The 57,671-nt window shown below is 41.5% G+C and carries 48 protein-coding genes (2 of these 48 only partly in view); 31 read left to right on the top strand and 17 right to left on the bottom strand.

Annotated features, from left to right (window positions below; translation table 11 throughout):
- From P8O16_RS16970 to P8O16_RS16995, 6 genes are all read left to right on the top strand, one after another.
- A protein-coding gene (locus P8O16_RS16970; RefSeq protein ID WP_300316597.1) for a VCBS repeat-containing protein crosses the window boundary here: on the top strand, window positions 1–613 show its 3' end. 2,675 nt of this gene lie to the left of the window's left edge; only the last 613 of its 3,288 coding nucleotides appear in the window; its start codon lies beyond the left edge, outside the window; its stop codon occupies window positions 611–613.
- Window positions 614–623: 10 nt separating this feature from the next.
- Window positions 624–1,169, top strand: coding sequence for a hypothetical protein (locus P8O16_RS16975; RefSeq protein ID WP_300316598.1), 546 nt, complete (start codon window positions 624–626; stop codon window positions 1,167–1,169).
- Entirely contained in the window at window positions 1,166–4,465 is a 3,300-nt protein-coding gene (locus P8O16_RS16980) for a VCBS repeat-containing protein (RefSeq protein WP_300316599.1), read from the top strand. The genes P8O16_RS16975 and P8O16_RS16980 overlap by 4 nt, the downstream gene beginning before the upstream one ends.
- A complete protein-coding gene (locus P8O16_RS16985; RefSeq protein ID WP_300316600.1) occupies window positions 4,462–7,737 on the top strand; it encodes a VCBS repeat-containing protein in 3,276 nt (1,091 codons plus the stop codon). The genes P8O16_RS16980 and P8O16_RS16985 overlap by 4 nt, the downstream gene beginning before the upstream one ends.
- 119 nt (window positions 7,738–7,856) lie before the next feature.
- The gene (locus P8O16_RS16990; RefSeq protein WP_300316601.1) at window positions 7,857–9,200 is read left to right on the top strand and encodes a vanadium-dependent haloperoxidase; all 1,344 of its coding nucleotides are present in this window, start codon (window positions 7,857–7,859) and stop codon (window positions 9,198–9,200) included.
- 182 nt (window positions 9,201–9,382) lie between these two features.
- Window positions 9,383–11,557: a bifunctional alpha,alpha-trehalose-phosphate synthase (UDP-forming)/trehalose-phosphatase gene (locus P8O16_RS16995; protein WP_300316602.1), complete on the top strand. Its 2,175-nt coding sequence runs from the start codon at window positions 9,383–9,385 to the stop codon at window positions 11,555–11,557.
- Between the two features lie 40 nt (window positions 11,558–11,597).
- Here P8O16_RS16995 and P8O16_RS17000 read toward each other — a convergent pair whose 3' ends face one another.
- From P8O16_RS17000 to P8O16_RS17060, 13 genes are all read right to left on the bottom strand, one after another.
- Window positions 11,598–12,458, bottom strand: a complete 861-nt coding sequence (locus P8O16_RS17000) for an N-acetylmuramoyl-L-alanine amidase (RefSeq protein ID WP_300316603.1) — start codon at window positions 12,456–12,458, stop codon at window positions 11,598–11,600.
- Between the two features lie 507 nt (window positions 12,459–12,965).
- Entirely contained in the window at window positions 12,966–14,747 is a 1,782-nt protein-coding gene (locus P8O16_RS17005; RefSeq protein ID WP_300316604.1) for a glycoside hydrolase family 15 protein, read from the bottom strand.
- A 565-nt stretch (window positions 14,748–15,312) separates the two neighbouring features.
- Window positions 15,313–15,501, bottom strand: coding sequence for a hypothetical protein (locus P8O16_RS17010; RefSeq protein ID WP_300316605.1), 189 nt, complete (start codon window positions 15,499–15,501; stop codon window positions 15,313–15,315).
- Window positions 15,502–15,510: 9 nt separating this feature from the next.
- A complete protein-coding gene (locus P8O16_RS17015; RefSeq protein ID WP_300316606.1) occupies window positions 15,511–16,677 on the bottom strand; it encodes a 6-bladed beta-propeller in 1,167 nt (388 codons plus the stop codon).
- A 142-nt stretch (window positions 16,678–16,819) separates the two neighbouring features.
- Entirely contained in the window at window positions 16,820–17,059 is a 240-nt protein-coding gene (locus tag P8O16_RS17020; RefSeq protein ID WP_300316608.1) for a hypothetical protein, read from the bottom strand.
- Between the two features lie 479 nt (window positions 17,060–17,538).
- On the bottom strand, window positions 17,539–18,675 hold the full coding sequence (locus P8O16_RS17025; RefSeq protein WP_300316610.1) for a BF3164 family lipoprotein: 1,137 nt from the start codon (window positions 18,673–18,675) through the stop codon (window positions 17,539–17,541).
- On the bottom strand, window positions 18,663–18,875 hold the full coding sequence (locus tag P8O16_RS17030; protein ID WP_300316612.1) for a hypothetical protein: 213 nt from the start codon (window positions 18,873–18,875) through the stop codon (window positions 18,663–18,665). The genes P8O16_RS17025 and P8O16_RS17030 overlap by 13 nt, the downstream gene beginning before the upstream one ends.
- A 281-nt stretch (window positions 18,876–19,156) precedes the next feature.
- Window positions 19,157–20,203: a 6-bladed beta-propeller gene (locus tag P8O16_RS17035; RefSeq protein WP_300316614.1), complete on the bottom strand. Its 1,047-nt coding sequence runs from the start codon at window positions 20,201–20,203 to the stop codon at window positions 19,157–19,159.
- Window positions 20,204–20,347: 144 nt separating this feature from the next.
- Window positions 20,348–20,581 carry a hypothetical protein gene (locus P8O16_RS17040; RefSeq protein WP_075349289.1) on the bottom strand — a complete coding sequence of 78 codons (234 nt, stop codon included), beginning with the start codon at window positions 20,579–20,581 and terminating at the stop codon, window positions 20,348–20,350.
- Between the two features lie 184 nt (window positions 20,582–20,765).
- Window positions 20,766–21,332, bottom strand: a complete 567-nt coding sequence (gene nadD, locus P8O16_RS17045; RefSeq protein ID WP_300316617.1) for a nicotinate (nicotinamide) nucleotide adenylyltransferase — start codon at window positions 21,330–21,332, stop codon at window positions 20,766–20,768.
- Between the two features lie 3 nt (window positions 21,333–21,335).
- Complete coding sequence (gene gmk / locus P8O16_RS17050; RefSeq protein WP_300316619.1) at window positions 21,336–21,908, bottom strand: guanylate kinase; 573 nt, start codon at window positions 21,906–21,908, stop codon at window positions 21,336–21,338.
- A gap of 2 nt (window positions 21,909–21,910) precedes the next feature.
- On the bottom strand, window positions 21,911–22,180 hold the full coding sequence (locus P8O16_RS17055) for an anti-sigma factor (RefSeq protein WP_300316621.1): 270 nt from the start codon (window positions 22,178–22,180) through the stop codon (window positions 21,911–21,913).
- A gap of 15 nt (window positions 22,181–22,195) precedes the next feature.
- Entirely contained in the window at window positions 22,196–22,789 is a 594-nt protein-coding gene (locus P8O16_RS17060; RefSeq protein ID WP_075349285.1) for a sigma-70 family RNA polymerase sigma factor, read from the bottom strand.
- Window positions 22,790–22,907: 118 nt separating this feature from the next.
- Here P8O16_RS17060 and P8O16_RS17065 point away from each other — a divergent pair, with 118 nt between their 5' ends.
- From P8O16_RS17065 to P8O16_RS17140, 16 genes are all read left to right on the top strand, one after another.
- Complete coding sequence (locus P8O16_RS17065) at window positions 22,908–23,747, top strand: lysophospholipid acyltransferase family protein (RefSeq protein WP_300316623.1); 840 nt, start codon at window positions 22,908–22,910, stop codon at window positions 23,745–23,747.
- Window positions 23,748–23,979: 232 nt separating this feature from the next.
- Window positions 23,980–26,238 (top strand): ATP-dependent helicase, encoded by a 2,259-nt coding sequence (locus P8O16_RS17070; protein WP_300316625.1) that lies wholly within the window; start codon window positions 23,980–23,982, stop codon window positions 26,236–26,238.
- Between the two features lie 102 nt (window positions 26,239–26,340).
- Window positions 26,341–26,973: a DUF4290 domain-containing protein gene (locus P8O16_RS17075; RefSeq protein ID WP_300316626.1), complete on the top strand. Its 633-nt coding sequence runs from the start codon at window positions 26,341–26,343 to the stop codon at window positions 26,971–26,973.
- Entirely contained in the window at window positions 26,973–28,277 is a 1,305-nt protein-coding gene (murA, locus tag P8O16_RS17080) for a UDP-N-acetylglucosamine 1-carboxyvinyltransferase (RefSeq protein WP_300316628.1), read from the top strand. The genes P8O16_RS17075 and murA overlap by 1 nt, the downstream gene beginning before the upstream one ends.
- Before the next feature lie 69 nt (window positions 28,278–28,346).
- Entirely contained in the window at window positions 28,347–29,324 is a 978-nt protein-coding gene (locus P8O16_RS17085; protein WP_300316630.1) for a glycosyltransferase family 61 protein, read from the top strand.
- An 80-nt stretch (window positions 29,325–29,404) separates the two neighbouring features.
- A complete protein-coding gene (locus P8O16_RS17090; protein ID WP_300316631.1) occupies window positions 29,405–31,123 on the top strand; it encodes an IlvD/Edd family dehydratase in 1,719 nt (572 codons plus the stop codon).
- Window positions 31,124–31,128: 5 nt separating this feature from the next.
- A complete protein-coding gene (locus P8O16_RS17095) occupies window positions 31,129–31,890 on the top strand; it encodes an SDR family NAD(P)-dependent oxidoreductase (protein WP_300316632.1) in 762 nt (253 codons plus the stop codon).
- Entirely contained in the window at window positions 31,883–32,557 is a 675-nt protein-coding gene (locus tag P8O16_RS17100) for an acetoacetate decarboxylase family protein (protein ID WP_300316634.1), read from the top strand. Before P8O16_RS17095 ends, P8O16_RS17100 begins: the two co-directional genes overlap by 8 nt.
- Complete coding sequence (locus P8O16_RS17105) at window positions 32,547–33,341, top strand: SDR family oxidoreductase (RefSeq protein WP_300316636.1); 795 nt, start codon at window positions 32,547–32,549, stop codon at window positions 33,339–33,341. Before P8O16_RS17100 ends, P8O16_RS17105 begins: the two co-directional genes overlap by 11 nt.
- 29 nt (window positions 33,342–33,370) lie before the next feature.
- A complete protein-coding gene (locus tag P8O16_RS17110) occupies window positions 33,371–34,012 on the top strand; it encodes a hypothetical protein (protein WP_300316638.1) in 642 nt (213 codons plus the stop codon).
- 246 nt (window positions 34,013–34,258) lie between these two features.
- Complete coding sequence (locus P8O16_RS17115) at window positions 34,259–34,753, top strand: hypothetical protein (protein ID WP_300316640.1); 495 nt, start codon at window positions 34,259–34,261, stop codon at window positions 34,751–34,753.
- Window positions 34,731–36,449, top strand: a complete 1,719-nt coding sequence (locus P8O16_RS17120) for a hypothetical protein (protein ID WP_300316642.1) — start codon at window positions 34,731–34,733, stop codon at window positions 36,447–36,449. Before P8O16_RS17115 ends, P8O16_RS17120 begins: the two co-directional genes overlap by 23 nt.
- A gap of 3 nt (window positions 36,450–36,452) precedes the next feature.
- Window positions 36,453–37,916 carry a mannitol dehydrogenase family protein gene (locus P8O16_RS17125; protein WP_300316644.1) on the top strand — a complete coding sequence of 488 codons (1,464 nt, stop codon included), beginning with the start codon at window positions 36,453–36,455 and terminating at the stop codon, window positions 37,914–37,916.
- Between the two features lie 312 nt (window positions 37,917–38,228).
- A complete protein-coding gene (locus P8O16_RS17130; protein ID WP_300316646.1) occupies window positions 38,229–38,966 on the top strand; it encodes a DUF3667 domain-containing protein in 738 nt (245 codons plus the stop codon).
- A gap of 78 nt (window positions 38,967–39,044) precedes the next feature.
- Complete coding sequence (locus P8O16_RS17135) at window positions 39,045–39,929, top strand: Nif3-like dinuclear metal center hexameric protein (RefSeq protein WP_300316648.1); 885 nt, start codon at window positions 39,045–39,047, stop codon at window positions 39,927–39,929.
- 30 nt (window positions 39,930–39,959) lie between these two features.
- On the top strand, window positions 39,960–40,391 hold the full coding sequence (locus tag P8O16_RS17140; protein ID WP_300316650.1) for a hypothetical protein: 432 nt from the start codon (window positions 39,960–39,962) through the stop codon (window positions 40,389–40,391).
- A gap of 33 nt (window positions 40,392–40,424) precedes the next feature.
- Here the strand turns inward: P8O16_RS17140 and P8O16_RS17145 are convergent, their stop codons facing one another.
- From P8O16_RS17145 to P8O16_RS17155, 3 genes are all read right to left on the bottom strand, one after another.
- Window positions 40,425–41,339: a YihY/virulence factor BrkB family protein gene (locus P8O16_RS17145; protein WP_300316652.1), complete on the bottom strand. Its 915-nt coding sequence runs from the start codon at window positions 41,337–41,339 to the stop codon at window positions 40,425–40,427.
- Window positions 41,340–41,459: 120 nt separating this feature from the next.
- Window positions 41,460–42,053: a gluconate 2-dehydrogenase subunit 3 family protein gene (locus P8O16_RS17150; RefSeq protein ID WP_300316654.1), complete on the bottom strand. Its 594-nt coding sequence runs from the start codon at window positions 42,051–42,053 to the stop codon at window positions 41,460–41,462.
- A gap of 3 nt (window positions 42,054–42,056) precedes the next feature.
- Window positions 42,057–43,763 carry a GMC family oxidoreductase gene (locus tag P8O16_RS17155; protein ID WP_300316655.1) on the bottom strand — a complete coding sequence of 569 codons (1,707 nt, stop codon included), beginning with the start codon at window positions 43,761–43,763 and terminating at the stop codon, window positions 42,057–42,059.
- 372 nt (window positions 43,764–44,135) lie between these two features.
- Here P8O16_RS17155 and P8O16_RS17160 point away from each other — a divergent pair, with 372 nt between their 5' ends.
- From P8O16_RS17160 to P8O16_RS17195, 8 genes are all read left to right on the top strand, one after another.
- A complete protein-coding gene (locus tag P8O16_RS17160; RefSeq protein ID WP_300316657.1) occupies window positions 44,136–45,431 on the top strand; it encodes a M20/M25/M40 family metallo-hydrolase in 1,296 nt (431 codons plus the stop codon).
- Window positions 45,432–45,437: 6 nt separating this feature from the next.
- Window positions 45,438–47,303, top strand: a complete 1,866-nt coding sequence (locus P8O16_RS17165) for an alpha-amylase family protein (protein ID WP_367182833.1) — start codon at window positions 45,438–45,440, stop codon at window positions 47,301–47,303.
- A 218-nt stretch (window positions 47,304–47,521) separates the two neighbouring features.
- A complete protein-coding gene (locus tag P8O16_RS17170) occupies window positions 47,522–48,382 on the top strand; it encodes a hypothetical protein (protein ID WP_300316659.1) in 861 nt (286 codons plus the stop codon).
- Window positions 48,383–48,389: 7 nt separating this feature from the next.
- Entirely contained in the window at window positions 48,390–49,712 is a 1,323-nt protein-coding gene (locus P8O16_RS17175; RefSeq protein ID WP_300316661.1) for a hypothetical protein, read from the top strand.
- Window positions 49,712–50,992 (top strand): PQQ-binding-like beta-propeller repeat protein, encoded by a 1,281-nt coding sequence (locus P8O16_RS17180; RefSeq protein ID WP_300316663.1) that lies wholly within the window; start codon window positions 49,712–49,714, stop codon window positions 50,990–50,992. The genes P8O16_RS17175 and P8O16_RS17180 overlap by 1 nt, the downstream gene beginning before the upstream one ends.
- 29 nt (window positions 50,993–51,021) lie before the next feature.
- The gene (locus P8O16_RS17185) at window positions 51,022–51,651 is read left to right on the top strand and encodes a hypothetical protein (RefSeq protein ID WP_300316665.1); all 630 of its coding nucleotides are present in this window, start codon (window positions 51,022–51,024) and stop codon (window positions 51,649–51,651) included.
- 501 nt (window positions 51,652–52,152) lie between these two features.
- Complete coding sequence (locus P8O16_RS17190; RefSeq protein WP_300316667.1) at window positions 52,153–52,953, top strand: glycoside hydrolase family 25 protein; 801 nt, start codon at window positions 52,153–52,155, stop codon at window positions 52,951–52,953.
- 319 nt (window positions 52,954–53,272) lie between these two features.
- On the top strand, window positions 53,273–54,772 hold the full coding sequence (locus P8O16_RS17195; protein ID WP_300316669.1) for a sulfatase: 1,500 nt from the start codon (window positions 53,273–53,275) through the stop codon (window positions 54,770–54,772).
- A 14-nt stretch (window positions 54,773–54,786) separates the two neighbouring features.
- Here P8O16_RS17195 and P8O16_RS17200 read toward each other — a convergent pair whose 3' ends face one another.
- On the bottom strand, window positions 54,787–56,427 hold the full coding sequence (locus tag P8O16_RS17200; RefSeq protein WP_300316671.1) for a sulfatase-like hydrolase/transferase: 1,641 nt from the start codon (window positions 56,425–56,427) through the stop codon (window positions 54,787–54,789).
- Window positions 56,428–56,717: 290 nt separating this feature from the next.
- Here P8O16_RS17200 and P8O16_RS17205 point away from each other — a divergent pair, with 290 nt between their 5' ends.
- Window positions 56,718–57,671 carry the 5' portion of a Gfo/Idh/MocA family oxidoreductase gene (locus tag P8O16_RS17205; RefSeq protein ID WP_300316673.1) on the top strand. The gene runs 561 nt beyond the window's last position, so the window shows 954 of its 1,515 coding nt (coding positions 1–954); it begins with the start codon at window positions 56,718–56,720; its stop codon lies off the right edge, out of view.

Below are 57,671 nucleotides of genomic sequence, written 5' to 3' on the forward strand. Positions count from 1 at the left end.
AAAATCTAATTCAACCCATGAACTGCGGATGCTTGTGAATGATTTTGATCAAAACGGGGCCATAGAACAGATTCTTGTAGACTTCGATGGGAAAAGTTCAATTCCTTGGGTCATGAAGAATACAATCTTGAAGCAAATCCCTTCCTTACGAAAGCAATTAATTACCTATGATTCCTACAAGGATCGGACTTTGGAGGAACTTTTTCCAGAATCTATTCTTTCAAAATCAATAACTTTGCGGGCGCAAACATTAAAAACGACCCTTTGGTTAAATGAGGGAAACGGCAGGTTTAAAGAAAGTCAAATCCCCTCCGAAATTCAGCAAGCTCCTGTGTATGCATTGGAAAAAATCATTTCTGAAAGTGGAAAAATCCAGATTGCAATAGGTGGAAACCAAAGCAGGATCAAACCTGAACTAGGCTCCCAAATGGGAAGCTACGGCTGGCTAATCGAATTGCAGGCCGATGGCTCTTGGAAGTGCTTTCTTCCTGAGGAAAGTGGACTTTTCGTCCCTGGTGAAATCCGTGATTTTACCCAAATAAAAATCAAAAACCGTAACTATTTACTAGTATTTAGAACAAATGAAAACCCAATCGCTTTTGAGATCCGCTAAACTTGTCATCATGACGGCACTTGTCCTGCTGAGCTCTTGCAAATCTGAATATGAAAAAGTAGAAAGCCGAGAACTCGCTTCTGGAAAAATAGTAAATGAGATTTTTCTTGGCTTAGAACTGGGAATGGATAAGAAGAAATTTTACGAAACCTGCTGGGATTTGAACAAACAGGGCGTGTTAACAAATGGACCTGGTGAACTCTCCATTGAATATGCCGCCGAACTTCCTTCTGGCAACCCCGCCAAAATGAGATTTTACCCCAAATTTGAGGATGATAAAATCTACATGATGCCAGTAGAATTTACTTATGAAGGTTGGGCTCCATGGAACGAAGACCTAGCTGTGGAAAAGCTTCGAGAAGATGTTGTGGCATTTTATGAACAATGGTTTGGCCCAGGCTTTTTCGAAGTGACTAATGAAGACAAGACTCAAATTGTATTTGTGAAAATAGATGGAAATAGACGAATCCGGATTTTCAAAAAACATGAGTCTATTGTCCGAGCTGAGATTATGGATTTAAAATTCAAAAAAGAACAAGCAAAAGAGCCGGCATGAAAAAAGAACTTTTAGCTTTTTCGGCTTTCCTGCTTGTATTGGCTTGTCAGGAAAAAAAGGAGCCTTCCATCCCACCTCTATTTGAACAAATCAAAGTAGAGCGGTCTGGAGTAGACTTTCGAAACGACCTTATTTTTGATGAATCATTCAATATCTTCACTTACCGTAATTATTACAATGGTGGCGGAGTAGCACTTGGTGACGTGAATAATGATGGCTTGCTGGATATTTATTTCACTGCCAATCTTGGACCTAATCAGCTTTACCTCAATCAAGGTGATTTTAAATTTGAAAATGTAACTCAAAAAGCAGGGGTTGCGGGAAGCCGTGCATGGAGTACCGGAGTGGCCATGGCAGATGTCAACGGCGATTCACTTTTGGATATTTACGTCTGCAATTCTGGAGATATCTCAGGAGACAATAAGCAAAATGAGCTGTTCATCAATAATGGGGATGGGACTTTTACCGAACAAGCGGAGGCTTACGGTTTGGCTGATCAAGGATTTTCCACCCATGCGGTTTTCTTTGACTATGATAAGGACGGCGACTTGGATGTCTATTTGCTAAACAACAGCTATCAGGCCATTGGTACCTTCAATAAAATGCAAAATGAGCGCCCCAAACGAGATGAAGTGGGCGGTGATAAACTTTTTAGAAATGATGGAAATCGATTTGTAGATGTCAGTGAAGAAGCTGGTATTTACGGCTCGATCATCGGCTTTGGACTTGGAATCACCATCGGCGATGTGAATCAGGATACCTGGCCGGACATTTTCATTTCGAATGATTTCTTTGAGAAGGATTACCTCTACATCAATAATCAGGACGGAACCTTTACCGAATCACTAGAATCTGCGATGCAATCTATTTCAGCAGCTTCAATGGGAGCAGATATCGCCGATATCAATGGAGATGGATTGCTGGATATTTTCGTTACGGACATGCTTCCTGACTCCCCTACTCGATTGAAGCAAGTCACCACTTTTGAAAACTGGGATAAATTTCAATTCAATAAAACCCACGGATATCATTACCAATTCTCCAGAAATATGCTTCATATCAACAATGGTGATGGCACATTCAGCGAAATGGGTAGACTTGCAAATGTAGAAGCAACAGACTGGAGCTGGGGAGCGCTACTTTTTGACATGGATAATGATGGCAAGCGGGATCTCTTCGTGGCAAATGGAATCTACCAAGACATCACGGATTTGGATTACCTGAATTTTATCGATGATGACGAGACCAAGGTGAAAATCATTTCCGAATCCGGAGTAAATTATAAGGCATTAATCGACCCTATTCCAATCAATCCAATCCCAAATTTTGCCTATCGTAATCTCGGAGAATTGAAATTTGAGAATATGGCTGAGCAATGGGGCCTTGGCGAAGCGATTCATTCCAATGGAGCCGCTTATGGTGATTTGGACAATGATGGGACTTTGGATTTGGTGGTCAGTAATGTGAATCGCCCTGCTTCAATTTTCAAAAATATGGGGCGGACGCTTTCGCCTGAAAATCATTTCATCCAACTTCAACTTGAAGGTAAAGGAGCAAATACGGCCGGAATTGGAGCACAGATCCAAGTGATAGCCGGAGGAGAATTATTCTATACCGAACAAATTCCAAATCGGGGATTCCAATCATCTGTAGACCCCAAATTGACAATAGGTTTGGGAAACAAATCTCAGATCGAGAAAATCAAAGTGCTTTGGCCAGACGGGAAATTGACACTTTTGGAAAACATTCCAGCCGATCAACTTCTTACATTAAAATGGTCTGACGCAGCTGATATTCCTGCTGGAGAAACCTTCTTTGCGACTAAAAAGACACCAAGATTCAAGCAGTCCGAATCGGAAGAATTAGACTTTTTGCATCAAGAGAATCCAATGGTTGATTTTGATCGAGATCGTCTGACCTACCATATGTATTCTACAGAAGGTCCAGCTTTTGCAAAAGCTGATGTAAATGGAGATGGAATTGAAGATCTTTATTTTGGCGGAGCCAAAGGATTTGAAGGAAAACTCTATCTCGGAAATTCAACTGGAAGCTATGTGCTCTCTGAGCAAGTTGCTTTTGTTTCAGATGCAAACTCCGAAGATACTGACGCCCTATTTTTTGATGCAAACCTAGATGGTTATTCAGACCTCTATGTCTGCTCCGGCGGAAATGAATTCCCATTAGCGTCAACAGAACTATCCGATCGGCTTTACTTGAATGACGGAAAAGGAAATTTCACCAAGAGCTTTGCTGGGTTTGAAACGAATACTGAAAGTAGTGCTGTGGTCTTACCAATTGACCTCAATGAGGACGGGGCAATAGATCTGATCGTAGGCACACGGCTTGTACCCTATGTGTATGGAGCGCCTGCTTCCAGCAACATTTGGATCAATGATGGAAAAGGGAATTTCTCCAACCAAACCGCTGCTCTTGCTCCTGCATTCAATGAATTGGGAATGATAACAGATGGGAAAGTCACGGATTGGGATGGAGATGGAAAAGCGGATTTGATATTTGTGGGTGACTGGACCGCACCGATTTTCTTCAGGAATACCGGCGGAAAACTGGATAAAATCGAAATGCCTGAGCTGTCAAATCTCAAAGGTTGGTACCGGACTTTGGAAGTTGCCGATCTGGATAGAAATGGTCTTCCTGATTTGATTTTGGGAAATAACGGATTTAATTCCAGATTCAAAGCATCGGTAGATACACCTGTCAAAATGTACTTGAATGACTTCGATCAAAACGGATCCATCGAGCATCTTTTTGTCAGAGAAGTTGGAGGACAGCAGATTCCTTATGTTTTAAAACATGAACTGGAAAAGCAGATTCCGATCATTAAGAAGCGGTATATCAAATATGAGACTTATAATAATCAGACGTTTTCGGAGATTTTTCCTCCCGAAGTGATCTCCAGATCCATCGTAAACGAATTGAATAACCTGGAATCCGGCGTGTTGATGAATCAAGGAAATGGCAAGTTTGAGTGGAAGCCCTTCCCAAGAATGGCTCAGAGATCTTACGTTTTTGCCATACACACTGAGGATCTAGATAAGGATGGAAAACTGGATTTGATCTTGGCAGGAAATCTGACTCAAGCCAAGCCTGAAGTCGGTAAATACGATGCTAGCTATGGTGAAGTACTTCTTGGAAATGGAGACGGGACATTCCGTTTCTGGCCAAATGCTGAGAATGGTTTGAAGCTTTTTGGAGATATTAGGGCGATTTCAAAAATTGCTCCCAACAAACTCCTCTTTGTGAAGAATAGTGGAAACGCAGAAATTTGGAAGTTTTGAAGCAGAACCAATCTATTCCTCTAATTGTATTTGCGCTAGCTTCAATCGCTTTCTTTTCCTGCAAAGAGGAAAAAGAACCCAGCCTTTTTGAGCTAGTTCCATCTGAAAAATCGGGTGTTGATTTTGAAAACAAACTCACTTCAACAGACTCGCTAAACATCCTCGAATACCTCTATTTCTACAATGGCGGAGGAGTTGCTATTGGCGATATTAATAATGACGGACTAGCTGATCTTTATTTTTCCGGGAATCAAGTATCCAATAAACTTTACCTCAACAAAGGCGCATTTCAATTTGAGGATATCACCGATAAAGCCGGAGTTTCAGGTGATGGAGGTTGGTCCACAGGGGTGACTATGGCTGACGTCAATGGTGATGGACTCTTGGATATTTATGTCTGCCAGGTTGGGGATTACAAACAGATAAGTGGAAAAAATAAGCTCTATATCAATCAGGGAGATGAGACATTTATTGACTTGGCTGAGGCTTACGGGGTAGATTTCAAAGGGTTCAGTACACAGGCAGCTTTTTTCGATTACGATCGAGATGGAGATCTGGACATGTATCTCTTGAATCATTCTGTCAAATCCCCAGAGGTTTTTGCCAAAGCGATCAATCGAACCAAACTTGATTCAGAAGGCGATCGTCTGTTTAAAAATCTTGCAGTTGAGGGTGAGCGAGGATTTGTGGATGTGACGGAAGAAGCAGGAATCTATTCGAGTATTTTGGGATTTGGACTTGGAATTGCTGTTGATGACGTCAACAATGACGGTTGGCCAGATCTCTATATCTCCAATGATTTCACTGAAAATGACTACCTCTATCTGAATCAACAGAATGGTACTTTCAAAGAATCTCTGGATTCTTTGATCTCAAATACCAGTCGGTATAGCATGGGAAATGATCTTGGCGATCTGAATGGCGACGGCTTACCTGAAATCTTCACTACGGATATGCTTCCTGAGGATCCTGAGATTTGGATGAAATCGGTAGGGGAAGACAAAGCCGAAGTATATCAGATCAAAAAACAATTTGGCTATTCCGATCAATACGTTCGAAACCATTTGCAATTGAATCAAGGTGAAAAAGGCTTTAGCGAAATCGCTTTGTACGCAGACGTCTTTGCCTCCGATTGGAGCTGGTCTCCTTTGATTTTTGATATGGATAATGATGGCCTCAAGGATATCCATGTCACTAATGGAATTGTGAAGCGTCCAAACGACTTGGACTTTATCCAGTACAGTCAGGAAGTCGATCCTAATACTAAAATGGAAGAGTTACGAAAGAATCAGATCGAGCTCCTTCCAACGGTCAAGCTGCCCAATTATACTTTTCGTCAGGGTTCAGAATTACATTTTTCTAATGAAAGCAAAGCTTGGGGGCTCGACCAACCCAGCTATTCCAATGGCTCAGCCTATGCAGATCTGGACAACGATGGGGATTTAGATCTGGTAATTAACAACTTGGACCAACCTGCTTTTATCTATCAAAATCATTCGGAGAAAAGCGGAAATTCTTCCATTTCCATTGATTTAAAAGGAAGTGGATTGAATCCATTTGGAATCGGAGCAAAAGTATCTGTCTTTGCCAACGACAAATCTTGGCATCAATTCAACTCCTCCACACGTGGCTTTCAATCTGGCTCGACTGCTTCCCTTGTCTTAGGCTTAGGTCAAATCAGCCAAGTAGACTCGGTAAGGGTAAGGTGGCCTGATGGAAATTTTGAATCATTTACCAGTTTGACTGTTGGAGCAAAGAACTCGCTGGTTCAGGGAACTGGAAAATCATTCTCTGAAAATCAAATTCTGGAGTCAGCTCAATCGGAATTCCCTATCATAGCTTGGAGACACGAGGAAAAAAATGAAATTGATGAGACGAAGCGGGAATATTTAATTCCTAAGAGTCTTGCTTCGCAGGGACCTGCGTTGGCGGTCGGCGATGTAAATGGTGATGGCCTTGAAGATGTTTATCTGGGTGGAGCAAAAGATCAAGCCGGAGCTATTTTCCTTCAAGATGCCGCAGGGAATTTTACGTCAAACCCAAGCCAGATATTCTCCCAACTCGCCAAAGCTGAAGATGTGGTGGCTGAATTTGCAGACTTCAACCGAGATGGGAATTTAGACCTTTACATCGGCAGTGCCGGGAATGAGTACACAAGTGGGAATCTTTTTAATTTTGATCGGATCTATTTCGGGGATGGTAAAGGTGGATTCAACTTTATCCCAAATGCTTTGCCTCCAATTGGTGAAAACACTTCCAGCATTGCGATCCATGACTTTGATCAAGATGGTGATTTGGACATCTTCGTGGGAGCATCGATTGTCACCGGAGATTATGGAGCTAGTCCCAAAAGCTCATTGCTTGTAAATCAAGGGAACGGCTTTTTCAAAGATGAAACTCTAGCCAAATTTGGGCAACAAATCGATTTCGGAATGGTCAATGCTGCTATTTGGGCAGATCTTGAAAATGATGGTCAAAAGGAATTAATCCTGAGTGGCGATTGGCAAGCTATTCGAGTTTTTGGATTGACTGCCGAAAATAGCTTTCAGGAAAAAGTAATTGTAGGACTGGAAAAATCCGCAGGTTGGATCGAAAGTCTCTTGGCAGCGGATGTAAATGGTGACGGAAGAATCGATTTGCTGACCGGAAATTTAGGCCTTAACTCTAAGCTGAAAGCGAGTCCGGAAAAACCTGTCTGGTTTTACCACCATGATTTCGATGGCAATGGGCAAGCCGATCCGCTTATTTTCCATTATATGGGTGAAAAACTTGTTCCTCTCGGGACTCGAGATGACTTGATCAAACAAATCCCAAGTTTGAAGCGAAGACATACCTCCTATGTCGATTATGCGAAAAGCAGTCAACCCAGTGATTTTTTTCCAAAAGAAATTTTGGATATCGTTAATAAGAAACCAGCGTATGAATTTCGATCTGGTGCTTATATTCAGCAAACTGATGGTTCATTTCAATTCACCCCTTTCCCATATTTGGCTCAGCTAAGTCCTATCAAGGCACTAGTTTGGGATGAGAAAAGTCAAAAGCTTAATCTAGCTGGCAATTTCAGTGATTTCCGAGTGGACTTAGGAAAAAACACAGCGATGGCTTTCCAGTCCTTTAAATTCCAAAATGGGAAATGGATCGAAATGAAAGTTGATCATGACATTCCAAATCAGGCTGAAATCCGACAACTCAAACCCATCAAAATAATAGAAAAAGAATACCAATTAGCTGCTAGCAATAATGGCGGATTGTATTGGGTTAAAGTTGATTAATGTCATTTGCATGCAATTTTAAATCCCCTAGCTTTGAGATCCCTTTCCAATTGAATCAGTGGAATTTATGTCATTACTCCCTGATTTATTAAATTTGCCTTATCAAGTTCATCTCAACTATGCGAATTCTAAAAATTCTCCTGCTTTCTGGAATCATCCTAATTGGCTTTTCCTGCCAAGAACCGGTAGACTATTCCAATGCAATCACAGATGGTCATTACCTGAATCAGGCTCAAGATCGAGTAACCCAAGTTATTATTCATGATATTTTCTCACCGCCAGTTGCCGCAAGAATTTACTCCTATTCTTCGCTGGCTGCCTATGAAGTTGCAGCAGCTGTAGATCCAGCATATGCTTCCCTTTTTGGCCAGCTTAGAGGTTCTGAAAAAAAAGATTTCAATCCTTCTGAAAAAGTTTACCCACCTCTGGCATCATTAGCGGCCTATTATTCTATGGGCACCGCTTTAATCTTCTCTGAAGAAATGATGAACGAGCATCGAGATGCAGCCTACGCTGAGTTGAAAGAAAAGGGAATTCCGGATGATGTATTTGAAGCATCTATTGCCTTCGGACAAGAAGTAGCAGCAGCGGTAAAAGAATATTCATCAAGAGATAATTACCATCAAAGCCGCTCCTTTCCTAAGTACACAGTCACGGGTGATCTTGGAACATGGGAACCTACTCCTCCAGCCTACATGGAAGGAATCGAGCCACATTGGAATAAGATCAGAACTTTCGTGTTGGATTCTGCAGCCCAGTTTAAGCCTTTGGCTCCGCCTCCATTCTCTACAGAAAAAGGGACTCCCTTCTACAATCTTGCTGATGAAGTCTATCAGGCAGCTATTAATGCAAACGAAGAGCAGCAAGAAATTGCGCTGTTTTGGGATTGTAACCCTTACAAGGTCAATGTCAAAGGACACGTGATGTTTGCCGAGAAAAAAATCACTCCGGGAGGTCACTGGATGAGCATCGCTGCCATTGCAGCAAAAGGAGCAGGAAAAGACTGGAAGGGAACAGCAGAAGCGTTTGCTTTGACTGGGATTTCTCTAAACGAAGCTTTTATCTCTTGCTGGGATGAAAAATACCGAAGCAAACTAATCCGACCGGAAACTTACATCAATCAATATATCGATGAAGAATGGGTGCCTCTTTTGCAGACTCCACCTTTCCCTGAACATACCAGTGGTCATTCTGTGGCTTCAGCTGCCTCAGCTTACACGCTGGGACAACTCTTTGGAGATCAATTTCATTTGGTTGACAGTTCGGAAGTAGCTTACGGACTACCGATCCGGGAATTTGACTCCTTCAGCAGCGCAGCAAAAGAAGCCGCTATCAGTCGTTTTTATGGGGGAATTCACTACATGCCTGCCATCGAAGATGGCGTCAAGCAAGGAACCCAAATTGGGGAATTTATCTGGTCAAGAATCAGTACTAAGCCGGAAAAACTGGCATCGAAAAACTAAATCGGAAGCAGTCAGAAATGGCTGCTTTTTTTATTCCTGTTGGAAAAAGTTATTTTTTGATCAATAAATGACCCTTTTGCAAGGTTATTTTTTTAATTCCTCTGAAGATTGAGTACCTTCTTTCATCACCTTTTTGATTAGGGATTTACCCCTTTTCTTGTTTTTAATCTAGTAAACCTATTATGTCAAAAACGATTATCGTTTCAAACCGACTTCCAATTAGCCTTCGGCATCGCAATGGAAGATTTGAATTCAAACCTAGTGCAGGAGGACTCGCCACAGGTCTCGGGTCAATTTATAAAGAGGGCGAAAATATCTGGATAGGTTGGCCAGGAAATACAGTGGAAGATCCGGAGCAACGTGCAGAAATCATACTGGAACTGCATGATCTGAAAATGGCTCCGGTATTTCTCACCAAAGAAGATGTTGAGGAGTTTTATGAAGGATTTTCGAATGAAACCCTCTGGCCAGCTTTCCATTACTTCACGCAATACATGGTTTATAACCCTAAGCATTGGGAAGCTTATGTACGGGTAAATGAGAAATTTTGCGAAGCAATACTAAAAAAAGCCGGTCCGGAAGATACCATTTGGGTCCATGATTACCAGTTGCTTTTGCTACCCCAAATGCTTCGTGAGAAACTGCCAAATGCAACCATTGCATTTTTTCAGCATATTCCATTTCCATCTTACGAGATCATCCGGATGATTCCCTGGAGAAAGCAGTTGCTAGAAGGCATGGTTGGTGCCGATTTGATTGGTTTTCATACTTATGATGACATGCGCCACTTCCTCAGCGCAGTAGGTCGTATTACCGGACTTTCTTCGGAAAGTGGTTATATACAAGCCGAAAATCGAATCATCAATGTGGATTCTTTTCCAATGGGAATTGATTACTACAAATTTGCCAACCAGGCAAAAAGTAGAAAAACTCAAAGTATCGTCCGTGAATTTCGAAAGCAGGTAGAAGATCAAAAATTGATCATCACCATTGATCGACTGGATTATTCCAAAGGAATTCCACAACGGGTTCAGGCATTTGCACAGCTTTTGGAACAGCATAAAGAACTTCATGGAAAAGTCTCTATGATCATGATCGTGGTGCCGAGTCGAGACAAAGTACAGTCATACAAAGAACTGAAAGAGGAAATCGATCTGCTCGCGGGAAGAATCAATTCCGAATATTCCACTTTGAATTGGAAGCCTGTGCATTACTTCTACAGAAGTTTTCCATTCGAGGAGCTAAGTGCTTTCTATAGCATGTCTGATATCGCGCTAGTTACTCCTTTGCGAGATGGGATGAATCTGGTCTGCAAGGAATTTGTAGCAAGTAAGACCAGCCAAACCGGGGTGCTAATCCTATCTGAGATGGCAGGTGCATCTAAAGAACTTCAAGATGCCGTCCTTGTCAATCCAAATGATCGGCAGGGTGTCGTTGACGCTATTTATAATGCCCTTAGTATGAAGCCTGCGGAGCAAAAAGCCAGAATGGTCAGTATGCAGGAAAGCTTGAAAAAATACGATGTCTTTCAGTGGGTGAAGGTCTTTATGGATCGACTGGCGCATGTGAAAGCCAAACAAGCAGAACTTACTTCCAAGGATGTAGATGCGAAAGTCATGGGTGAAATTGAAGCGGCTTTTCAGAAGGCGAAAAGACCAATTTTGTTCTTGGATTACGATGGGACGCTTACAGGTTTTGTCACCAATCCCAAAAATGCTTTGCCAGATGCGGAATTGAAATCTATCATCAAAAACCTGAGTGCCAAAGCTGAAGTAGTCATCATTTCAGGAAGAGACAAGGATACTTTGGGCACTTGGTTTAAAGATCAAAATGTGGATCTCATCGCTGAACATGGAGTTTGGGTGAAGAAGAAAAATGAAAAAGGAGACTGGAAACTCTACGCCGAAATTGAAGACGGGTGGAAGGATGATATTCGGCAGATTATGGAATATTACGTCCTACGAACCCCCGGAGCATTTATAGAGGAGAAGCATCACTCGCTTGTCTGGCACTATCGAAAAGTAGAGAGCGGATTGGGTGATCTCCGAATGCGCGAGCTTTTTAGCCACTTGAAATACATGGCCCGAGGTCATAACCTTCAGGTATTGGAGGGAAATATGGTCCTGGAAATCAAACGGCCGGATATCAATAAAGGCCGAGCTGCCACAGCAATCATGAAAGACCAGGAATTCGATTTCATTTTAGCTGTAGGAGATGATTGGACAGATGAGGATACGTTCAAGGCAATGCCGAAAAATGCCTATTCCATCAGAGTGGGTTATGCTTATACCCAAGCAAATTACAATATCAAATCCGTGAAGCAGGTGCGGCAACTATTGGCAAAACTCGGGTCTTAAAATAAGAATTGAGAAAACAGATACCGCTGGAAAGAAATTTCTAGCGGTATTTTTTATACAGATTGTATAAGATCAATTCATCCACTCCACGGAGTGGTTGTTCTATATCGCGCTGGATAAAATGAATTTTGAAGGATTGGACGGCAGCTGCTGTATCACTCACATCATATCCGATGATCCGAAGTGCATCGATCGAGTTGAAATTTTCAGGAAGGTTTCCTGCTTCTAAATAGTTGGGAGTATCCAAGACTTCATCGTACCAAAATCCATAACCAGCCTCGGCCAATCTTTTCCAAGGGAAGTATGGGCTTGGATCTACTTTTCGCCCGGGAGCGATATCCGAGTGTCCGATAAAATTGGCAGTAGGAATTCCATACTTCGTCTTCAATCGCTTCAAAACAAGCAATAAACTCTCGATTTGCTTTTCGTTGAATGGTTCAAATCCATTGTTGTCGAGCTCAATCCCAATGGAAGCAGAGTTGAGATCGGTATCATTTCCCCATCGTCCACGGCCGGCATGCCAAGATCGCAGGTAGTCGTTGAGCATTTGTACTACTTCCCCATCTCTTCCAATCACATAGTGGGAGCTTACTTGAGTTCGGGTAAGCGTAAAAGTCTTAATGGTCTGCGCCAAAGAATCCTGAGCCGTATGATGGATGATCACAAAATTGGGTCGGCGGACGCTGAAATTCGTCGTACCAACCCATTCATCTGTGATGCTGAGTGTGTCTGGCTTAGTTTGAGATTTTGTTTTGGGAATTTCCTGCAGCGTTCTGGTCACTTCTTTTACTGCTTTTTTATGGGCTTTATTATTCTTTCTGAAAATGTCATTCGAACAGGAAACAAGCGCTATGGAAATACCAGCAAATACTAGTGCTGAGAAAATTTTATGAAACCTCATGAACCAATTTTTTTTCGAAAATTGAAGCTACGAGTATTAAACTAAGTCTGAAAATTAGGTGTGAAAAAAGTACTTAACCTTAGCGTACTTGGCGGTAAAAAACCTTATATCTAACTCCATTTAATGGTAAGATGATCAAAGCAAATTTTCTGATTTAAAACCCTTTGTGGTTGAAAAGATTCGTTTCCATCCTCCCGCCCAAGCATCATTTTTTCCAAAATATAATCCTGCGTGGGAGCCAGATACTTGAACAGAATCTTATTTCTACCCAAATGTCACCCCTCTGGGGTGTTTTGAAAAGCAGCGTCAAGTTTTAGTGAAAGGCCTGCTTTCTCTCCTTTGCGAACCTTAGTGTACTTCGTGGTAAAAAAACCTACTATCTACTTTCGTTAAGTTGCACATGACCTGCAGCAAATTTTCTGATTTCTGATTTGAGCTTTCTGATTAAAAATAAAACCCTTTGTGACCTCCGTGTCATCCTCCGTGTCCTTGGTGGTTAAAATCCTTTTACAAGAAATTAGGCTTATCCAACTTTTTACCAATCCGGAAAGCTGCATTCATCAGCCCCACATGTGAATATGCCTGCGGAAAATTACCCCATTGACTTCCGGTATGCTGATCTACATCTTCAGAGAATAATTTCAGATCGTTGCAGTATTGAACCAACGTCTCGAAACCTTCCACAGCTTCCTGCAATCTCCCCACACAGGCCAATGCCTCAATGTACCAAAATGCACAAATCAAAAATGTGGTCTCAGGTACCCCGAAATCATCCATATGCTTGTACCGATAAAACAAGAAATTTTTTGCCAATAAGTCCTCTTCCAACGCTTTCAGATGTTCATTTGCGCGCTCCAAGTCATCCCCAAAATAGCCCATCGTAATCAATTGAAGGGTGCTGGCATCCATGTACTTCGAACCGATAGCCTGTGAGTAAGCCTTTCGATCAGGCAGATAGCAGGATTCTATTTTTGCTATCGCAAGATCACGTAGTGCAATGGCTTTATTGTACATGGTATCGTTTTTCAATCGAATCCCCATCTTGGCAGCTGCACAGGCTCCGGCCCAGTGAAATAAGAAAGTATAACAATGCTCTTGAGCCAAGTTGCGAAACTCCCAAAGTCCAGCATCCTTCTCATTCATTGTCAATTCGATCTTGTTTAACAGATTCATGATCATCGGCTCAGAGTGCATTCGCTCCTCTTCAGTGAATCGCTGATCCGAATACAAAGGCAGCAACGAAACTAATACCTGACCATAGAGATCATTCTGAATGTGTGTATATGCCTGATTCCCGAAACGCACTGGCTTATTTCCCAAATACCCATCGAGATCCGAAATCTCCTCTGTCAACAGTGCTCCGCCAGTAATCGAATAGAGGGGCTGATAGCGTCCATCTTCGCCGGTGCGGAGATTATGGATAAATTCAAAATACTTTTCCAACTCCTCAAAGTGCCCCAAGCTATTAAAGCAAGTAAGGGTATAATAGGTGTCCCGAATCCAGCAATAGCGATAATCCCAGTTTCTAGTCGAGTTGGGAGACTCTGGCAAACTGGTGGTCGATGCCGCAATAATTGCCCCTGTATCTTCGTATTGGTGTATTTTGAGAACTAATGCAGAGCGGAGAACCAATTTCTGGTGAAAGTTGGGAATGCTGGTGGACTTGACCCATTCCTGCCAATAGGCCGTAGTTGCATGTAGAAAGCGCTCACAAGTAGTTTCAATAGGAGCTTCCAAAGGTCTGCCATAAGTCAATACCAAATAAATCGGCTTATGCAGCGCAAAAGATTTATCCTCCGTGATGTAGCTCATGGAAGCATTGGTAGTCAATCTCAGTTCCTGATCAATTCCCATGTATCGCACATGGTTACTTCCAATACTTGGTGTCAATTGGATTTTTCCATAATCAGTTACCGGCTCACATTTTATTTTTATCCTTGGAGAACCGCTTAAAGCTTCTACTTTTCTGATTAGCATCAACGGCTTATAATAGCGATCATAGTTTTTAAAACGGGGAGCAAAGTCTGTGACCCGGTAGCTATTCTCACCAGAAGTAACTGTTGTTTGAAGAATATTGGTGTTTTCCAAATAGGCTTGGGAGGTTTCAAAATTCTCTGATTCTGGCAAGACCGTGAACTGCCCGCCTTTTCTGCGATCCAGGAGCCCTCCAAAAATAAAATCCGAGTCGAACCGAGGGAAGCAAAGCCAGCTGATATTGGTAGTTTTTTCTACATGGGCGATAAAGGCGCAATTGCCAATTAGCCCGCTTTCGTAGGTATGTTTAGTCATAAGTTCAGGTTTGAATTGATAAAAAATAGGTTTTGGGCAAGAGGCAAGAAAGTAAATGCCTTAGTGGAATCCAAAAATGTTGGAAGAAAGGTGGTTATAATTCTGTTGTTAACTTGTATTCCAGCCAACAATTAGCCTTCACATTCATAGCAATTCTACAATCTTCAGAGTGATGATTATTGGGGTGCCTCAATCCTTATAGTTTGGAAAAAGTTATTTAAAAGCTTTAAAGGTCCTCATCTAAATCAAACTTTAAAAGGAAAAACTCTTCTGGATCTACATTTTCAAAAGTTTCAAACTTCTCTTTCAAACACGGGCTTTTATAAAAAGTCGAATCCTTCTCAATTTTCAAAGCACTATAATAAAATTAAGAATTGATAAAAAAGAACCTGGCCGGAATCCAGCACCAACCTAGTGCATGTACAATCTTAATTTTTTTTTATTCACAAGTCTTAGTTTGAAAAATAATACTAAAATTTAAAAAAACCTTTTTTTTAGTTTAAAATCTCAAACTTTTCTAGTTGAAAATTTCTAAAGACGAGTGAAACAGTCCCTTATCCTGAATCTAGTCCTCCACTTTTTCTGCAAGAAGATACGAGACCGATAGATCATTCTTGATCGAATAACAAATAAATGTCGCTGAGATATCCAGAAGCGGAGCTTCGCTCCAGTTCAGCGAATTATGATCAAAATTAGGTGAATCTCCGGGTCCTGCATAGCCTAAAATCTCATAATGCTCCAGAGGTTTATTCACCTTAAGTATTTAAAAATCAAATTCCAGCAAAAAAAGGATAGGATTTCCTTCAGGATCTAAACTCTCTTCAAGCTCTTTCAATTTCTGAAAAGTTTGACTTCTACCTTGGAAATTATTGAGTCCAGCTAAAACATTCTCTGGATTAGCCTTAATGACAAAGTTATTACCTATCACCCCTACGGGTATCATATTTGGGTCAAAGGTCACCTCGTCAATCAGGCTAGACTGTCTGAAAGTTTTGGATTGACCAGTAGAGTTTGAGTAGATAAAATTCCATCTCTCACCATTCAGTGAAAAGACTATAAAAATATAACTATCAGTTTCATAATACGCATAAATATTACAGTATTTTGACCAAGATGCCTGCACTGCCTCTTCTACATTTTCACTTTTGAGCAATTCGGGATAGTTGGATTTATTCTGTTGGAAATCAATATAGATGTAAGGATTAGGTCTATCGAAATCATTTACTTGGAACAAGGTGTCATTCAAATACCTCCGGTATATAGTCTTGCCATCGGGGTTTTCAAACAATGGATTGACCATCAATACATTGAAGGCTCGAGTATGATAGGGGAAAAATGAATTTTGTACATCCAGTAGCTCATCTGTCAGAATCAAGTTATCCGTACCCATGCCAGCACCAATGAATGCATAACCATTTGGAATTTTTTCAAAACCATTTGCCATAAACGACGGGATTTTTCTTTGCCCCAGGTAATTTCCGTCTAAATCATAAGCTAAAATTCTACCTACGTCTAAAACTTCAATCTCATTATCAATGATTTTAAAATCCATAGGCTGCAAATATCCACCTGGCCCCTCCCCTCTAAATCCTATTGATCTCTTAAATGCGCCATCCTGCCCAAATACCATTAAAAATTGACCCCGAATATAGTCAAGAACATAAAACTCTCCATTTTTTAAAGCCAATCGATTAATATTTTTGAAATAAAGAGGTTTCCCATCAAGGTCATGGTCTTGAAATGAAACTATGCTAACATTCTCCTTAATCAGATTAGAAAATGAAACAGTTTCTAACTCCTCCTCTAGATTTATTTTGATTGATGGGATGTCTCGAGATTGGATTATACCTTCACAACCTGCTAGGGGTAAGCCTAGAAAGAAAACCCATATTGTAGATCGGACTATTTTCCGAAACACAGGATAAAACATTTTTTGAATTAAAATTGGTATTTCAATATTCACTTGATAGAAAAGAAATTTATGTAGTCGAACGTTTTCTGAGTTGTACGATCAGAAAAATTAAAATATTGCCAAGGAACCATTGATTCCAAGGCAATAAACTAAATTTTGATCAATCACAATCCCTTGTTGTGATACCCCATGTAGGACAAGGATTTCCATCCCCTGTCATGTAACAAATTTCGTAAGTACCTCCTGATCCATCTGTGCACCACAAGCTTTGCCATCTGTAATCCACCTCTCCTCCATCTCCTGGACCACCTAGTCCTTGGGAAATAGCAGGACTTCCAGAAAAAAGAAGGAAGGTGAACATGAACATCGCTCCTAACAGAATTGATTTTAACTTTTTCATGAAACATTAAAATTTAAGTAAATAAAAAATCTGGCCAGATAAGGAATTAACTAAATCCTCACTTCAAATCAAAAAAAAACGAAAGATCAAAGAGATCAAGAAAAATTTCCTATAAAATTAGGTGACAGGAACGATTAACTTATTTCATACTGTTCTAAAGCATCAGTTATACAGCTTCTTCGCTCGGATATATTCCTACACTTTTTCTGGAAGAAGATATGAGACCGATAGATCATTCTTAATCGAATCACGAATAAATGTGGAAGAGATATCTAACAAAGCAGCTTATCTGGACTTAATCAATTCAGGCTCAAAGGACGGTTTTTTTTCCTGGTCTGGGATAGATAAAATTTCAAAAACTGCCCTACAAATTTAAAAAATTAGACTTCTTATTTTGGAATTAAATTTCCGAGAATTAAAAGGAAAGAAGTGTTAATTCCTATTTGTATAAAATATGCAGAGGCCTAAAGGAATACAATTTAATAGTGAAAAATGGCTAAACCTGGCTCCTCCTCATAAGTCAAAGCATAAATTTTGCGTTCGTTTTCATTTACAGATAAAGCCTTTATTGAACGATCTAACTTATAATTTATAAGGGGCACACCTTTGAAGTCAAAGACAAAAATGTTTTCGGACATAATTCCTTTTTCTCGCCGCTCTTGATATGAATTACCCAAGAAACATAGAAATATCTTTTCCTTAGTTATAGAGGTGTGGTTATACCCGTTTTTCATATTTTCATCTACAATTACCCCGAGGGACGCGCCAGAACCTGATAAAGTATATTCTAGTTCTTGCATTATCGGACCTATAACTTTTGTTATTTTTCCTGAGTTCAAGTCAATGATTTCAAATGCATCAGTTTTGATATTGGAGTGAATTAATGTTTTTCTATCCGGCGACAAAGCAGTGTAACCTTGATTAAGTCTGCTAAGAATAAAAGTCTTATTGTCTGGAAGAGGATCACCATTAGAGGATGACGGCCAAAGACCCACAGACTTTTTTTTCTGCATTAATGTATCAAATACAGCAAACCTAGAAGCGCCTATATTTTGATATCCAATCCAAGCATTTTCATTTATCCAGTTGGCACTAAGAGATTGATAGCCCGCTTCTGTAATTTTTATTTTTCTTAGTGGGTTTTGGTCACCACTGGATATCGAAAATTCGGAGAATTCTTTATTCGTAAAAGAAAAAGTCCAAACTGTTTGATCATCAAACCCTTTATCTAATTGCCAGACATCTGACACTTCATCAGGACCATCACCGATTTTAGCCATCTTCTTGACTATTTTCATGGTAGACTTTTCTATGACAAACAGTCCCCAATCTGAAGTCAATGAAGAAACAATCAAATATCCTCCCTGATCAATAATTTGATGCGGTTTCAAAATTTCGTCAAAAATTATAAAATCTGAGCTTAAAAGTTCTTGCTTCTTGAAATCTTTCCAATCAAACCCTATCTCATTGTATAAAGCATTTTGGGAATCGGTAGTATTACATGAATATGTAGAAAGGACAAACAAGGAGAATACACCCAAAAGAGGATATCTCACCAAAATAGTGAAAACAACTCCTTTTTTCAAAGGAGTTGTGATACGATTTAAGGTAAGCATTTAGTTCTTTTTACAGTACCAAAATGCCCATTTCCTAGCATGTCTGTGCAAGTCTCAATGGTATCTTCTTGACAGCAGATCCACTTTTCATCTTCATTACCTCCACCTGGACCACCTATACCCTGGGCATTTGCCATTGGACTACTAAAAGATAAACCCATCGCAGCCACGAAGAGCATTCCTGAAATTAACTTTTTCATAATTTTTTGAATTTTAAATGAAAATAAAATTCGGCCGAATCAAAGTCTTAACTAAGACTTCATTGGTAAGCTAAAAAAAAAAAAATTTAAGAAAAAATTATTTAGGTAATTATTTACTATAAAATTAGGTTTTATCAATAATAAAATTTATTTATAACACTTAAGTATTAGGAAATATATAGCTTCTACCCTCGAAGATACTCCTCCACTTTCTCGGGAAGGAGGTTTAAAGCAAGATTATTAGTACTTACTAAGCCGAAAAGGTCTCATCGAAAAAAAAACTACTCGCTCTCCTCAATCTCAAAGAAAAGCAGTAAAAACTCCTCAGGTCCTAAATCATTCATTTCACCGTAAGCTTCCTCTAAATCCTTATTCTTCGAAAAATCCCAGTTCCCATCGTCACCAGCCTTCAGCACCGCAATAAACTCTCCATTTTGTCCCAAACCCAGAATGCCTTCAAAACCAAGATTACCTACTTCCTTCCGGATAAATTCCTCAGTATCATAAAGCTTGTTAGTTGATTTTAAGAGGAGCCTACCTTTGATTCTCGGATACTTAAAAGTTGTGAACGAAAGGAAATTATCATTTTGAAAAAGATCTACAATGCCTATAAACATTTCGCTTTCAACAAAATATTCTAATGGACTAGGATGGTTAGCATAATCGATTTTGGAAATCGGAGACTCGAAATCAAAAATATAGTCAGCTGAAATCTCATGACTCTTAGCATCATATCGGAAAATAGTATCCCTATTTCCGACAGTAAAATTATAATTATCCCCATCAATTTTAGAAATAACATTTCTTCCATCCAATGGAGTCATATCCAAATAATCCACATAGGGTATGGCCGACTTAATTAACTCTTGATTTTCATATACTTTAAACCCATCCTCTAAATTCATTGAACCATTTTTTACCAGAATTTCCGAATTACCCAAACGGATTAAGTCCGAATAATAAATATCTTCACTATACCTTTCCTCTTTAATAAAATTACCATTAATGTCAAAAAAATACTTCTTTCTATAGTCCATAGGAATCAGAATAAGTGACCCTTCCTTTTCATCATAATATATATTTTCCAAATTCTTGTATTCACCAGGACCGTCCCCTATTCTATAAATATGGTTAAAGTATCTACCCCTCTCATCAAAAATAAGCACTGAATTTCCGATGGTCTTGTCAACTATGATAATCCGATTTCCAATTACAAGTATCTTATGCACACTCCCAATTGGTGCAAATGAATTGTCAGAAAAACGGACTATCCGAGCAGATTTTAGTTTGAGATCTTTGATAGTGGCTGTTGATTTAATTCTAATCAATGAGGTTTCAACCTCCTCAGCTGTGTTTTGTCCGCATGAAATGAGAGCACAAAAAAAAACAATTTTAACAATGCAAAATAATTGTTTGATCATATCCTTAGAATAAATGAGAAAAGCGGGTCATTTCGACCCGCATTGAACTAATTAATTTGTGAATGTACAAGAAGTGGTGGCTACGGCATTACATTTATTCCCATCTAGAAAACCCCAAAGGTTTGTTTTTCGACCACAAACAGTAACTGTTATGGTTTCACCATCGATGTCTATCGATTCTTCACAGTCTTGTTCCCCACCCAAGCTTTGAGCATTTGCCATGGAGCCACTAAATGATAAACCCATCGCAGCCACGAAGAGCATTCCTGAAATTAATTTTTTCATAAATAATAAAATTAAGAACTGATAAAAAAAGAACCCCGGCCGGAATCCAGCACCAACACAGTGCATGGACAATCTTAATTTTTTTTTATTCGCAAGTCTTAGTTTGAAAAATAATACTAAATTTTAAAAAAAGCTTGTTTTTAGTTTAAAATCACAGGTTTTTATAGTTGGGAATTTCTAAAGACTAGTGAAACAGCTTCTTATCTCTAATGTAATCTACTACTGATTCGGGAAGCAGGTAGCGAACTGACTTCCCTTCCTGGATTGACTTGCGGATAAAAGTGGCCGAGATATCCAACAGTGGCGCTTCGATCACTTTGATACTTGGATGATCAAAAGTTTTAAGTTCACCCGGTCTGGGATAGACCAAAATCTGATAGTATTCCAGAATCTGCTCGTAGTTTTTCCACTTCTTCAGCTGGTCCAGATTGTCCGAACCTAAAAATAAACTGAACTGATGCTGTGGATATTGCTCGCTCAGGTATGTAAGGGTATCGATCGTATAGCTGGGTCGGGGCATCCGAAACTCTACATCTGAAGCCCTGAAATGAAAATTGCCCTCAATGGCCAATTCCACCATCCGCAGTCGATCATGCTCATGCGCGAGCGATTGTCGCTTTTTAAGTGGATTTTGCGGACTGACCACAAACCATACCTCATCCAAATCGCTTCGATCATAAAGCGTATCCGCAATAATCAAATGCCCGACATGGATGGGATTAAAGGAGCCGAAATACAATCCGATTTTCACGGGCTACTTGGCTAAAAATTCGCTGACTAAATATTCTGCCTCTGCCGATGACTTAGCAAAGTCATCATTCACCACTGTCACATCAAATTGAGGTTCAAATTTGGATTCAAATTCTGCTTTGAATAATCGTCTTGAAAGGGATTCTTCACTTTCGGTGCCTCGCTCACTCAATCGCTCCTTGAGCACTCCCAGGCTTGGGACTTTTACAAAAATGGCCAAGGCCTGATCCCCAAAATAATTCTTAAGTGCCAGACCTCCTTTGACATCTACATCAAAAATCACCGCTTTACCACTATCCCAGATTCGTTGGATTTCTTCTTTGAGGGTACCGTAGAAGTTACCGGCATAGACTTCCTCCCATTCGATGAAAGCATCTTCGTCTATCTTTTTCTTGAATTCTTCCTGACTTAAAAAATAATAGTCCTTGCCATGCACTTCATGCCTTCCACGTCGGTCACGAGTACAGGCAGAAATAGAAAATCCCAAATTTGGGATTTTTTCAATGAGGTATTTGACGAGAGAAGTTTTTCCCGATCCCGAAGGAGCCGAGAAGATGATTGCCTTGCCTGAGGTCATGTTTATTTAATTTCCTGAATCTGTCTTCGGATACTATCTGCCAATTCATTAGGCACAGCTTGCTTGGTACACTTATTTTTCAAGACATCACGAATCGCTTGCTCCAAGTGAAAATGCTCGAAACAAGGTTGACATTTCGCCAACTTTTCTTTCAACATATCCTTGGAATTGTCCACCTCTCCATCGAGAATGCTTTCCAACAATTCAAAGCACTTGCTCGTGTCTCCGCATTTCAGCTTTCGTGCCTCGGATGATTCTTCATTCATATCCATCAGTAATTGTATTTATTATTCCTCCTCATCTGTGTTATAGCCCATGTTTTTAGCATAGCCTTGTAGTTTTTCTTTGAGTAGATTTCTTGCGCGGTGCAGTCTGGATCGAACCGTTCCAATCGGAATATCCAAAATCTTCGACATCTCCTCATAGGTGAAACCTTCCAAATCACAAAGGATAATCACCGTTCTAAAGTCTACAGCCAAACTATTAAGCGCATTTGAGATCTCATCTCCAAGCATATCCTTGACCGAATCGGCCCGCATATCGCTCGTACTTTGGTAATCAACGTCATCCGAGTTGTAATAAGTTTCAACCTCCTGGTAATCCACCTTCGCTGGCTGCTTACTCTTTCGTCGATATTCGTTGATAAAACTGTTTTTCAAAATCCGGAACAGCCATGCTTTTGCATTCGTTCCCTTCTCAAATGAGTTGATGAAACGGTATGCTTTCAGGTAGGTGTCCTGCACCAAATCTTTGGCATCATCCTCATCAAAGGTGAGCCTATAGGCAAAATTGTACATGGAGTCTATGTGTGGCATAAACTCGCCATCGAAGATGCCGTTCTTTTCTTCTTGAGAATATTTTCTGCGCTGTACTTCCGACATATGTTCAAAAGTAACGATTGGGTCAATTTATAACTAGGAATCGGAAAGAATTCAGGCGATTTCCTTTATTTTGTTGCTTGATTCGATCCGAAAAGATCTCAATCTCCATCCCGTTTCTATGTTTTTCTTTAGATTACTTTCCAGGCTTCCGCTACCTGTACTTTATCTTTTCTCCGATTTGCTTTACTTGGTTGCCCGATATGTGATCAGTTATCGCAAAAAAGTGATTGATGAAAATCTGAAATTTGCCTTTCCTGAGAAATCGCCTGCAGAGCGAAAAAACCTTCGAAATAAATTCTACCGGAATTTCACCGATGCCTTTTTCGCAGAAACGATTAAGCTATTAACCATTTCTGAAAAAGAATTTAATCGGCGATTTTCAATCAAAAACGCCGAGCTACTCGATCAAGCTGTCCAACGAGGCCGAAGCGCACTCATGGTTACGGGTCATATCTTTAACTGGGAGTTTGGTGTCGTTGGAACTAACCTCCACACCAAGTCAGAAGTAGAGACGGTCTATCTAAAAGTAAATAATCCTTTTTTTGATCAACTGATGAACCAGATTCGGATGCGTTTTGGAGGCTATGTCACGGAGAAAAAAGCATTTCGGAAAAGTATGCTTACCTTAAAAAAGTCTCCGAGAATTATCATGCTAGGCTCAGATCAACGCCCTCCACAATCAGAAAAGCGCTACCAAAGAGATTTCCTCAATCGCCCTGCAGTATTCTTTGAAGGAGCAGAATTTCTTTCTAAAAAAATGGATGCCGAGGTAATTTATGGCGAAATGAAAAAAATCAAACGTGGTCATTATGAGTTTGAATTTTCACCTTTGGCAGCTCCTCCATATGATCAGCATACTCCGCATAGCATCACGGATGAATTTTGCAGAAGACTGGAAGAAAATATCCGAAAACAACCTGACTTATACCTTTGGAGTCATAAGCGCTGGAAGATTTAATTAATTTAAAAATTGGAAGATTATAAAATTGAAAAATTTATTTGACCTAGAATTAAAATAAAATTGCCCACTAAATACGGATTAACAGGAGAAAGAAGAAGCTAGAGTCCAGAGAACTAATTGATCTCTTTAATTCTTTTTTGAACCTTATAGCCTTCATTATGGCTAATTAAATACAACAATCTTAAGAAGTAGAAATAGTAAACTCTTCTTGTGCAGCGATAAATTGAACATGGAATATTTAGACAACCTCAACCCCGAACAACGTGCCGCTGTAGAGCATACTGATGGACCAGTGATGATCATTGCCGGTGCCGGCTCAGGAAAAACCCGTGTTTTGACCTATAGGATAGCTCATTTGATCTATGAAAAAGGGGTTGATGCCTTCAATATTCTATCCCTGACTTTTACCAATAAGGCGGCTGCGGAGATGCGCCATCGAATCGAATCTCTAGCTGGACTTGAGGCTCGAAATACCTGGATGGGAACATTTCACTCCGTCTTTGCAAAGATTTTGCGGGTCGAAGCGGGCAAAATTGGCTACCCTTCCAACTTCACCATTTATGATTCAGATGATTCCAAATCTCTCATTCGCACGATCGTCAAGGAGATGCGATTGGATGATAAAGTCTATAAAGCCAATGCTGTGCTGTCCAGAATTTCGGGAGCCAAAAACCGGTTGATTTCCTGGCAGGCCTATCAAAATGATCCCTTTGTCAAAGCAGATGATGAAGCGGCAATGAAGCCGAAAATGGGTGAAATCTATCAAAAATACCAAGATCGACTGTTTAAGGCTGGAGCTATGGATTTCGATGATTTGTTATTTAATACCAATGTGCTTTTCCGAGATCATCTGGACATACTCAACAAATATCAGCAGCGATTTCGCTACGTGATGGTGGATGAGTTTCAGGACACCAACCTTTCCCAATACCTGATCACTAAAAAGCTTGCTGCAGTACACCAGAATATTTGTGTCGTCGGAGACGATGCACAAAGTATTTATGCCTTCCGTGGAGCGGATATTCAGAATATTTTAAATTTTGAAAAGGATTATCCGGATCTTTTTGTAGTCAAACTAGAGCAGAACTACCGGTCCACCAAAACGATTGTGGAAGCCGCCAATTCGATCATCGACAAGAACAAGGCACAGCTTAAGAAAGTGGTCTGGACGTCTAATCCTGATGGGGAACTGATTGAATTGATTAAAGCCACCTCTGACAATGAGGAAGGGAAAATAGTGGCAACAACCATCTTCGAAGAGAAAAACAACAAGAAACTCCTCAATAGCGATTTTGCCATCCTCTATCGCACCAACTCTCAATCCAGAGCTATAGAAGAGGCGCTTCGAAAGATGAATCTGACCTACAAAATCGTGGGGGGACTTTCATTCTACCAGCGTAAGGAGATCAAAGACTTGATGGCCTATATGCGATTTGCTGTGAATCCGATGGATGAGGAAGCTTTTAAGCGAATTATCAATTATCCAAAACGGGGAATTGGAAATACCTCCGTGGACAAATTGCTGGTAGCGGCTTATGATCATGATACCCCACTTTGGGATGTGGTCCAAAATGGTCCAAGCTTCCTTGGAGGGAGAGCAGGTGGTTTGGTGATGGATTTTGCAACCATGATCAAGGCATTCCAGATCGAAATCGAGCGAAAGGATGCTTTTGAAGTAGCAAGTAGCATTGCAAAGCAAAGTGGTTTGCTGCGGGAACTCTACGAAGACAAAACTATTGAAGGACTCAATCGCTACGAAAACGTACAGGAACTCCTAAATGCGATCAAAGAATATGTAGACAATCCTGAAAATGAAGATAAAAGTCTGGGATCTTTTCTACAGGAGATAGCCTTGCTCACAGATAATGATCGGGACAAAGATCAGACCGATGCGATCACCCTGATGACGATTCATTCCTCAAAGGGGTTGGAATTCAAGCAGGTTTTCGTAGTGGGATTGGAAGAAGATTTATTCCCCTCCCAGATGATGATGCAGAGTAGAGAGGATTTGGAAGAAGAGCGGAGACTTTTCTATGTGGCTTCTACACGGGCAATGGATAAGCTTTATTTTACCTATGCCTTGACTCGGTATCGATTTGGAAGATTATTGAATTGTGAGCCAAGTAGATTCCTGGAAGAAGTGGACCCTAATTGCCTTAAGATCAACAAGCGGATGACCTCAAAAGAAATGCCAGGAGCATTTCGAAGCGAAGGATTACCCGGAGGCTCTGGTTTTATAGGAATCAAGAAGAAACCTGAGGCCAGACCGGTGAGCGCTATGAAACTCCACACGCCCAGCCCTGATTTTAAACCTTCCAACACGAACAATTTACAAGCAGAACAGCTGGTGGAGCACCCTAAATTCGGTTTCGGAAAAGTTCAAAAAATTGAAACAGAAGGACTTAACAAAAAAGCCACAATCCAATTTGAGCATTTTGGAGAGAAAACATTATTACTTAGCTTTGCGAAGCTCAGAATTATAGACTAATCATCTGCCTCCTCGCCCTTTGGTAATTTTTTCATTACCTTTTAATGCGCAAAAATCAGGAGTCACCATGGAGCAAATTGAACCTGCAAACAAATATTTATTTTGAAAGAATACGGCAAAAACATTCAACGTCTGGTTGACCATATCACCGGAATTGAAGATCGTGATAAGCGTACCCAAAGTGCATACACGGTAATCGAGATTATCAAACAACTCAATCCTACCTGGAAGCAGGAGAATGACCAAAAACTTTGGGACGATTTGTATATCATGTCAGACTTCAAGCTTGATGTGGATGCTCCTTACCCTATGCCGGAAAAAGAACTTCTAGGCAAAAAGCCACTTCCGATTGGTTACCCAAAAGGTGAGGTTAAATTCAAGCATTACGGTAGAAATATCGAGAAACTGATCGAAAAAGCGATTGAGATTGAAGATGACGAAGAACAAGAGTCAGCAATCATCTACATCGGTCAGCTGATGCGTAGCTTCCACTCAACCTGGAATCGGGACAATTTCGATGATGGAATCATCCTTGATGACATCAAAACCCTCTCAAAAGGAAAACTTCACATTGATCTGGAAAAAGTAAAAGAGAATAGTCTTTTCGAGTCGAATACCAGAAGAGATTTTAAACTTCCAATCGCTGTAGATCCTCCGGGCAAAAACAAGAGAAATACCGGACATAATAAGAACCGCAGGAATAATGGAGGTCATAACAAGAAAAGAAGAAACTAATGGGATCATTTCGGGTTGTCGGAGGAAATAAACTCAAAGGAGAGATTATTCCCCAGGGAGCAAAAAACGAAGCCCTGCAAATTCTTTGTGCAGTCCTACTCACAGCAGAGAAGGTTACTATAAATAAAATCCCAAATATTCGGGATGTAAATAAGCTGATTGAATTGCTAGGTGATATGGGCGTCAAAGTAGAAAGACTGGGGCCCGAGTCTTATTCGTTCCAAGCCGATCAGGTCAATATAGATTATCTCGAGACAGAAGATTTCCTAAAGAAAGCTTCATCTCTTCGAGGATCCGTGATGATTCTCGGACCACTTTTATCTCGATTTGGAACTGGAAAACTTTCTAAGCCAGGAGGAGATAAGATCGGCAGAAGAAGAATGGATACCCACTTTTTCGGCTTTCAAAAACTAGGCGCCAAATTTCATTATGATGCTGCCAATGAGATTTTCCACATTGATGGAAAAAATCTAAAAGGCGCATACATGCTCCTCGATGAGGCATCAGTTACTGGTACTGCGAATATCGTAATGGCTGCCGTAATGGCTGAGGGCAGAACCACAATTTACAATGCTGCCTGTGAGCCATACTTACAGCAGCTTTGTGATATGCTCAACAGAATGGGCGCAAAAATCACAGGTGTAGGTTCCAATCTACTCCATATCGATGGAGTAGAAAAGTTGGGAGGAACAGACCACACCATGCTCCCAGATATGATTGAGATCGGTTCTTTTATAGGATTGGCCGCAATGACTCAGTCAGAAATAACAATAAAAGATTGCCAGATTCACCGATTGGGAATCATTCCGGAGACTTTTCGTAGGATGGGCATCAAATTAGAATTTAGAGGAGATGACATCCACATACCTGCTCAAAAGCATTACGAAATTGAGACTTTCATTGATGGTTCTATCCTGACAGTAGCAGATGCGATTTGGCCAGGATTCACCCCGGATTTGTTGAGTATAGTTTTGGTAACAGCAACTCAGGCGAAAGGAACTGTGTTGGTACACCAGAAAATGTTTGAATCAAGACTATTCTTTGTGGATAAATTGATCGATATGGGTGCTCAAATCATTCTCTGCGATCCGCATCGAGCCACTGTGATCGGTTTGGACCGAAAATACCCACTTCGCGGCATCCGAATGACTTCTCCGGATATACGTGCTGGAGTTTCTCTTTTGATTGCTGCGCTTTCAGCTAATGGCACTTCAATTATTGACAACATCGAGCAAATCGACCGAGGCTATCAATATATTGATGAGCGATTGAATAAGTTGGGAGCATCCATCGAACGAATTTAATTACGAAAAGCGGGTTGAAATACCCGCTTTTTCACCCTCTTTTTTATTTCCTACTTAATAAATTCCATTTTGGTAGAAAAATTAATTGTTAAAAGGACTCTTCCTGTAAACATAAAACCCGAAGATAATCCCCTCTTTGAACACGCACTTACTGCTACTTTTTTCGTTCTTCCAATTACAATTTTAGAAAAGGCTGTAATTTTTCAAGACACGGCTTTTTCTCTAAAAGATTTTAAATACCGTACAGAATATACCCACGTTAATGGTCTAGGTCTCCTACCAAAATTAAAACGCACCATCACCTGCGCGTTGAAACGTTGGCGAAAAATCCCAGACGGAATCTGGATCAAAGACGAATGGAGTGCAAATTATTTCCATTGGATGACCGATTGTCTTCCTAGAATCTGGAAAGCAAAGGAATTCGGTGCTTCCAATCGGATAATTCTTCAGGACTCTTTCAAACATCTTCCCTACGTCCGGGAATCACTGGATCTGCTTGGAATAATTCCTTTTTATTTTTCTTCCAGTGAAAATCTATGGGTTGATAAACTTGTCCTAACACCCAGGACAGCCAATTTCCCAAATTTCAATGAGCCTTTGACTAGACTAACCCGCAAAAAGCTCGGTGTAAATCCCACTAGAAGTCCTTTTCAAAAAGTTTATATCAGCAGAAAACTTGCTGAAAAACGAAAAGCTCATAATGAATTGGATGTGGAGCTTCTTATGCTCAAGCATGGATTTGAAATAGTATATGCAGAAAAGCTTTCGCTTAAGAAACAAATCGAGCTGATGGCCGAGACGCGAATCCTTGTCTCTCTTCATGGAGCAGCTCTTACAAATATGATTTTCATGCAGGAAGGTCAGCATGTGGTCGAGTTACGAAATCAAGGGGATAGCAAAAACCAATGCTTCTTTAATTTGGCTTCGGCAATGGGCCTACACTACTATTACACTTTAAATCATGGTGACTCTCCAGATACTATCATGAGTGACTTTACAATAGATGTAGCAGCATTAGAGAGTCTAGTGCTTTCTCTGGAGAAATAATTACCCCTCCCCTCACTTTAGATTATTGGCTTGCGATTTTTTTTGGTAAATTCTGGCTTTAACAAGCAAGCATCAAACCCATGACCAAAAAGAAACTTCGCAGCCAAGAGTGGTACGGACGCACCGGAAAAGACGGATTCATCTATCGCTCCTGGATGAAAAACCAAGGATTTCCCCATCACCTCTTCGAGGGAGACAAGCCAGTAATTGGCATATGTAATACTTGGTCCGAGCTCACTCCATGCAATGCACATTTTAGAGATTTGGCAGAAGCACTGAAGCGTGGGATTTGGGAAGCCGGAGGTTTTCCCCTCGAGTTTCCTGTCATGTCACTTGGGGAGTGTTCCATCAAGCCAACAGCTATGCTATTTCGCAATCTAGCTTCAATGGATGTGGAAGAAAGCATACGAGCCAATCCAATGGACGGAGTGATATTGATGTGTGGTTGTGATAAGACCACTCCATCACTTGTGATGGGTGCAGCTTCTGTGGATATTCCCGCTTTGGTAGTATCTGGTGGTCCGATGCTCGTTGGTAGGTTCAAGGGCAAGAAAATCGGAACTTCAGATGTCTGGAGATTTGCTGAAGAATTCAAAATGGGAAAGCTCTCCCAAGAAGATTTTATTGCTGCAGAAGCAGCCATGTCGCGTTCTGTGGGCCATTGTGCACCTATGGGGACTGCTTCTACAATGGCAGCGATGGTTGAAGCTTTAGGCTTGGCCCTACCTGACAACGCTACCATTCCAGCAGCAGATTCTCGAAGAAAAGTATTGGCACATATGGCAGGAATGCGGATAGTAGAAATGGTAAATGAGGACCTTAAAATGTCCAAAATATTGACAAGAAAAGCCTTTGAAAATGCGATCATGGTGAACGCAGCTTTGGGAGGCTCAACCAATTTTATCCTTCACTTGACTGCTATTGCCAAGCGAATTGGAGTAGAACTTGATTTGACAGATTTTGATCATTTTTCCTCGAAAATCCCATTGATCGCTAATGTGCAGCCCTCCGGGGAACATTGGGTAGAGGATCTTTTCTATGCCGGTGGCTTACCTGCCGTGATGAAAGAAATCGAGAAGCAGCTCAATACCGACGCAATCACCGCCAATGGAAAAACCATCGGGGAAAATATTGCTAAAGCCGAATGCTATGACCGAAACCTGATCGGGACATTTGAAAATCCGATCAAACCAGAATCCGGAATTGCGGTACTCAAAGGCAATTTATGTCCAAATGGAGCAGTATTGAAGCCTTCAGCAGCAAGTCCTCACTTGCTCACACATACGGGAAGAGCAGTGGTTTTTGAAAACATTGATGAGTACAAGGCTCTGATTGATTCACCAGAACTTGATATTGATGAAAACTGCGTGATGGTCATGAAAAATGTAGGCCCAAAAGGCTATCCTGGAATGCCAGAAGTAGGAAACATGGGATTGCCAAAGAAATTATTAGAGAAAGGAATCAAAGATATTATCCGAATTTCTGATGGACGAATGAGTGGGACAGGCTATGGAACAGTTGTACTTCACGTTTCACCGGAATCTGCCATCGGTGGTCCATTGGCTTTTGTACAAAATGGAGACAAGATCGAGCTGGATGTGCCAAATAGAACCCTAAATCTTCTGATCTCCGACGAAGAAATGACTAAGAGAAAGGCAGAATTCAAACCAACCCAACTTCCATATGAGCGAGGGTATGTGAATTTATTTTTAGACAAAGTAAATCAAGCGCATGAGGGAGTCGATTTTGATTTCCTACAGGGAAGTTCAGGATCAGAAGTGAAGCGAGATTCGCACTAAGAAAAATGAAACAGAAAAAAACAGCAATCATCACCGGTGCAGGACAGGGAATAGGATTGGCTATTGCCGAAAAACTAGCTGCCCAAAGTATCAATCTAGTATTGAATGACCTTGAAGCAGGTTTGATTCAAGATGCTTGTGAAAAAATCTCGCATCAATATGGGATGTCTGCCATCGCTGTCCCGGGAGACGCAAGTGACCAAAACACCATTAATTCACTTATTAAAACCGCGATTTCCAACTTTGGCTCTGTAGATATTTTGATTGCAAATGCAGGGATAACCCTTTACGGCAGTTTTCTGGAGTATTCTAGAGAAGATTTCATGAAAGTCACCAGCGTCAACCAAGTCGGGAGTTTTTTTCTCACCCAAGCCGCAGCAAATGTAATGAAAGACCAAAAAAGAGGTGGAGCGATTTTGCTTACTTCTTCGGTCACTGCACATCAAAGTCATGAAAATCTTGCTGCGTATGCCATGAGCAAAGCTGCTCTAGAAATGCTGGCAAAAAACTTAGTCTTGGAATTAGCCCCGCTGGGAATTCGAATTAATACAATTGCACCGGGGGCAACTTTGACAAGCAGAACGACTTCTGATAAGGATTATGAAAAAACATGGGCTAAGCTCACCCCATTGGGCAGGGCCGCCTATGTTGAGGATATCGCCGATGCTGCAGCTTTTTTGGTATCAGAATCTGCAAAGCACATTACTGGCCAGACCCTTGTCATTGACGGAGGATGGACCGTGGTCAGCCCTTCCCCATATGGCTGAAAATAATCCAAATTCAATTTCACCGTCGAAGAGCATTCCTATTGCTCCAGCCCCTTGGCAACTTGAGGGGGAAGGGATTATTCTGGTTTATAAGTTTTCGAAAAAATGGGTGGAGGACTTCGGTCAACTTCCTCCTAAACTTCAGGGAAAATTCAAAGGAGGGTTGGGCTATTTGATGCTGGTGAATTACAAAAATTCGCCTGTAGGACCTTACAATGAACTATTATTAATCCCAGGTAAATTTTCTCCAACTGGTAAACAAAGCATTACCAAGATCTATGTAGATTCTGAAGCAAGCACTCAAAATGGCAGAGCTAATTGGGGAATCCCTAAAAATACGTTACCCTTTTCTTGGAAAGAAGAAAATGGGAAATCTGAAATAAAAGTCTTTTCAAATGACCAAGTCATATTTTCTATTGAGGTGAAATCATTTGGAACTCCTTTCCCAGCAAGCACTAGCTTTCTCCCGATCGATTTACATCAATCTTGGGAAGGTCAGGATTTTTATACCAAACCCTCAGGAAGTGGTTGGGGAAAACTGGCGAAAGTAAAAATCAAGGAATTAAGGCCTGATTTTTTCCCTGATATCCGTTTACAGAAACCGCTTCTTGCTGTGAAAATCAATCCTTTCCGGATCAATTTCCCCATCTCGGATCATGAATTATAAAGTCTACACCGAAACCAATTGCATCATAACCGGTGCTGCTTCCGGAATAGGACTAGAATTGGTCAAACAAATTTCCCCATCAAATCCAAATCTTCTATTGGTGGATATAGCTGGCGAAAAACTGCGAGAACTTAAACAGGAATTCCCCAATGTAACAGGAATACTCGCTTGCGATTTAAGTCAGAAAAGCGGCAATGAGCAAATTTTGGAATGGGTAAAATCCAATTGGACTCATGTGGATTTTTGCTTTGCAAATGCGGGAAAAGCAGAATATGGCCCTTCGGAAAATCAAAATTGGAAAGACATGGACCGCTTATTCCAACTCAACGTCCACAGTCCAATCCAAATCGGGTTTATGATTCGGGAATTATTTCCCGAAAAATCTTTCCGTTTGATCATCACCGCTTCTGCCATGGCTTATTGGCATATTCCGGGTTATAGCTTTTATGCAGCTACAAAGTCTGCTTTACTCCAATGGGCTAGAACCATCTGGTCCGAAAAAACTGGAGATTGGGTAACATTGGCATTCCCGATTGCTACAGCTACTAACTTCTTTGATACGGCAGGCAACAATATTCCCAAAGCTTACCCTAGACAAACTTCAGCCTGGGTGGCAAAAACGATACTTTCAGGTACGGCAAAAAGGAAAAAGAAAATATTCCCCTCCCATTTGTTCTTAAGCATGCTGATCTTGACACGTTTTTTCAGATTCCTAAAAAAAATCTACGGCATATTCGAATACCAGAAGTATAAAAAATGGCTCGAAAAACAAACTAATCCCTGATCCTGTTAACTTTGACAAAACTTTATTCTATGAAAAATCTAATTCTTGCCTTTTTATTTATCGGAATCCTAGTGGCTTGCCAGCCAAAAGAAACTACTCCTGACACTCTTCCAATGAAAGTAGCCTTAGCCTATGGATTTGATCAAATGGATCAGGTAAATACCATTGGTTTCACTTGGAACGTACAAAGGGATTCTGTCAATGTACTTTCACGAACTTACCTTTGGAATATGAAGGACCATACGGTAGACTATTCTGATCCGGATACAACCTATTCGTATAGCCGTATGACAGATTCACTTCCTCCTGCTGATCGCGCATTTATCAATGATAAATATTGGGCAATGATGCCATTCCAGCTGGGCTGGGACTCCGGGTATACTTTTGAGACTGAGGAAGGGGCTAGCTCTCCCCTGAAAGGAACCACTTCTACCAAGTTGACCATTATTTATAACTCCGCTGACGGTTACACTCCAGGGGATGCTTATGATCTCTATCTGGATGAAAACAACAAGATTTTGGAATGGACTTTCCGCCGAGGAAATGGAGAGCAAGGCGCCACTTGGACATGGGAAAACGAAACTAAAGCTGGACCACTAACCTTCGCCCAGGACCATATGAATGCAGAAGGCAAGCGCTTTATCTGGATCTCTGGCCTTTCGGTCAATTAATACGAATCAAACGAAATGGAAAGCCGGGGCGAAAGCTTCGGTTTTTTTTATTTTGAAAATTCCATAATCCCTAGGTTTAAGCCCGCGGCTTTAGGAAAAGACTGCCCCAGAGTGTCCTTACTCACCGCCTTCAAAAAGTAGCCTTAGCCAACTAGATAGGAGGTATAATGATACAAAAATATGTTTTCAGCTAACGTTCTGGTATATTCCCAGCAAGATTCAAAAAGGAAGAAATAGTAAGATCATATGGAATACAGGGTGATTCGCGGTGAAATAATGCCGGGTCATGGCGTAGCATCTGGAAAAGGAGATGATAAAAGATACCCCGAGGGCACCTTAAAACAACAGTTCAAGCATTTTCTTGAACGAGGACTTGATTTGAGTAACTATTACATGGGAACGATCAATCTGGATATCTCACCTTTCTCTTACCAAATCAAAAAGCCAAAACATTTTTTCAAGGACATTGCTTGGTCAGATTTTATTACTCCGGAGAATTTTTATTTCTTCGATGCTTCAATCCACTATAAAGGTCAAACCTATAAGGGATTGGTCTATATGCCTGATCCAGAAACTAAAGAGGATCATATTCAAAAGCCGACCATACTCGAATTGATCTTTCCAAAAATAGAAGGGCTAGAATATGGTGCAATAGTAGAAATTGAACTTAGAAAAGACCAACTTGAACTAATCGAAAATAAAACTGATCAACCTCAACATGTCGATACCGAAGGAATTTGAGAAATACCAAGAAATGGAAGCAGAACAGCTTCCCGTTCCAAAACATAAACTTCATAACTGGACGCATTTTGCAGGCTTGTATGCTGCAGAGCATGTGGCGGCCACAGAGTTTGTCATTGGGGCCACCTTCGTTTCACTTGGAGCCAAGACTACTGATATTCTTCTAGGACTCCTGATCGGAAATATTCTGGCAGTTCTCAGTTGGACCTTGATTACCTCTCCTATTGCCGTAGAGACCCGCTTAAGTTTGTATACTTACCTGAATAAGATTGCCGGGGATTCGATGAGCAAGCTGTACAACTGGGCAAATGTTCTCATTTTCACGGTTATTTCCGCAGCGATGATTACGGTCTCAGCGACCGCCGTTCGCTTTGCCTTCAACATTCCCGCTCAGCTCAATTGGTATCCCTCTAATGCTTGGTTTGTGCTAATCGTCCTGCTTGTTGGCTCTTTTGTGGTGTTCATTACCATCTATGGATTCGATGCAGTTTCCGATTTCTCCGGAATTTGTGCCCCATGGTTATTTGTCATGTTTTCTTGTGGTGCGATGGTGCTCCTACCTGCTTTATCACTGTCTGTATTAGGAAGCACCCTTCCGGCTAGCTGGCAGGAGTTCATATACATTGGGGACCAATCCATTTGGACTGGAGTAAACAGCGAGGGGGAACCTGGCATTGGACTACTGGAGGTTATTGGTTTTGCCTGGGCAGCCAATACGATTACACATTTTGGTTTGATAGACATGGCTCTTTTACGATACGCCAAAAAGAAAATTTATGGTCTAGCGACAAGTACAGGGATGATGTTTGGTCACTATGTGGCATGGATTGCTGCCGGAATTATGGGTGCCGGTGCCGCTGTGATTCTCGGTAAATCCATTTCAGAAATTGATCCGGGAGATGTTGCCTTCTATGCTCTGGGCATGAGTGGTTTTGTGATTGTGATCGTGGCCGGATGGACCACAGCCATCACCAATCTATATCGAGCTGGATTGGCTGCGCAGGCTATTTTCACCCATACTTCTAGGGAAAGGACAACCTTGATCGTAGGACTAGTGACTATGGTAGTGGCTTGTTTCCCTTTTGTTTTCTCTCAAATATTGCCATTGCTGACCTACGCAGGATTGATTGTGGTTCCCGTCGGAGCGATTGTTTTTGCCGAGCACCAAATTTTTCCTGGAATCGGGTATACACGCTACTGGTCCTCTTATCGCCAAGTAGTATTTAGCACACCCGCTATTGCCACGTGGATCCTAGGTTTAATTCTGGGTTTTGGGTTAAATATGTTGGACGTTATGTCTTTCTATTACCTGTTTATTCCCACCTGGATTTTCTCCATACTGCTCTATACTTTTTTGGCTGGACGCTCAGGAGCAAGAGAGAAATATCCTGAGCAAGAGAAAAAAGAAACAGAAGAAAAAGAGCAAATTGTTCGATATCAGGACTGGCAAAAAAATCAGGAACCAATCAAAGTCGTTGACCATTCACTTTTTACCAAAATATTGCATATCATATCCCTAATTGCCCTCGCAATCACGATGGTTTTAGGACTGATCGTATTATTTGGGAGTTCAGATGAAGCAACCTACCTCTCCAATAGAGAAAACTTCTACTTTATTGGGTTCATCTGTACCTTGGCATATTTCATCACCGCCTATTGGGCGATGCATCGTGGAAAAAAAATAGCAACCCAGTAAAATATGAAGCTAAATCAAAAGAATCTGGCAGCACTAGCTGAACGCCTTAAAGTCCCCAATTACAATCGGGAAAATCTTAAATCAGGTATAGTACATATAGGTGTAGGTGGCTTTCACCGAGCGCATCAAGCCGTAGTCGTTCAAAAGCTACTAGAGCAAGGAGGAAACGAGGACTGGGGAATATGTGGGATTGGTTTACGAGAAGGAGATCGGCATATCGCTGAAGTTTTCAAGAACCAAGACTGTCTCTACACACTAATTACTAGGCATCCGGATGGGAAGGTAGAAACTGAAGTGATGGGCCAAATGTGGGACTTCCTATTGGCACCTGATAATCCCCAAGCTGTAATAGACCGGATGGCACATGAGGACACTAAGATTCTTTCTTTAACTATTACCGAGGGGGGATATAACCTTCGCACGGATGGGGAATTTGATTTGGATGATCCAACTATTCAGCACGAACTCAGAAACCCAAATGATCCCAAAACGATTTATGGATATCTGTCAGCAGCCCTAAGGAAACGTAAGAACCTTGGACTGGCACCATTGACCGTGATGTCCTGCGACAATATTCAGCACAATGGAGATGTAACAAGAAAAATGCTCCTATCTTTTTTATCTGCCCAGGATCCCGATTTAGCCTTATGGGTGGATAAAGAGGTGGCATTTCCCAATAGCATGGTGGATCGGATCACTCCCGTCACCACTGCAGCAGAAATTGACTACCTAAAGCAAAGTTTTGATCTGGAAGATGAATGGCCGGTGACTTGTGAACCATTTCTGCAATGGGTCATTGAAGACAATTTTTCCAATGAAAGACCTGAGTTTAACCAAGTTCAAGGGGTACAATTTGTTCCAAACGTCACGCCTTACGAAAAGATGAAAATCCGCCTGCTCAATGCAGGGCACTCTGTCTTGGGCATATTCGGTGCCTTGATGGGGATTCAGACTATCGACGCTTGCGCTGAAAATAACCTGTTAAAAGGTGTTTTAAGAAAGTTTTGGGATACCGAAGCTACACCAGTTTTGGATGCTGTAGAAGGTATTGATTTGGAGGTATACAAAGATTCTTTGCTCGAGCGCTTTGCCAACCCCAATATCAAGGATAAAGTCAGCAGGATCTGTGCCGAGAGCTCCGCCAAACTACCCAAATTCATAATTCCGACGATAGAGGAGAATCTCAAAAATGAAGGTAACATTGAAATTTCCACCTTATTGATTGCCGCTTGGTGTTACTACTCAGACAAGCAAATCGATCAAAATGGGCAAGCCTTGGAAATTACAGATGCCATGAAAGATCAGCTTCATCAGGCAGCCAAAAATACGACTGAAGATCCATTAAGCTTCTTGCAGGTACAGGAAGTCTTTGGTAACCTTAATCAAAACTCAAGCTTCACCGAGCTTTATGTAGAGACAGTCACTCGATTCTATGAAAACCCAGATGTTACGGTTCATTTGAAATGACGAGACCTATTGCAATTGCTTACTTCTTTTCTCAGCTAATCATTCCCTGCTTTCTATTTGGACAAGGTGTAGAAAAACATAAAGTCAAAACAAATGATGAGTCTTTCATCTACTATCTGTTACAGCCAAAACCAAGGCTTACCAGTAGCCGAAGTAGCGTTGCTAAGTTTATGTCGGAAAAACGTCTCCTCGGGCTAAAACCAACTATTTCAGAATAAACTCTCGGCGCAAATAAGAGAGTCTAATGTTTTTTGAGAATTACTAAATTAGACGAACGAACATGGGTCAATTCTAAGTCTAAATATTCAAAAAATGTCAGAGCAAACGGGCGAAACAAGATGCAAAAGCTGTCAAAGCGAGATTACAGGTGATTTTTGTTCCGCATGTGGTCATCCCAAAACTCTAAAACGAATTGATGGAAACTACATCGCTTCTGAAATCGCGAGCGTAGTTAATTTCGAAAAGGGAATCCTATTTACGATCAAAGAATTGCTGATCCGTCCGGGCAAAAACATTGAAACTTTTATTCGAGAGGATCGAAGTCGATTGGTGAAGCCGCTAATATTCTTAATCATATGCTCCTTGGCCTACACCATCGCTCAACAGTATCTGCGGTTCGAGGATGGCTATGTAGCTGCTGGAGAGATGGAAGATTCCGCTGTGCTTGACCTATTTGCATGGGTACAACAAAATTATGGGTATGCCAATATCCTCATGGCTGTTTTTGTGGCACTTTGGATCAAGCTTTTCTTTCGCAAATACCAGTATAACTTTTTTGAGATCCTGATTCTGCTCTGTTTTGTGATGGGGATAGGAATGCTGATTTTCACCTTATTCGGCGTGGTGGAAGGACTTACTAAGCAAAGTATGCTGGGCCTCGGTGGCATATTTGGTTTTGGATATATCTGCTTTGCAATCGGAAATTTTTTCGATAAAAAACGAATTATGAGTTATGTCAAAGGACTCTTTGCCTATTTGCTCGGATCGATCACCTTCTTTCTCCTGCTAATAATCCTAGGCTTAGTGATCGATCAAATGAGCAAAGCCTGATAGAGGTCCTATCCTACTAATTCCACGGGATAAAGCTTTCGCTTTTCCCTAACTTGATAACAAATACTATTAATGAACATGAAGCAAAACCGCCGTGAATTCCTCCTCAATTCTACTAGCATCCTAGGAGTAGGACTAGCATTAAACCCTTTTGATCTTTTTGCAAATGAGGAATCTCGAAAAATCACGGTCGGTGAAATAATGGATCGATTTATCTCCGATGTGCCTGACGGTCCATTTCCTCAAACGGTAGATACCCTGAAATCCGGTTCACGAGATCAAGTGGTGACAGGAATTGTTACCACGATGTTTGCTACGATCACTGTAATCCAAAAAGCAATTGAAGTGAATGCAAATTTCATTATTGCTCATGAGCCTACTTTTTACAATCATCTGGATGAAACAGAATGGCTTGAAAATGATCCTGTTTACAACTACAAGGCAGACTTACTGGAAAAACACGGAATAGCCATTTGGCGAAATCATGACTATGTACATTCCCTAGCTGTGGATCGTGTTCAAGCCGGAGTGGTTAATGAATTGGGCTGGAATGATTATTACCAAGAAAACGCTGTTTTGAATTTGCCTAAATCTTCTTTGAAAAATCTGATCAATCATATCAAGGACAAACTGCAAGTACCTGCGATGCGCTATGTAGGCGATCTGGATCAGACGGTATCCAAAGTCCTGCTATTACCCGGGGCGATTGGCGGTCGGCGACAAATCGATATGGCCATGCAGCAAAAACCTGACGTGATTATTGTAGGCGAATCTCCGGAATGGGAAACTCCGGAATATGTGCGTAATGCAAATGAGATGGGCGAAAAACTTTCTTTAATTGTGATTGGTCATTCGGCTAGCGAAGAAGGAGGCTCAGAATTTATGGCAGAATGGATTAGAAAAAATATCCCGGAAGTGAATGTTGTCCATTTTCCAAGCGGTAATTCATTACATATTTTTTAGTGTACCTTCACAGGATTACACAAGCCATTTATGCACAAAATAAAACAACTACTTTTCTCATTTTTAACCTTTGTTGCCTCCTTTTACTTTTTATTCTGGATCTTGAGTGGAATGCTTTCTATTCCCTTTAGCAGTGATTCGCCAAATTGGATTTTTGTGTTTTCAGGAATAGTAAGTTTTTTATTTGCGGGCTATTTGGCTTTCACAGTTTGGAAAAAAACTGGAGCGAATAAAAACACCAAAGCTACTCTAAGCAATTATATTGTTACTGGAGCACTTGGATTAGGGGTTTTTGGTTTCTTAATTGGTTTTATTGGGCCAATGATTTTTACACCAGATTCTGCTCAAGGGCCACTGCTTGGGATTCTTTTTACAGGCCCTGGAGGAATTGCACTAGGCGCAATAGGAGGCGCTATTGTTTGGGAAATAAAACGAAGAAAAGAGATAAAGATGAATCAATGATTCTTTGATTGTTGATACCCTACATAGTAGAAATTATTTCCTCTCTTTTATTACAGTCTCCACCTTTACTGCACTATCATTGACTAAAGGTTTTCCTTCAGTCTCTTGAGTATAGGTTTGGGTAATTTTTGAACCTAGAAGAAAAATAAGGCTCGCATAATATGTCCAAACTAAAATCACAACCAATGATCCACTGGCTCCATACAGGTCCATCATAGCTGCAGAACCAAGGTACAGTCCAATTAGGAATTTGCCAACAACAAACAAAAAAGTTGTAATCAAACCCCCAATCCAAACATTTCTCCAGCGTATAGAGACATCAGGAATCACCTTAAACATGAGGGAAAAAATCAACCACATGAGCCCAAATGATATTAGTTCAGAGCCAATATGAACTAAAGTCGAGGAAATATCCCCAAGAAAAACCTGAAGATTTCTTTTGAAAATCATCAAAATTGATTCTACTATCAAGGATACCGTTAAAAGAAACCCAATGCTAATCACCATAGCCAAAGAAAGAAGCCTTTTTATCAAGTATTTGATCCAGCTTTTCCCTGGCCTTGCTTTCAAGTTCCAGATTTTATTGATGGCTGTTTGAAGGGAAAAAAACACAGTGGTAGAACTGATGATCAAAGTTCCAATTCCCACTACTTTGGCTAAAAATGCAGAGTCCTCTTTTAACGCTGCTTTTGCAAGAATCCTTTCAATTTGCTTTGCTGTGTCAACTCCTATCAAACTGGAAATCTGATCGATTAACTCCTCCTCTATTCGATTTTCTTGATAAAATGTCGCTGCTACCGATACTACAATTAGTAGCACTGCAGGCAGGGATAACATAGTATAAAATGAAATAGAGGCTGCATAGGTGAATACATCCTCTCGAAAGAAACTGAGGACTGACTTTTTGATTATTCGCCAAAATCCTTTCGAGGCATGAGCAAAGTACATAGGTCTGTCAAAAAGGTGATAAAAAAACTAATTAAGATTGGCCCCCAAAAAATAAGACATTTATTGAGGGTACATCATATAAATTGAACAGCCTTTTTAGATGTGGAATTCTAATTTCAGTTACAAACTCCAAGCTTTACCTACATCTGAGACTGGTATACATCCTAAATATTCCCCCGGAATGGGATCGTAATTCAAAACATTTTTCCCGATTTCTTCCGAACTGAAATATGCCCAAAGTGCTTGCGATTTCAGTTGTCGATAAAACCCAACAGGCTTTTGCTCACCAACTGCTGTTCCCCAAACACCACGATTGAAGGTGGCAGTATTGGCCTCGTGATCTTTAAGGCAAGCTGTTTTATCTTCTTTGCTCAACTCGGCAAAGACTTTCCCATACTTGGCTTTGCAGTCTGCATTGAATTGATCAATGTCTGCTTTCACTTTTGCTTGTCCTTCGGGAGAATAGGTTTTCGCATAGACCAGATCCAAAAAGATATCCGTCTTTACATCTAAAGCTCCAGGCGTTTCTGTCTTTGGTAAAATCGTATCCACAAAAGAACTGATAAATGTTGCCTGATTTTCATCCAAAAAGATCGGAGTCCAATTCAGTCTAGGAGTCTGATTACAAGCTTGGAGTAAAGAAAGCAAGCTTGGTGCTGCTACAGCAGATCCAGCCAAAAGTCCTGTTTTTCGTAGTGCGTCTCTTCTATTCATCGCTTAGAGATTTGATTTTTTAAGTTCAGCTACCGCATGATCTGCTGCTCTCGCTGTCAATGCCATGTAAGTAAGGGAAGGATTCACGCAAGAGGAAGATGCCATGGCGGCACCATCAGTCACAAATACATTTTTACAAGCATGAACCTGGTTCGTTCCATTTAGCACGGAAGTCTTTGGATCCTTACCCATTCGGGCTGTGCCCATTTCATGGATGCCATAACCCATTTCATGCTTTTTATCAAAATCCATGATCTCTTTCAAGCCAGCTCGCTCTAGCATTTCTTTTGCATCAATTCGCATTTGCGCATTGATCGCTAATTCATTTGGGCCCCATTCCGCGTCGATTGATAAGGTAGGTTGACCCCATTTGTCTACCACATCTTTATTGAGGTAAACTTTATTTTCATGGTTTGGCAGACATTCCGCAAAACCTGTAATGAAAAATTCCCAAGGTCCAGGATTCATAATTTTGTCTTTAAACTCCCCTCCAAATTCTTGCATATTGGCACCCTGACCCCAGCCGGCTCGCTGACCTCCACCTTGGTAACCAAAGCCTCTGACAAACTTATCTGATTGCGGTCCATCCTTAAGATTGACGTATCGTGGGATATAAATCCCGTTAGGTCTTCGGCCCTTGTAATACTGATCATCAAATCCGTCCACCAAACCACTTGCCCCTACTCGATAAGTATGATCCATCAAATTATGGCCTAGTTCACCACTGTCATTACCTAGCCCATTTGGGAATCTACTGGATGTAGAATTCATCAAAATTTGCGTGGTGCTCAAGGTAGAAGCATTGCAGAAAATGATTTTCGCCTTATATATGATTTCTTCATTTGTTTCCGAATCGATGATTCTCACCCCAGTTGCTTTACCAAGGGCTTCATCATAAACGATAGATTGGACAATAGAGAAAGGTCTGATGGTGAGATTTCCAGTCGCATTTGCGGCTGGCAAAGTCACCGCATTACTACTAAAGTAAGCACCATATGGACAACCTCGATCACAGCGATTTCGGAATTGACATTTGCCTCGACCATTGAGCGGTTCGGTCAAATGTGCTACTCGACCAATGATCATATTCCGACCATTGTACTCTTTTTCGATTCGTTCTTTGACATGCTTTTCCACACAATTCAACTCCATTGGCGGAAGGAAATGACTATCCGGAAGCTGTGGAAGTCCTAAAGCCTCTCCAGAGATTCCCGCAAATTTCTCCACGTAAGTGTACCAAGATTCGATGTCTTTATAGCGAATCGGCCAATCCACGCCGTGACCATCTTTAGCATTTGCCTCAAAGTCCAAATCCGACCAGCGGTAAGTTTGCTTTCCCCAAAGTAAAGACCTGCCTCCCATCTGATGGGCTCTCACCCATAGAAAAGGTTTGACTTCGGTATAGGGATTTTCGATGTCATTGGCGTGAAAATGCTCGTTAGCAGCGCCTATAAAACCAGTACGCACTCCAATCGGATGCTTTGCTTTTTGTTCTGGAGTCAATCCTCCTCGGTATTCCATATCCCAGGGATCTAGGTTCATGGTTGGGTAGTCTTTGACATGCTCCACGATTCTACCACGCTCCAAAACGAGTGTTTTCAATCCTTTTTCGCAGAGTTCTTTCGCCGCCCAGCCTCCACTGATTCCAGATCCGATGACGATGGCATCGTAGGTGAGAGCTTTGTCTGCGTCGATATTAAAATTGGCCATATACAATAGGTTGATTGGATAGCTAATATTAAGGATTTTTTGGTTGAATTACAGATCGCCCCTTCAGGGCTCGGTTCAAATCGTCGCTGTATCAACCCCAAATTTAATTTAGGGTTGATACAAGCTACGCCTTCAGCGCTTTTTATATATGTGCCAAAGGCACATTCTGTACCAGCCTAGCATGCAATGCTGGGAAATCATGCCCCCAATGCATTGACCAAAATTCATTATTTTCAAGAGTGCCAAAGGCACGATCTGTAAAATCAAAAACCAAAGTCCTTTCCAGATTATTTTGATCGAAGAAAATGCCATAAATAGTTCGATGTCCCTTATTTCCTTGCCGCCTCCCGGTTTTTCCCCTATTTTTCGAGTATGAAAAACCTATTCCTTTCCCTGGCCTTTTTTATTACGGTTTCAATTGGCTTTGCCCAGCAGCTTTCTCCGGAAGAACAAAAACTCATCGCTGAAGTCGAAAAAAACTACGCTTCCACGCTCGCACTTCTTGAAGAAGTTGTCAATATCAACTCAGGCTCGCTCAATAAAGAAGGCGTCAAAGCTGTTGGGGATGTTTTTGCCCGTGAATTTCAAAAGATCGGATTCGAAACAGAATGGGTTGAGCTTCCTTCTGAAGTGAATCGCGCAGGTCATTTTGTAGCCACTCGAAAAGGCACCAAAGGCACCAAAGGCAAGAAAATCTTTATCATTGGACACTTAGATACAGTTTTTGAAAAAGATATGCCCTTTACCCCATATACTGTTCTAAATGATTCTACCGCCACCGGCCAGGGACTCAACGACATGAAAGGTGGCGATGTGATGGCTTTCGCAAGCTTGAAAGCATTGCATGATTTGGGGTATTTGGAAGATCGGACGATCACGGTTTATTACAATGGCGACGAGGAAAGCTCCGGAAATGAGGAAATTTCCAGAAGAGATTTTATTGCGCGAGCAAAGAATCATGACTTGGCTTTGGCTTACGAAACTGCACAAGGTTTTAGCACGGTAACGGTAGCACGAAGAGGATCCAGTGGATGGAGGCTGAAAACCTCAGGAAGGCAAAGTCACTCTTCTGGAGTTTTTAGAGAATCAGTGGGTTATGGAGCAATTTATGAAGCGGCAAGAATCTTGACAGAATTCAGAGAGGAATTAGCCGGAGAGCAATATTTAACCTTCAACCCAGGCCAGATTATCGGTGGATCAGATATCAGCTATGACGAAATAACCGGAGCTGGTGAAGCACTTGGGAAGACAAATATTGTAGCAAGAGAGGCTTTGGTAACCGGAGATCTAAGATTTCTCGGTGAGGAGCAAAAAGAACGTACCCGGGCAAAAATGCAGGAAATAGTGGACCGTAATCTCAATCAAACAGATGCAGAAATTACTTTCAAAGACGGGATTCCATCAATGCCACCGACCGAGGGAAACCTTCGACTGGCTAAAGTTCTAAATGAGCTCAGTATCGATATGGGCTATGGAGAAGTGAAGCCTGGTGACCCAGGAAGCAGAGGTGCTGGTGATGTGTCTTATGTTGCGGACTATTTGGACGCAATTGACGGATTAGGAGCCTCCGGTTCCGGAGCACATGCACCAGGGGAAACCATCAAGCTCAATGAATATCCAAATCTTATTAAGAGAAGTACACTTCTTATTTATCGTCTGACTAGATAAATTAGTATGAAGGCATATATCTCCTTATTCTTTGCGGGAATATTCGCTTTAAGCGCCTGCAAAAATCAACCTGAACCTATTGCTGAAGAAGCCATGAAGCCACAAAAAATTGTTGTGTACCAAGTTTTCCCGCGCCTTTTTGGCAATACTAATACTGCCAATAAACCTTGGGGAACAATTGAAGAAAACGGAGTTGGGAAATTCAATGACTTCACTGATTTGGCATTGGAAGAAATCAAAAAACTAGGAGTATCCCATATCTGGTATACTGGGGTGCCGCATCATGCGCTGATCGGTGATTATTCATCGATTGGAGTTTCCAATGATGATCCGGATGTAGTCAAAGGAAGAGCTGGTTCGCCCTATGCGGTCAAGGATTATTATCAGGTAAACCCGGATTTGGCAGTGGATCCTGCTAAGCGAATGGAAGAATTTGAGGCTTTAATCGCCCGAACGCATGCCCATGAGATGAAGGTGATTATTGACATTGTCCCTAATCATATTGCGCGCTGCTATGAGGGGAAAAATAATCCCGCAGGAGTTACAGATTTCGGAGCAAATGATGATACCGCTGTAGAATATGCAAGGGACAATAACTTTTATTACATCCCGGGAGAATCCTTTCAGGTACCCGAGCCACTAAATGACTATCAACCTTTAGGAGGAGAGCCGCACCCACTTTCAGACGGGAAATTTGAAGAAATACCAGCCAAATGGACTGGAAATGGATCCCGAAAAGCCCAGCCGCATTTTTACGATTGGTACGAGACCGTGAAAGTAAATTATGGAATCAAACCCGACGGCAGCAAAGATTATTCAGAAATACCGGCAGGAGCGGATTCTTTGGACTGGAGTGCGCATTATGATTTTTGGCAGGGAAAAGACGTCCCGGATAGCTGGATTAAATTCAGAGACATCACACAGTTTTGGCTAGGTAAAGGGGTGGATGGCTTTCGATTCGACATGGCGGAGATGGTTCCGGTGGAATTTTGGTCTTATCTGAACTCACATATCAAACACACCAAGCCTGATGCGTTCATTTTGGCCGAAGTGTATAACCCAAGTCTTTACAGAGATTACATCCGAAAGGGAAAGATGGATTACCTCTATGACAAAGTGGAGCTCTACGATACACTGAAGCACATCATGCAAGGTCATGGTTCTACCGACAATCTGGCTCCTATTTTGGAAGGATTGAAAGACATCGAGCATCACATGCTTCACTTCCTGGAAAATCACGACGAGCAGCGAATCGCCAGTCCACAATTTGCCAATGACCCCTGGAAAGCCATGCCCGCCATGGTCGTTTCTGCGACGATTTCTACTTCCCCGACCATGATCTATTCTGGCCAGGAAGTTGGAGAAGTTGCGGCCGAAGATGCCGGTTTCGGTGATCCTTCCAGAACTTCCATTTTCGATTACATCGGTGTGCCTGCACATCAGCGCTGGATGAATGAAGGGAAGTTTGATGGAGGACTGCTTTCGGACGATGAGAAAGCACTGCGAAACTACTATTCCGAAGTGCTAAACTTCACCCGAAACAGTCCGGCCTTGATGGGAGAATACGCGGAGGTTCACTCCTTCAACAGATCTCAAAACCCAGCGTACACAGACAAAGCCTTTGCTTTTGCGAGATGGGATGAAAATCAAAAGCTAATTGTAGTGACCAACTTCGACGAATTCAAATCAGTGAAAACAACGCTTAAACTTTCCCCGGAGCTGCTGAAAGCTTGGAAGCTGGAAAAAGGTGAGCGAGAAATTCAGGAAGTCATGTTTGGGAAGAAAAAGACCAACCTGCGTGTGACAGATCAAGGGGCTGAGATCGATTTGGAATTAGGACCTTGGGAGTCAGCGGTGTTTGGTGTCAGGTAATAACTTAATATAGATTTAACTAAATTATTTTTGAAACCATTTTGAAATTTCATTTTTCGTTATTATAATTGATTAGTTTTAATCTCAATTCCAATCAACAATATGAAACCAAAAATTAAAAAAGAAAGGCACCGGATAAAATTGTCCTGCCTTCTTAGTGAACTAGGGGGGGGGGCTTAGGTAATTTTACCTTTTTTAATGCCCTCGTAATTTTCACATTGGTCCTGTCTGGATGTAGTCAGGAAGTAATCACAAGCGATCAAGTCGCAGAAGGGAATCCACTTTTAGGAAATAAAGGCTTACTCCAAGTCTCTTGGGAATCAGTGATTTCCACTGACTATCAGGGCGATTTAGGAGCACTGAATGAAAACTCCCTATCGGCACTTAATCCCTTTGAAGAAAAGCAGCTGGTAGAATTTATCCTTCATGAGACTGGAGAAGCTCAACTTAACATTGAGCATTTGTCCAAAAATGAAGGCATCAAAATTCCTCATGAGGATCTGTCTGATGATCGGGCTCCTGTCAAAAAGACCGTAATCTATGGAGGAGAGATTTCTTGGTATGACGGATCTGGTGCCCTATTGGGATCACAACCCATGCAGCGTTTGGATTACTCGGCTTGGATTACAGAAATCAAGAAAATCAAGGAGACGAATTCCAAAGAAGAGATCAACCGGGCTCTCAGAAATTTTCAATCTCAGTTTTTCAAGGCTAATCTGGAAAACTTCATTGAGCAAATAAAGAAAAGTAACCCAATTGTAAGAGAAATAGAAGAATTTCAGATTTTGGAGGAAAATGAAACCTATGTCACAATACGAGTGGATTTGGCACAGTTTGAACCCGGACAGACGGGAATCAATGTGATGTTGATTGACAAGAATAAAAATCGAATGGTCGCCAATAGAATTTATACTGAAGGAAATGAAATTCTCCAAACTACCTACTATGGCTATGCCAAAGGAGAGACTGGGGCACTAGATGCCATCCGGGTAGAAGAACCCCTTTTTCTCGAGGAGAAAATTGAACTGACAAAGGTGACTTTGACCAAAATCTCTGACTTGAACATCTCCTTAAATTGATTTCCTCATGAAAAAATATTCTATATTTTCTTTTTGCTTTGCCTACTTCATTTCAATGGGAGTATTGGCACAAAATAAAAACACTTATTGGGTTCATGGACTCAATGATACAACGACAGCTTGGCAGCATTATGCTACTATATTTGAAGCTGAGCGTAGAATGAACAGCTCTCGACCTTTCTATCCTTCCAGTTCTGGAATAGCTACTTCTACAAGCACTTTGTCTGGTTCCATTCCTGTAAATTCACAAAATATAGGAATTGGCCACAGTATGGGAGGGGTTGTATTGAGGAATCTAGACCGTATCAGTCCTTCTTCATCCAGAAAAATTAATGCATTGATTACTGTTGGCACTCCGAACTCAGGTGCGGGCATCGCTAATTCCTTTGAGGATAACAGTCTATACTTAGCGAGTCAAAAGGCCTGTAATGATCTGGGCGCAGGTCCACTTACCGAGCTTTTTGGGATTCCTTGGAACGTTGCGACCCTAAGTTTCGCCTCAGCACTTGGAGCTAATTTGACTACCAATAAAATCTGCGAGCTATTTATCACAAATGACTTATTGAGTCAATACGCTGGCTCTGCACAGGCAAGAGCGGATTTGAAAATGGGAAGTCCTTTTCTATCTCAAATTGATAACTACAGTTCCTCCATACCTAGACTTAGTATGATTGCTCAGGAAAATAGCCCGGTACATTGGAGATTACTAAGTAGTACGATAACCCGAAATAGCACTAATCCAAGTGATCAACTACTACCAGACGCGATAACTGGCGTGGAAGTAATTTACAATGGCTTTTTTGTAGCCAGAACTGCTGGCACAATAGTAAATGCCATTTTAGGGTTTATAAATCCGGTATTGTTTGTACAGGCAGCAATTAACGCAAACAAGGCAGTGCAGTGGAAAAAGGGAGTCGACTGGCTCAATGACAGTGAGACTATCTGGAATAGACTTACCAAGTCCAGTAGATTGGAACTTGAAACCTATTGGGTATGGACTTGGATCCCCTGTGAGACTATCCCGGGTAAGCAACTGCTTATCGATGATGTGGGTAGAGACCGGGATGAGTCCTGTGGAGAGTGGGGATTTGTAGAGCGTACGCGGCAGGTGATGGTACACTATCCCTCCGATGGATTTATCCCCAGCTATAGTCAGGATATAGCCTCCCTACCCGCCTCCAACCGCTACTTTATCCAGGGTGCCAATCATATCGAAGTGCTCAATATGTCGAACAGCAAGCTAAATAGGCAGCCAAATGATGGGACAAAAGCCGAATTCAACAATGTTTTTGACTTTCGAAATGACATCTTCAGAACGGCTCGAAAGTGATGAAACATTTTAGCCTAGGAATTATTTGCTTGGCTTCTACTTTAGTCAGCTCCTGTTTCTTATGGGATAATGACGAGCCCAAGCTTAAAACCAATGAGGAAGGGGAAGTAATTTCCCTTCCTTACCTCTGGAAAAGAAGTGTACAGTTGGGTGAACCAATTACAAATGGATTTACTCATTCTCAGATTAAGTTTAACGGGAATATCGTTTTACCAATGACCAAAGGTCCAACGGGTAGGCTTTTAGTCATGATAGACCCAAATGATGGGGAAATTTTATGGGAATGGGATGATCGATTTGTGCAAGCTACTGAAGAGATCCTAATTGGCCAATACCCTCAATTTGATAATCTTATTTTTTTCCCGGCAGGAAGTCGATTGTATTGTGTCAATCTGCAGAATGGGGAAACCCAATGGAAAAAGCAATTAGATCGCTCATTTCTACCAAATGTATATGGCAAAGATGAAAACTTCTATTTCTTCGGGAGATCTGATGCATTTCCTGATTCGGTAGATCAGTCTATCATTTTCAAAGGAAATATAGTCACCGGAGAGCTAGAAGAACACCTAATCCCAGACTTTACGATGGACTATTTCTTTCCTGGCAATCGGATCGGGGATGTGACAGCAGCACTTCCGGCAGTGGTGGATGGAAAAGAGCATCTGGCGGTCGTCTGGCAGGAGCCTTTCTTTGAGTTTTTTTGGCAGTCCTACTTGGGACTCTACGATCAGACGACTCGTCAATGGATCTATAAAAAGACCATCATCAATCCGGAGAAAAGCTTCAATGGGGTACTGCTTAATCCACCTGTGATTTACAAGGATAGGTTATACATGGCAGTGGGATTTGAGCTGGCCTGCCATGACCTCCGGACGGGTCAGCAGTACTGGCGAAAGAAGTTTGATGGAGAGATCTTTTTCTCCAATTTCTTGATCGAGGAGGATATGGTAATTATTAACAATGAGGATCAATACGTCTATGCGCTGGACCCAATGACCGGCAATCAGCTCTGGAAGACCAGAGGCTCAGGCACGAGCAGTAAAATGAGCTACCTAAATGGAGTCGTTTATTTCAACGGAGGAGCAAGCGGTAAGCTCCATGCGATAGATATCCGGGAGGGAAAGACCGTATGGAAGATCGATCCCAAACTTATAGGAGAATTTCCTGATGAAATATTTTGGAAAACGGCAATCCATATACTCCCAGGAGAAAACGGAAAGAAGGGCAAAGTCATTTCCCTGACAGGTAATAATGCCTATTGCTTTGAAGCATATAGATAACTAAACACTCAATTTAATACCAAGGAATCATGAAAAAAATATTACTTATCGGATTACTATGTTTCATTTCGGTTATCGCCGCAGCTCAAACGGGAAAAGGTAAATTTCTCGTTGGAATGGGGACTTCACTAGGATTAGGGCAAAATGATGGGCTTATGGGGATTGCTTTTACCAATTCAAAAACTGAAATCGCAGGTAGCGGCAGTGTAGAAGAAAGACAAACTAGTCTATTTCTTTCCGTTAGGGGAGGATATTTTATAGCAAATGGTTTGGTGACAGGATTGGAATTAGCCACTTCAACTAGTACTGGGACTACCAAGTCAGCCGGGCTTGAACTAGACTCTCAATCCTCCTTCTTTGGAGCAGGTCCTTGGGTTAGATACTATTTCTCCTCCCAAAAAATCATTCCTTTTGCAGAAGTCAACTCTCTATTTGGCTCTAGGGGACAAACTACAGAAGGATCTGGAATAGACAGCGATCTCAACTATACTGTATCCAATCTAGGAGGAGGCTTAGGAATTGTTTTTCTGCTGGGAGAAAAGAGTTCGCTTGATCTTTCCCTAACCTACAATGGCACAAATCTCAAAGAGAAGGATTTAAAACTGACTACTAATCAAAACAGCTTAGGTATGAAGTTTGGCTTTTCTATGTTTTTTTGAGCATGAGTTTGTCTAAATCCTTCACTACTAGAGGTTTGCAACCTTGAATAGCTATCGCGAGGATTTTAAATCATATGCTCAGAAAGAAAATTCAGGAATTTCGAGTAGTACGAGTTCGATTTACTCATTTAAAAACCCCTGTCAACTCCCCAAAATCCAATACAGCTTCATGTTCAGGTAATAATCCCCCCAGCTGATTCTCCGCTTTTCGCAGACACCGAGTTGGTTTGAGTTGCAATTCTGGCATTAAATTCAAGGCTGAAAAATCAACAGCAACATTAAATTTTTGATTTTTTAATGTTACTGTTCAAAACAGACCTCAACGCCAAGGTCAGAAAAGCCCACTCACCTTAAAAAATTGGAATTTTAGGGTGAGTCCTATATCTCGCCCTGGAATCAGTGGTATGCAAATCAATTGTTTCTAAATTCTCAGTATCAACTGACAGGGAAAGCTTAAACGCCAATTCATTTTTTCCGACTTTTACGGACTAATCCACCTCAATGCCCCGAAAGAAAAAGAAACCCTCACTTTGGTTAGGAATTAGTTTGCTGTTCATCCTTTTAATCGGAGGGACAAGTTACTTGGTGTATTCCACTTGGAACAAGCTCCATAAACTTCCCTACTACGCCAATCAACCACTTTCGGAGTTTGAAGATTTAAAGTTTGAATATGTTTTCCGGACACATATTGATGGGGTATTAGGGATCGATATTTCTCATTACCAAGGCCAGATAAATTGGAAACAGTTTGACAGAATACTTAAAGACCGTCCGATCGAATATTTTATTGTCCGAGCCACGATGGGCGATGATCTGGACAAGCTATTCGCCTCAAACTGGGAAGCATTGGATACGATGAGCATTGCAAGGGGTGCTTACCATTATTACCGCCCGAATCAGAGTAGCACTGAGCAAGCGGAGAATTTCATAAAGCAAGTCAAACTCAAAAAAGGGGATTTTCGTCCGATTCTGGATATTGAGAAGCAATCTTCCATCCAATCTAAAGAACGCCTTAGAGAAGGAATCCGAAATTGGCTGACTATCGTGGAAAATCACTACGGTGTGAAACCGATCATCTATACCGGCGATGCATTTTTTGAGCATGTATTAGAAGGTCACGGATTTGAGGATTACCCGCTTTGGGTAGCCAATTACAATCCTATCATGGAACCGAAAAGTGATTACTGGGTGATTTGGCAGTTTTCTGAAAAGGGAAGAATCAAAGGAATTCCTGAAAAAGTCGACCTGAATCTAATGCGAGGTGGTGAGAAGACCTTGAGGAGTTTGTTAATTGGGGAGTAGATCAATGAGATTTTTTCTCCCGCGGAGGCGCAAAGGTTTTTTTGCCGCAAAGCATGCGAAGGGTCGTAAAAAATCTTGTGATCCCGCAAGATCATTTTCATGCATAATTGGACTGACTTAGAAAAACTGCGCCTTTGCGCCTTAGCGGGAGATAGTTATTTTGTATGAGGAAGATCTCTCGCAAAGCACGAAGAGGATTCTAATTTCGCGCTGCGTCACCTCGTCCCTTTGAAATTAAAGAATGAAATTTTCATAAGCTCTAATTCTGAAATTGGATTCCCCACCCAAAGCCATTAAATTCCAATTGGACCCGCGCATTATGAAAAATCCATTTCTTCTCTTTGCCTTTCTATTTTTTGCTTCTTTTTCGGGGATTTCCCAAACCAAACAACCCAATATCCTCTTCCTTATCGCTGATGACTGGTCGTTTCCTCATGCTGGAGTGTATGGAGATCAGGTAGTTCGAACTCCGACTTTTGACCGATTGGCAGCCGAGGGAGCACTTTTCACGAATGCCTACACAGCTTCTCCTTCCTGCTCACCTTCCAGGGCTTCGATTTTACTTGGCAGATATCCGCATCAAAATGAGGCCGGAGGGAATCTCTGGTCGGAATTCCCAAATGCTAATCCAACCTATGTTCAAATCTTAGAAGCCGATGGCTATTTCACAGGCTCCACTCGCAAAGGTTGGGGACCTGGGGAGTATCAGGTCACTGGCTTTTCTCATAATCCTGCAGGTAAGTCGTTTGAAGATTTTGAAGCTTTTTTGACTGAGAGACCTAAAGATCAACCTTTCACATTTTGGTTTGGGAGTACTGATCCACATCGGGAATATGTGCCAAATACCGGGATCCAGTCAGGAATGAAGCTACAGGATGTCAGGGTACCCGGTTTTTTCCCGGATAATGATTGCGTACGGAATGATATCCTAGATTACTATTTTGAGATCGAGCGCTTTGATCGGGAGTCTGGTCAACTCATAGCCATGTTACAAGAAATGGGCGAATTGGATAATACCATCATCGTCATGACAAGTGATAATGGGATGCCTTTTCCTCGGGCTAAAGCAAACCTCTACGACTATGGTACTCGAATGCCACTAGCGATTCGCTGGCCGGAAAAAGTGAAAGCTGGAACGGTGGTAAATGAGTTTGTGAATTTTGTGGACTTTGCGCCAAGCTTTGTTGAAGCAGCAGGACTGGATCAAAAATCCATGTCGGGACAATCCCTCTGGGCACTTTTGGCAGGGGAAAAACAAGACCGAGCACAGGTTTATCTGGAGCGGGAGCGTCATGCCAACGTGCGGAAAGGTGACCTCAGCTATCCCATGAGAGCGATCCGAAATCAAGACTACCTCTACATCTGGAATCCAATACCAGAGCGAAATCCAGCTGGAAACCCTACTGTACATCAATCAGTAGGACAATATGGGGATGTGGACCATTCGATCACCAAGTTTCTAATCATGGAAATGGAAGGAAAAACAAAACCTGGACAACCTGATTTATTCCAACTCAGCTTTGGCCAACGGCTCGAAGAAGAGCTTTATGATGTGAAAAATGATCCGTACCAACTAAAGAATCTTGCTTCCAAACCGGCATTTTCGACCATCAAAATTCAAATGAAAACTGACTTGGTCAAATGGATGGCTGAAACCGGAGATCTTAGAGCTATGGATCCAAAATCGACCTATTGGGATGAAGTTCGATACACGCCAAATTACCAGATGAAGGATATCGATGTTCTGCAACAAATCGAGCAGTATAGAATTATCCCTCCATTTGGAAAATACGCGAAGGAGGGAATTCCGTGTAATTGACTGGCTTTCTCCTTTTACTTTAAAACCATAGCTCCTCCATTTGGCTCATAACCTATTCGATGCACGTTCACATAAAGCGAGTCTCCTCTGACTGCTTCGAAAGGTCCTACATACACTGACCATGTATCATTGGTAGATTTACGATACCCGATAGAGGCTCCCGGCATGTCGACATTAATGCTCACTTTCCCAACATTAAAAGCAATCTCGGGCGCTGCTGTAATCGGTGGCGTATCTTTTCCTCCCCACCAGTTTCTAACCATTTCCTGCTCATTCATAGCTCCCAGATCTGGATAGTCCAAAAGCCACTGCTCATGGGCAGCTCGAAGTTCGGTGAGTTTCTCGGCATATTCTGGATCGGCGACCAGGTTATTGAATTCGTAAGGATCGACAGAGGTATCGTAGAGTTCTTCGGTTGGTTTATTTGGAGCAAACCATCTTGATTGATTGGCATCGAGTTTACCAGCTTTATTCAACTCCAGCAGATAGATCATCAAAGGATTGTTGAGACGATACTGGATATTCTGATAGTTGGGTTTCTCAGGCATGTAGTTTCGGATGTATTTGAATCGGCCATCTGAGACCGCTCTTACCCGATCGTATTCTGAGTCCATGCGATCACGGGCCGCATAGATGTATTTTCTTGGATCAGCTTTTTGCACTCCGAGGAAAGCTTGGCCCTGCATACTCTTAGGCACCTCCACTCCCGCCAGCGAAAGAACTGTCGGTGCAAAATCCACAAAGCTGACCAATTCATCTAATTGCCCTCCCTTTTCGAAAAACGGGGCTTTGATGATCAATGGAACTTTCAATCCCCGGTCATAAAGTTCCCGCTTGGCATAAGGCATTCCATCGCCATGATCTCCATAGAAAAAGATGATCGTATTCTCATACAATCCATCATCTTTCAATTGCTGTATGATCTCTCCGGCCTGCATATCCATTCGCATCGCATTGGTGATAAATCTCGCCATCACCGCCCGGCTGATCGAATCATCCGGATAATAAGGAGGAATGAAAACATCTGCCGGATCCACTAATAGGGGTTCATCTGCACGTGCCCAAACCTGAGATTCATGAGAAATATTCAAATTGAAAATTGAGAAAAAGGGCTGGTTTGAATCTTTCCGATTTCGCCAATGTGCTTTGTTGCTGCTCTCATCCCACATGGTCACTGGACCTTTAAACTGATAATCCTCCTTGGAATTATTACTGGTATAGTAACCAGCCATCCGAAGCAGTTCGGGGTAAGTTTTCATATCAGCTGGGATCACTGCGGAATAGGACTTGTGCCCCGGAGGATAGGCGTCGAGTGCATTCTGTGACATGCCCAGCGTACGCATATTATGACCCCCAACCGCAGTCTGATAAGCTCCTGTAATCAATGCTGCGCGACTCGGTGCGCAGACTCCTGCCGTAGAATAGGCATGCGAATAAATCACCCCATCAGCAGCCAAGGAATCTAGGAAGGGAGTTTTCCCTCCTGTACCTCCATAGATCCCCAAATGCTGCGGAGAAAGATCTTCGGCTACGATCCAAACTATATTGGGTTGTTCTGGATAGGTGATTGTAGCACTTACATCCTCTTGAGGTACTTTGCAGGCAAAACTTACCAAAAGGATAAAAAAGGAGATTTTAATCAGGCTTGGGTTCATGGTATCGAATTTTCAAAGCAAATAATTTAGCATCTTTTGCCCTATTTCCAACACAAAACTTTGAATTATAGCGAATTCTAAATCTCATTTCATTAACCTCCAACAAGCACTTAATTCAAATTATTTTTTAAGTCAGCCACTTTTTGAAGTTTAAAAATGGAAAGTATTCCATTGAGAATTTTCTGTGAAGCTAAAAATATACTTGCGATCAAATGGATAATCTCAGTTGATTTATTTGGCTTTCAAGTCCTTGCGCACTAAATTATAGTGTTTATTTCCAATATCGCTACATGGCCACTTTTGACCCAATTAACCGCAGAGAATTTATGGCTTCAGCAGCTGCCTTTGCTGCATCTTTTACCATAGTTCCATCCAATGTAATCGCAGGTTTAGGTAAAATCCCTCCTTCGGATCAAATCACCGTTGCCAATATCGGCTGCGGCACTCAGGGTCTTCGGGAAATGGGAGAATTGCTTCAAAACCCAAAAGTACGTGTAGTGGCAGTATGCGACTCAAATAAATTTTCTACCGACTACTTCGACTGGTCGCCTTATGGTATCCGAAATGACATTCGAAAAACCCTGGGAGATGATACTTGGTGGGAGGGAAAACTAGGTATTCCGGGCGGAAGGGATATCGGACAAGAATATGTGGAGAAATACTACGGCAAAAACAAACCTTCCGGAAGGTATAAAGGCTGTGAAAGCTATGAAGACTATCGGGAACTTTTTGCAAAAGAAAATGGAATCGATGCGGTAAAAATCATGACTCCTGATCATACGCATGCATCTATTGCTATTGCAGCGATGAACAAGGGAATCCATGTGGTGACGCATAAACCAATCTCCAATCGCTTGCTTGAAGGAAGAAAAGTAATTGAAAAAGCCAAAACCTCAGGAGCTATCACACACCTGCTTGCTTGGTCAGATCGACCCGAATACCGACAGATCAAAGCTTGGATGGACGCAGGATTGATTGGGGAACTGAAAGAAATTCACAACTGGTCTTACCGACCGGTTTGGCAGCAGTGGACCAAAAGACCCTCTCCGGCAATGCCCATTCCAGAAGGATTTAATTGGAATCTTTGGCTCGGTCCTATCCCGGATATGCCCTATCATAAAAACTACACACACAATGTATTCCGTGGCTGGTACGATTTCGGCGGCGGTTCGGTGGCAGATATGGGACACTACAGTCTTTTTCCACTTTTCGAAACCTTGGGAATCAACAAATCGCCTTTAGCA

This window comes from Algoriphagus sp. (genome assembly GCF_029254265.1).
Classification (GTDB): Bacteria; Bacteroidota; Bacteroidia; order Cytophagales; family Cyclobacteriaceae; genus Algoriphagus.

What these genes read in the sequence shown, in the direction of transcription:
- P8O16_RS16975 (WP_300316598.1), top strand. Translation starts at nt 624, where the DNA reads ATGACGGCACTTGTCCTGCTGAGCTCTTGCAAATCTGAATATGAAAAA.
- P8O16_RS16980 (WP_300316599.1), top strand. Translation starts at nt 1,166, where the DNA reads ATGAAAAAAGAACTTTTAGCTTTTTCGGCTTTCCTGCTTGTATTGGCT.
- P8O16_RS16990 (WP_300316601.1), top strand. Translation starts at nt 7,857, where the DNA reads ATGCGAATTCTAAAAATTCTCCTGCTTTCTGGAATCATCCTAATTGGC.
- P8O16_RS16995 (WP_300316602.1), top strand. Translation starts at nt 9,383, where the DNA reads ATGTCAAAAACGATTATCGTTTCAAACCGACTTCCAATTAGCCTTCGG.
- P8O16_RS17000 (WP_300316603.1), bottom strand. Translation starts at nt 12,458, where the DNA reads ATGAGGTTTCATAAAATTTTCTCAGCACTAGTATTTGCTGGTATTTCC.
- P8O16_RS17005 (WP_300316604.1), bottom strand. Translation starts at nt 14,747, where the DNA reads ATGACTAAACATACCTACGAAAGCGGGCTAATTGGCAATTGCGCCTTT.
- P8O16_RS17015 (WP_300316606.1), bottom strand. Translation starts at nt 16,677, where the DNA reads ATGTTTTATCCTGTGTTTCGGAAAATAGTCCGATCTACAATATGGGTT.
- P8O16_RS17020 (WP_300316608.1), bottom strand. Translation starts at nt 17,059, where the DNA reads ATGAAAAAGTTAAAATCAATTCTGTTAGGAGCGATGTTCATGTTCACC.
- P8O16_RS17025 (WP_300316610.1), bottom strand. Translation starts at nt 18,675, where the DNA reads ATGCTTACCTTAAATCGTATCACAACTCCTTTGAAAAAAGGAGTTGTT.
- P8O16_RS17030 (WP_300316612.1), bottom strand. Translation starts at nt 18,875, where the DNA reads ATGAAAAAGTTAATTTCAGGAATGCTCTTCGTGGCTGCGATGGGTTTA.
- P8O16_RS17040 (WP_075349289.1), bottom strand. Translation starts at nt 20,581, where the DNA reads ATGAAAAAATTAATTTCAGGAATGCTCTTCGTGGCTGCGATGGGTTTA.
- gmk (WP_300316619.1), bottom strand. Translation starts at nt 21,908, where the DNA reads ATGACCTCAGGCAAGGCAATCATCTTCTCGGCTCCTTCGGGATCGGGA.
- P8O16_RS17055 (WP_300316621.1), bottom strand. Translation starts at nt 22,180, where the DNA reads ATGGATATGAATGAAGAATCATCCGAGGCACGAAAGCTGAAATGCGGA.
- P8O16_RS17060 (WP_075349285.1), bottom strand. Translation starts at nt 22,789, where the DNA reads ATGTCGGAAGTACAGCGCAGAAAATATTCTCAAGAAGAAAAGAACGGC.
- P8O16_RS17065 (WP_300316623.1), top strand. Translation starts at nt 22,908, where the DNA reads ATGTTTTTCTTTAGATTACTTTCCAGGCTTCCGCTACCTGTACTTTAT.
- P8O16_RS17070 (WP_300316625.1), top strand. Translation starts at nt 23,980, where the DNA reads ATGGAATATTTAGACAACCTCAACCCCGAACAACGTGCCGCTGTAGAG.
- murA (WP_300316628.1), top strand. Translation starts at nt 26,973, where the DNA reads ATGGGATCATTTCGGGTTGTCGGAGGAAATAAACTCAAAGGAGAGATT.
- P8O16_RS17090 (WP_300316631.1), top strand. Translation starts at nt 29,405, where the DNA reads ATGACCAAAAAGAAACTTCGCAGCCAAGAGTGGTACGGACGCACCGGA.
- P8O16_RS17095 (WP_300316632.1), top strand. Translation starts at nt 31,129, where the DNA reads ATGAAACAGAAAAAAACAGCAATCATCACCGGTGCAGGACAGGGAATA.
- P8O16_RS17100 (WP_300316634.1), top strand. Translation starts at nt 31,883, where the DNA reads ATGGCTGAAAATAATCCAAATTCAATTTCACCGTCGAAGAGCATTCCT.
- P8O16_RS17105 (WP_300316636.1), top strand. Translation starts at nt 32,547, where the DNA reads ATGAATTATAAAGTCTACACCGAAACCAATTGCATCATAACCGGTGCT.
- P8O16_RS17110 (WP_300316638.1), top strand. Translation starts at nt 33,371, where the DNA reads ATGAAAAATCTAATTCTTGCCTTTTTATTTATCGGAATCCTAGTGGCT.
- P8O16_RS17115 (WP_300316640.1), top strand. Translation starts at nt 34,259, where the DNA reads ATGGAATACAGGGTGATTCGCGGTGAAATAATGCCGGGTCATGGCGTA.
- P8O16_RS17120 (WP_300316642.1), top strand. Translation starts at nt 34,731, where the DNA reads ATGTCGATACCGAAGGAATTTGAGAAATACCAAGAAATGGAAGCAGAA.
- P8O16_RS17125 (WP_300316644.1), top strand. Translation starts at nt 36,453, where the DNA reads ATGAAGCTAAATCAAAAGAATCTGGCAGCACTAGCTGAACGCCTTAAA.
- P8O16_RS17130 (WP_300316646.1), top strand. Translation starts at nt 38,229, where the DNA reads ATGTCAGAGCAAACGGGCGAAACAAGATGCAAAAGCTGTCAAAGCGAG.
- P8O16_RS17135 (WP_300316648.1), top strand. Translation starts at nt 39,045, where the DNA reads ATGAAGCAAAACCGCCGTGAATTCCTCCTCAATTCTACTAGCATCCTA.
- P8O16_RS17140 (WP_300316650.1), top strand. Translation starts at nt 39,960, where the DNA reads ATGCACAAAATAAAACAACTACTTTTCTCATTTTTAACCTTTGTTGCC.
- P8O16_RS17145 (WP_300316652.1), bottom strand. Translation starts at nt 41,339, where the DNA reads ATGTACTTTGCTCATGCCTCGAAAGGATTTTGGCGAATAATCAAAAAG.
- P8O16_RS17150 (WP_300316654.1), bottom strand. Translation starts at nt 42,053, where the DNA reads ATGAATAGAAGAGACGCACTACGAAAAACAGGACTTTTGGCTGGATCT.
- P8O16_RS17155 (WP_300316655.1), bottom strand. Translation starts at nt 43,763, where the DNA reads ATGGCCAATTTTAATATCGACGCAGACAAAGCTCTCACCTACGATGCC.
- P8O16_RS17160 (WP_300316657.1), top strand. Translation starts at nt 44,136, where the DNA reads ATGAAAAACCTATTCCTTTCCCTGGCCTTTTTTATTACGGTTTCAATT.
- P8O16_RS17165 (WP_367182833.1), top strand. Translation starts at nt 45,438, where the DNA reads ATGAAGGCATATATCTCCTTATTCTTTGCGGGAATATTCGCTTTAAGC.
- P8O16_RS17175 (WP_300316661.1), top strand. Translation starts at nt 48,390, where the DNA reads ATGAAAAAATATTCTATATTTTCTTTTTGCTTTGCCTACTTCATTTCA.
- P8O16_RS17180 (WP_300316663.1), top strand. Translation starts at nt 49,712, where the DNA reads ATGAAACATTTTAGCCTAGGAATTATTTGCTTGGCTTCTACTTTAGTC.
- P8O16_RS17185 (WP_300316665.1), top strand. Translation starts at nt 51,022, where the DNA reads ATGAAAAAAATATTACTTATCGGATTACTATGTTTCATTTCGGTTATC.
- P8O16_RS17190 (WP_300316667.1), top strand. Translation starts at nt 52,153, where the DNA reads ATGCCCCGAAAGAAAAAGAAACCCTCACTTTGGTTAGGAATTAGTTTG.
- P8O16_RS17195 (WP_300316669.1), top strand. Translation starts at nt 53,273, where the DNA reads ATGAAAAATCCATTTCTTCTCTTTGCCTTTCTATTTTTTGCTTCTTTT.
- P8O16_RS17200 (WP_300316671.1), bottom strand. Translation starts at nt 56,427, where the DNA reads ATGAACCCAAGCCTGATTAAAATCTCCTTTTTTATCCTTTTGGTAAGT.